48 protein-coding genes and 3 pseudogenes (2 of these 51 cut by a window edge) are annotated in these 57671 nt (G+C 67.1%); 19 read left to right on the forward strand and 32 right to left on the reverse strand.

The window, feature by feature from the left end; all coding sequences use genetic code 11:
• From recD2 to M2351_RS31795, 6 genes are all read left to right on the forward strand, one after another.
• A protein-coding gene (gene recD2, locus M2351_RS31770; protein WP_264660006.1) for an SF1B family DNA helicase RecD2 crosses the window boundary here: on the forward strand, positions 1-1568 show its 3' portion. The gene continues 613 nt to the left of window position 1, outside the view; 1568 of the gene's 2181 nt are visible here — the last part of the coding sequence; its start codon lies beyond the left edge, outside the window; the stop codon is at positions 1566-1568.
• 11 nt (positions 1569-1579) lie between these two features.
• Positions 1580-3028: a DUF6880 family protein gene (locus M2351_RS31775; protein WP_264660007.1), complete on the forward strand. Its 1449-nt coding sequence runs from the start codon at positions 1580-1582 to the stop codon at positions 3026-3028.
• 142 nt (positions 3029-3170) lie between these two features.
• On the forward strand, positions 3171-5450 hold the full coding sequence (locus M2351_RS31780; protein WP_264660008.1) for a 2OG-Fe(II) oxygenase: 2280 nt from the start codon (positions 3171-3173) through the stop codon (positions 5448-5450).
• Positions 5451-5947: 497 nt separating this feature from the next.
• Positions 5948-7376 (forward strand): IS3 family transposase gene (locus tag M2351_RS31785; RefSeq protein ID WP_406567458.1). Its coding sequence is split into 2 segments (ribosomal slippage): positions 5948-6322 and positions 6324-7376, totalling 1428 coding nucleotides; the frame shifts between segments, so codons are not numbered across the junction.
• Positions 7377-7657: 281 nt separating this feature from the next.
• The gene (locus M2351_RS31790; protein ID WP_264660009.1) at positions 7658-8371 is read left to right on the forward strand and encodes a competence protein CoiA family protein; all 714 of its coding nucleotides are present in this window, start codon (positions 7658-7660) and stop codon (positions 8369-8371) included.
• 657 nt (positions 8372-9028) lie between these two features.
• A complete protein-coding gene (locus M2351_RS31795; RefSeq protein WP_264660010.1) occupies positions 9029-9283 on the forward strand; it encodes a DUF4167 domain-containing protein in 255 nt (84 codons plus the stop codon).
• 128 nt (positions 9284-9411) lie between these two features.
• On the opposite strand, the gene M2351_RS31800 is transcribed toward M2351_RS31795, so the two are convergent.
• Positions 9412-9744 (reverse strand): hypothetical protein, encoded by a 333-nt coding sequence (locus M2351_RS31800; protein WP_264660011.1) that lies wholly within the window; start codon positions 9742-9744, stop codon positions 9412-9414.
• A 91-nt stretch (positions 9745-9835) separates the two neighbouring features.
• On the opposite strand from M2351_RS31800, the gene M2351_RS31805 reads away from it, so the two are divergent.
• A complete protein-coding gene (locus M2351_RS31805; RefSeq protein ID WP_264660012.1) occupies positions 9836-10801 on the forward strand; it encodes an IS5 family transposase in 966 nt (321 codons plus the stop codon).
• Positions 10802-10982: 181 nt separating this feature from the next.
• On the opposite strand, the gene M2351_RS31810 is transcribed toward M2351_RS31805, so the two are convergent.
• From M2351_RS31810 to M2351_RS31825, 4 genes are all read right to left on the reverse strand, one after another.
• A complete protein-coding gene (locus M2351_RS31810; RefSeq protein WP_264660013.1) occupies positions 10983-11108 on the reverse strand; it encodes a hypothetical protein in 126 nt (41 codons plus the stop codon).
• A gap of 218 nt (positions 11109-11326) precedes the next feature.
• Positions 11327-11983, reverse strand: coding sequence for a DUF3800 domain-containing protein (locus M2351_RS31815; RefSeq protein ID WP_264660014.1), 657 nt, complete (start codon positions 11981-11983; stop codon positions 11327-11329).
• A 907-nt stretch (positions 11984-12890) separates the two neighbouring features.
• Complete coding sequence (locus M2351_RS31820; protein WP_264660015.1) at positions 12891-13787, reverse strand: IS3 family transposase; 897 nt, start codon at positions 13785-13787, stop codon at positions 12891-12893.
• The gene (locus M2351_RS31825) at positions 13784-14155 is read right to left on the reverse strand and encodes a transposase (RefSeq protein ID WP_264660016.1); all 372 of its coding nucleotides are present in this window, start codon (positions 14153-14155) and stop codon (positions 13784-13786) included. The genes M2351_RS31820 and M2351_RS31825 overlap by 4 nt, the downstream gene beginning before the upstream one ends.
• Positions 14156-14349: 194 nt before the next feature.
• On the opposite strand from M2351_RS31825, the gene M2351_RS45330 reads away from it, so the two are divergent.
• Positions 14350-15039 carry an SDR family NAD(P)-dependent oxidoreductase gene (locus tag M2351_RS45330; RefSeq protein WP_406567459.1) on the forward strand — a complete coding sequence of 230 codons (690 nt, stop codon included), beginning with the start codon at positions 14350-14352 and terminating at the stop codon, positions 15037-15039.
• 333 nt (positions 15040-15372) lie between these two features.
• Here M2351_RS45330 and M2351_RS31840 read toward each other — a convergent pair whose 3' ends face one another.
• Entirely contained in the window at positions 15373-15954 is a 582-nt protein-coding gene (locus M2351_RS31840) for a TetR/AcrR family transcriptional regulator (protein ID WP_264660017.1), read from the reverse strand.
• A complete protein-coding gene (locus tag M2351_RS31845) occupies positions 15951-17084 on the reverse strand; it encodes an MDR/zinc-dependent alcohol dehydrogenase-like family protein (protein WP_264660018.1) in 1134 nt (377 codons plus the stop codon). Before M2351_RS31845 ends, M2351_RS31840 begins: the two co-directional genes overlap by 4 nt.
• A 121-nt stretch (positions 17085-17205) precedes the next feature.
• Between M2351_RS31845 and M2351_RS31850 the strand changes: the two genes are divergently transcribed.
• From M2351_RS31850 to M2351_RS31875, 6 genes are all read left to right on the forward strand, one after another.
• The gene (locus M2351_RS31850; RefSeq protein WP_264660019.1) at positions 17206-18303 is read left to right on the forward strand and encodes an alkene reductase; all 1098 of its coding nucleotides are present in this window, start codon (positions 17206-17208) and stop codon (positions 18301-18303) included.
• A gap of 244 nt (positions 18304-18547) precedes the next feature.
• On the forward strand, positions 18548-20626 hold the full coding sequence (locus M2351_RS31855) for a 3-hydroxyacyl-CoA dehydrogenase NAD-binding domain-containing protein (RefSeq protein WP_264660020.1): 2079 nt from the start codon (positions 18548-18550) through the stop codon (positions 20624-20626).
• A gap of 305 nt (positions 20627-20931) precedes the next feature.
• Positions 20932-22602, forward strand: coding sequence for an MFS transporter (locus tag M2351_RS31860; protein WP_264660021.1), 1671 nt, complete (start codon positions 20932-20934; stop codon positions 22600-22602).
• 98 nt (positions 22603-22700) lie between these two features.
• Positions 22701-23438 (forward strand): SDR family NAD(P)-dependent oxidoreductase, encoded by a 738-nt coding sequence (locus M2351_RS31865; RefSeq protein ID WP_264660383.1) that lies wholly within the window; start codon positions 22701-22703, stop codon positions 23436-23438.
• A gap of 82 nt (positions 23439-23520) precedes the next feature.
• Positions 23521-25848 carry an acyl-CoA dehydrogenase gene (locus tag M2351_RS31870; protein WP_264660022.1) on the forward strand — a complete coding sequence of 776 codons (2328 nt, stop codon included), beginning with the start codon at positions 23521-23523 and terminating at the stop codon, positions 25846-25848.
• Positions 25849-26046: 198 nt separating this feature from the next.
• Positions 26047-27024: a LysR family transcriptional regulator gene (locus M2351_RS31875; protein ID WP_264660023.1), complete on the forward strand. Its 978-nt coding sequence runs from the start codon at positions 26047-26049 to the stop codon at positions 27022-27024.
• A gap of 85 nt (positions 27025-27109) precedes the next feature.
• Here M2351_RS31875 and M2351_RS31880 read toward each other — a convergent pair whose 3' ends face one another.
• The 12 genes and pseudogenes from M2351_RS31880 to M2351_RS31930 all read right to left on the reverse strand — a co-directional run bounded on the left by M2351_RS31880 (position 27110) and on the right by M2351_RS31930 (position 38401).
• The gene (locus M2351_RS31880) at positions 27110-27886 is read right to left on the reverse strand and encodes an enoyl-CoA hydratase/isomerase family protein (RefSeq protein WP_264660024.1); all 777 of its coding nucleotides are present in this window, start codon (positions 27884-27886) and stop codon (positions 27110-27112) included.
• Positions 27887-28016: 130 nt separating this feature from the next.
• Positions 28017-28808 (reverse strand): enoyl-CoA hydratase/isomerase family protein, encoded by a 792-nt coding sequence (locus M2351_RS31885; RefSeq protein ID WP_264660025.1) that lies wholly within the window; start codon positions 28806-28808, stop codon positions 28017-28019.
• A 15-nt stretch (positions 28809-28823) separates the two neighbouring features.
• Positions 28824-29591 (reverse strand): short-chain dehydrogenase/reductase, encoded by a 768-nt coding sequence (locus M2351_RS31890; protein WP_264660026.1) that lies wholly within the window; start codon positions 29589-29591, stop codon positions 28824-28826.
• A gap of 45 nt (positions 29592-29636) precedes the next feature.
• Entirely contained in the window at positions 29637-31571 is a 1935-nt protein-coding gene (locus M2351_RS31895) for an AMP-binding protein (protein WP_264660027.1), read from the reverse strand.
• An 81-nt stretch (positions 31572-31652) separates the two neighbouring features.
• On the reverse strand, positions 31653-32858 hold the full coding sequence (locus M2351_RS31900) for a CaiB/BaiF CoA transferase family protein (protein ID WP_264660028.1): 1206 nt from the start codon (positions 32856-32858) through the stop codon (positions 31653-31655).
• A gap of 244 nt (positions 32859-33102) precedes the next feature.
• The gene (gene pcaF, locus M2351_RS31905) at positions 33103-34308 is read right to left on the reverse strand and encodes a 3-oxoadipyl-CoA thiolase (protein WP_264660029.1); all 1206 of its coding nucleotides are present in this window, start codon (positions 34306-34308) and stop codon (positions 33103-33105) included.
• Between the two features lie 101 nt (positions 34309-34409).
• A pseudogene (locus M2351_RS31910) lies at positions 34410-34877 on the reverse strand (electron transfer flavoprotein subunit alpha/FixB family protein); the annotation flags it as partial.
• A gap of 120 nt (positions 34878-34997) precedes the next feature.
• Positions 34998-35237 (reverse strand): hypothetical protein, encoded by a 240-nt coding sequence (locus M2351_RS31915; RefSeq protein ID WP_264660030.1) that lies wholly within the window; start codon positions 35235-35237, stop codon positions 34998-35000.
• Between the two features lie 38 nt (positions 35238-35275).
• Positions 35276-35368: pseudogene (locus M2351_RS31920) on the reverse strand (electron transfer flavoprotein subunit beta/FixA family protein); the annotation flags it as partial.
• A gap of 110 nt (positions 35369-35478) precedes the next feature.
• Positions 35479-37119: an electron transfer flavoprotein-ubiquinone oxidoreductase gene (locus M2351_RS31925; RefSeq protein WP_264660031.1), complete on the reverse strand. Its 1641-nt coding sequence runs from the start codon at positions 37117-37119 to the stop codon at positions 35479-35481.
• Between the two features lie 299 nt (positions 37120-37418).
• Positions 37419-37553 (reverse strand): 3-hydroxyacyl-CoA dehydrogenase NAD-binding domain-containing protein, encoded by a 135-nt coding sequence (locus M2351_RS45335; protein WP_406567460.1) that lies wholly within the window; start codon positions 37551-37553, stop codon positions 37419-37421.
• 101 nt (positions 37554-37654) lie between these two features.
• Positions 37655-38401, reverse strand: a complete 747-nt coding sequence (locus M2351_RS31930; RefSeq protein ID WP_264660032.1) for an enoyl-CoA hydratase-related protein — start codon at positions 38399-38401, stop codon at positions 37655-37657.
• 104 nt (positions 38402-38505) lie between these two features.
• Here M2351_RS31930 and M2351_RS31935 point away from each other — a divergent pair, with 104 nt between their 5' ends.
• Positions 38506-38649 (forward strand): hypothetical protein, encoded by a 144-nt coding sequence (locus tag M2351_RS31935; protein WP_264660033.1) that lies wholly within the window; start codon positions 38506-38508, stop codon positions 38647-38649.
• 294 nt (positions 38650-38943) lie between these two features.
• On the opposite strand, the gene M2351_RS31940 is transcribed toward M2351_RS31935, so the two are convergent.
• The 9 genes from M2351_RS31940 to M2351_RS31985 all read right to left on the reverse strand — a co-directional run bounded on the left by M2351_RS31940 (position 38944) and on the right by M2351_RS31985 (position 49538).
• Complete coding sequence (locus M2351_RS31940) at positions 38944-39711, reverse strand: IS5 family transposase (RefSeq protein ID WP_264657561.1); 768 nt, start codon at positions 39709-39711, stop codon at positions 38944-38946.
• Positions 39712-39842: 131 nt separating this feature from the next.
• Positions 39843-41771, reverse strand: coding sequence for an ABC transporter permease (locus M2351_RS45510; RefSeq protein WP_454464599.1), 1929 nt, complete (start codon positions 41769-41771; stop codon positions 39843-39845).
• A 65-nt stretch (positions 41772-41836) separates the two neighbouring features.
• Positions 41837-42559, reverse strand: coding sequence for an ABC transporter ATP-binding protein (locus M2351_RS31955; RefSeq protein ID WP_264660034.1), 723 nt, complete (start codon positions 42557-42559; stop codon positions 41837-41839).
• Positions 42552-43304 carry an ABC transporter ATP-binding protein gene (locus M2351_RS31960; RefSeq protein ID WP_264660035.1) on the reverse strand — a complete coding sequence of 251 codons (753 nt, stop codon included), beginning with the start codon at positions 43302-43304 and terminating at the stop codon, positions 42552-42554. Before M2351_RS31960 ends, M2351_RS31955 begins: the two co-directional genes overlap by 8 nt.
• Positions 43305-43403: 99 nt before the next feature.
• Positions 43404-44666, reverse strand: a complete 1263-nt coding sequence (locus M2351_RS31965; RefSeq protein WP_264660036.1) for an ABC transporter substrate-binding protein — start codon at positions 44664-44666, stop codon at positions 43404-43406.
• A 57-nt stretch (positions 44667-44723) separates the two neighbouring features.
• Positions 44724-45635: a carboxymuconolactone decarboxylase family protein gene (locus tag M2351_RS31970; protein WP_264660037.1), complete on the reverse strand. Its 912-nt coding sequence runs from the start codon at positions 45633-45635 to the stop codon at positions 44724-44726.
• A gap of 205 nt (positions 45636-45840) precedes the next feature.
• Positions 45841-46212 carry a cupin domain-containing protein gene (locus M2351_RS31975; RefSeq protein ID WP_264660038.1) on the reverse strand — a complete coding sequence of 124 codons (372 nt, stop codon included), beginning with the start codon at positions 46210-46212 and terminating at the stop codon, positions 45841-45843.
• Positions 46213-46443: 231 nt separating this feature from the next.
• On the reverse strand, positions 46444-48573 hold the full coding sequence (locus M2351_RS31980) for a methyl-accepting chemotaxis protein (protein WP_264660039.1): 2130 nt from the start codon (positions 48571-48573) through the stop codon (positions 46444-46446).
• A 128-nt stretch (positions 48574-48701) separates the two neighbouring features.
• Positions 48702-49538 carry an SDR family NAD(P)-dependent oxidoreductase gene (locus M2351_RS31985; protein WP_264660040.1) on the reverse strand — a complete coding sequence of 279 codons (837 nt, stop codon included), beginning with the start codon at positions 49536-49538 and terminating at the stop codon, positions 48702-48704.
• A gap of 281 nt (positions 49539-49819) precedes the next feature.
• Between M2351_RS31985 and M2351_RS31990 the strand changes: the two genes are divergently transcribed.
• Positions 49820-51004: an alkene reductase gene (locus tag M2351_RS31990; RefSeq protein ID WP_264660041.1), complete on the forward strand. Its 1185-nt coding sequence runs from the start codon at positions 49820-49822 to the stop codon at positions 51002-51004.
• 154 nt (positions 51005-51158) lie between these two features.
• On the opposite strand, the gene M2351_RS31995 is transcribed toward M2351_RS31990, so the two are convergent.
• Positions 51159-51596: a tyrosine-type recombinase/integrase gene (locus M2351_RS31995; protein ID WP_264660042.1), complete on the reverse strand. Its 438-nt coding sequence runs from the start codon at positions 51594-51596 to the stop codon at positions 51159-51161.
• 22 nt (positions 51597-51618) lie between these two features.
• Between M2351_RS31995 and M2351_RS32000 the strand changes: the two genes are divergently transcribed.
• Both M2351_RS32000 and M2351_RS32005 read left to right on the forward strand, forming a co-directional pair.
• On the forward strand, positions 51619-52254 hold the full coding sequence (locus M2351_RS32000; protein ID WP_264660043.1) for a hypothetical protein: 636 nt from the start codon (positions 51619-51621) through the stop codon (positions 52252-52254).
• Positions 52255-52337: 83 nt separating this feature from the next.
• Entirely contained in the window at positions 52338-53366 is a 1029-nt protein-coding gene (locus tag M2351_RS32005) for an IS110 family RNA-guided transposase (RefSeq protein WP_264660044.1), read from the forward strand.
• A gap of 554 nt (positions 53367-53920) precedes the next feature.
• On the opposite strand, the gene M2351_RS32010 is transcribed toward M2351_RS32005, so the two are convergent.
• Positions 53921-54889 carry an IS5 family transposase gene (locus M2351_RS32010; RefSeq protein ID WP_264660045.1) on the reverse strand — a complete coding sequence of 323 codons (969 nt, stop codon included), beginning with the start codon at positions 54887-54889 and terminating at the stop codon, positions 53921-53923.
• Positions 54890-55096: 207 nt separating this feature from the next.
• Between M2351_RS32010 and M2351_RS32015 the strand changes: the two genes are divergently transcribed.
• Complete coding sequence (locus M2351_RS32015) at positions 55097-57133, forward strand: PAS domain-containing hybrid sensor histidine kinase/response regulator (protein WP_264660046.1); 2037 nt, start codon at positions 55097-55099, stop codon at positions 57131-57133.
• Between the two features lie 151 nt (positions 57134-57284).
• On the opposite strand, the pseudogene M2351_RS45340 reads toward M2351_RS32015, so the two are convergent.
• Together M2351_RS45340 and M2351_RS32020 are read right to left on the reverse strand one after the other, a co-directional pair.
• Positions 57285-57564: pseudogene (locus M2351_RS45340) on the reverse strand (transposase); the annotation flags it as partial.
• Positions 57565-57603: 39 nt separating this feature from the next.
• Positions 57604-57671 carry the 3' portion of a YihY/virulence factor BrkB family protein gene (locus M2351_RS32020; protein ID WP_264660047.1) on the reverse strand. 847 nt of this gene lie beyond the right edge of the window, so only the last 68 of its 915 coding nucleotides appear in the window; its start codon lies beyond the right edge, outside the window — the gene reads right to left on this strand; the stop codon is at positions 57604-57606.

Here is a 57671-nt window from a genome sequence, read left to right on the forward strand (position 1 = left end):
CTGTCGCCGCCAAGCTCGGCATTGCGAAGACGGCAATGATCCGGGCGCGGGCCGGCATCAGCTTCGCCCTGTCCGAGGCGACCGGCGAAGGGCACTGCGGCCTGCCCATGGCGGAGCTGATCCCCTTGACGGAGAAGCTGCTGGAGATCGAGGCGCCGATCATCGAAACCGCGCTTGGCCTGGAATTGAAGGAAGGCATTGTCGTCGCCGACACACTAGGGGGCGAGCCGTGCGTCTTTCTCGCTGGCCTGTACCGGGCGGAGCAAACGATCGCCGAGCGGCTGCGCCGGCTGAGTGCGGACGCGGTGCCGTGGCCGGCGATCGACGCCGACAAGGCGCTCCCCTGGGTCGAGCAGAAGGCCGGCATCACGCTGGCCGACAGCCAACGCGCTGCCCTGCGGCAGGCGCTGGCCTCCAAGGTGCTGGTCATCACCGGCGGCCCCGGCGTCGGCAAGACCACGCTGGTCAACAGCATCCTCAAGGTGCTGCGCGCCAAGGGCGTGGCGATCGCTCTGGCGGCCCCGACCGGCCGGGCCGCCAAACGGCTGAACGAAAGCACGGGGTTGGAGGCTAAGACCATTCACCGGCTGCTCGAGACCGACCCGCAGAACGGCGGCTTCAAACGCGACGAGACCAACCCGCTGGAGTGCGACCTGCTGGTGGTGGACGAAACCAGCATGGTCGACGTGCCGCTGATGAACGCGCTGCTGCGCGCCGTGCCGCCACGCGCCGCTCTGCTGCTGGTCGGCGACGTGGACCAGCTGCCGTCCGTCGGCCCGGGCCAAGTGCTGGGCGATGTCATCGCCAGCGGCGCCGTACCGGTGGTGCGGTTGACCGAGGTCTTCCGCCAGGCGGCGACCAGCCGCATCGTGGTCAACGCCCACCGTATCAACGCTGGCCGGATGCCGGAGTGGCCGAAGGCCGGCGAGGAGAGCGACTTTTACTTCGTCGAGGCGGCCACGCCCGAGAGCGGCGTGGGCACGCTGATCGAGATCGTCCGCAACCGCATCCCCAAGCGCTTCGGCTTCGATCCAGTGCGCGACATCCAGGTGCTGTGCCCAATGAACCGCGGCGGGCTCGGGGCGCGCTCCCTCAACATCGAGCTGCAGGCGGCGCTCAACCCGCCCGGCGCGCTGCGCGTCGAGCGCTTCGGCTGGACCTTCGGGGTGGGCGACAAGGTGATGCAGATCGAGAACGACTACGACAAGGACGTCTACAACGGCGACCTTGGCGTCGTCTCGGCCATTGACCCGGAGGACGGCACGCTCACGGCGGCGTTCGATGGTCGCCCGGTCACCTATGAGTTCGGCGAGTTGGACGAAATCGTCCTGGCCTACGCCACCACCATCCACAAGAGCCAAGGCTCCGAATACCCGGTGGTGGTGATTCCCGTCACGACGCAACACTACACCATGCTGCAGCGTAACCTGATCTACACCGGCGTAACCCGTGGCAAGCGGCTGGTCATCATGATCGGTCAGAGGCGGGCGCTGGCGATGGCGGTGCGCGGGGTGCTCGGCCGACGGCGCTGGTCGAAGCTCCGGGAGTGGCTTTCCGCCGCGAAATGAGTATCGTCGCCATGACCGCACACAAGGACGAGGCCATGGCACGGGGGAAGGAGATCACCGCCGACAAGCTGGAGGCGCTCGGAGCGAAGCGGCTGGCCGACCTGCTTGCCGAGTTGGCCGCCGCCGACCCGGTCGTGCGCAAGGCCGCCAAGCTGGCCCTAGCCGCGGGGGAGAGCCCGACCAAGCTGGTCGCCGCGATCGACAAACGCCTGCGCACCATCGCCCGCTCCAAGAGCTTCATCGCGTGGGACAAGCGCAAGCCCCTGGTCCAGGAGCTCGACAACCTGCGCACCACCATCGTCGCCACGCTCGCGCCCGTCGACGCCCGGGCGGCGGCGGAGCGCATGGTGGACTTCCTCAACCTCTCCGACACGCTGTACGAGCGGGTCGACGACGGCGCCGGCACGGTGGCGGTGTTTCGCCGTGCGGTCGAGGACCTCGGGCGCTTGTGGGCCCAGCTTCCGGCGGTCGACCCGGAGGCGCTGGCCCGCCTTGCCCTGGCTTTGCTCCGGTCCAACGAGTACGGCGTGAAGGACGGCGTCGTCTCCGCCCTGGGCCCGGCCCTGGGAGCGGACGGGCGGGCACGGCTGAAGGCCATGCTCCAGGAAGCCCTCGGTGCGGCGCCAAAGGCGCGCGGAAAGGACCGAGGCTTTGACGACCGGCGCTTCACGCTGGCGCAAGCGCTGGCCGAGCTGGCGGACGTGGAGGACGACGTCGACGGCTTCATTGCCGCGGTCCAGGCGCAGGGCAGCGGGGTCGGGGACGCAGTCGCGGTGGCCAAGCGCCTGCTCAAGGCGGGGCGGGCACAGGACGCGCTCGCGTGGCTTGACCGCGTTCCCGACCGCCGCCGCAACCCGGACCTCGAGGAGCTGCTGTATTTTGGCGGCTGGCCGAAGGACGAGGCGACTGACCTGCGCATCGCCGCCCTCGATGCCTTGGGTCGCAAGGACGAGGCGCAGCGGCTCCGCTGGACCAGCTTCACCGAAACGCTCGACGCCGACCACCTGCGCGACTTCCTCAAGCGCCTGCCCGACTTCGAGGATTTCGAGGCCGAGGAAAAGGCCAAGGAGATCGCCCGCCGCTTTCCCGACCCGCACCGGGCGCTGGCCTTCTTCGTCGCTTGGCGCGACGTTCACGGCGCCGCGCAGCTGGTCCGCGAGCGGCTGGAGGAGTTCGACGGCCGCGACTACCGCACGCTGCCGGCCGCCGCCGAGGCGCTCGCCGGCAAGCACCCGGTCGCGGCCACCCTGCTCTACCGGCGCATGATCGAGAGTATCCTCGGCCGCGCCAGCGCCAGCCAGTACGGCTACGCCGTGCGCGATGTGCGCCATTGCGAAAGCCTGGCCGGGCAGCTGCCGGAGGACGCCGGCATCGAGAGCCACGACGCCTTCATGGCCCGCCTGCGCCAGGAGCACGGCCGCAAGGCCAAGTTTTGGGAGCTCCTCCGCGACGGTGGCTGAGTTAAGACCGTCGCATTGAGCGTTGCCTTTGTCAGCGCGCCGATGGCCCTTCGTCCGCGCACCACCGAATGGGCGATTGTCCAAGGACAGCGGATTGGGATCATATCACCCGGTAAGCGCCTCGCCGGAGCAGGGATCCTTTATGCCGTCTCTCACCGTTGACCTCGCCGCGCTGTTGAGCACGGTTCGCCGGCCCGGGGACTTTGTCGCCTCCGGCACCACCGAGCTGCTGGCGCCCCTGATCGAGGTCGACGGCGTTGGTCCCATCGCTCTGCCGCTTCTGCCGGTCCAGGCGGAACAACTCGTTGGCGTGGCCGAACGCGCACCTTATGGCCGCGGTCCGGAGACCATAGTCGATGCAACGACGCGGCGGACCTGGCAGATCGCCGCCAATCGCGTCCATATCCGGGGCCGCCATTGGCAACAAACGCTGGATGGCATCCTGGCGCGTGTGGCCGCGGGGCTGGGCGTGAGCGAACCGGTTTCCGCGGACCTCTACAAGCTGCTGCTCTACGGCCCGGGCGATTTCTTCGTCAGCCACCGCGACACGGAAAAGGCTCCCGGCATGTTCGCCACGCTGGTGATCGCCTTGCCGTCCTTGTCCAGTGGCGGCGAACTCATCGTGCGGCACAAGGAGCGCGAGGTCCAGGTTGACCTGAGCAGTGAGGAGCCGTCGGAGGTGGCGTTTGCCGCCTTCTACGCCGACTGTCCCCACGAGGTCCGGCCCGTCACCGCCGGCCACCGGCTGGTACTGGTCTACAACTTGCTGCGCCCGCGGCGGGGACCGCTCCCCATGCCCCCGGACCACGATCGCGAAACGGCGCGCGCCGCGGCACTCCTCAATGGCTGGGCAAGGGCCAGGCGAGGGCCTGAGGATGAGGCGCCCGAAAAATTGATCTATCCGCTGGAGCATGCCTACACGTTGGCCGAACTCGGGTTTGCGGCGTTGAAGGGGGCTGATGCGGCGGTGGCGGGCGTGCTCGCCGCGGCGGCACAGCAGGCCGACTGCGACCTCAACTTGGCCCTGATGGTGATCGAGGAGAGCGGCCCCGCCGAGTACGCGGGGTCGTACCGTCGCCGCTGGTCGGAGCCGGACGAGGACGAGTTCGAGGTCATCGAGGTCAGCGAGCGCTCGGCGGTTCTCACCAATTGGCGGTCGCTCGACGGCACGCCCACACCGCTCGGGGACATTCCGGTCGAGGATGAGGACGTCGCGCCGCCTGGTGCCCTGGATGACCTCGAGCCGGATGAGGAGCACTTTCTGGAGGCGACCGGCAACGAAGGCGCTTCCTTCGAGCGCACCTACCGCCGAGCGGCCCTGGTGCTGTGGCCGCGCACCGGGTTTCTCGCCGTGTTGAGCCAAGCCGGCCTGGCCACTACCCTGCCCTATCTGGAGACCCTGACCGATCGATGGGAGGCCGTCGGGGGCGACCGCCGCTCCCCACTGTGGCAGCAGGCCCACGCGCTGTCCAAGCACATGCTGGCGCGCTGGGCGGGCCGCGACTGGCCAGGGCATGGGCGAGCACCGAGCGACACCGCGCGCATGCTGGGCCTGCTGAGCCGGCTCGCCGACGCGCCACGGATCGCCGCAGCCCTCGAAGGGCTCGCCGCTCGCGGTGGCTTCAGCAAGGAGGACGCCGACGCCATCATCGGCGCCGCCGGTGTATTGGCGCCCAAGCGGGCCAACGCGCTCATTGCGCGCCTCATCGCCGCAAGAGCCGGCACATCGCTGGACGCCTGCGGCGCGCTGTTGGCCCGTGCCGCCACCGCGTGGCCGCCGGAGCGGCAAGCCGGCCTGATCGATGTTGCTACAATCCTGGTCGACGCCCTGCCCGGCGATCCGGCCCGCGCGGTGCCACGCGATGCCTGGTCAGGCGGCGTGATCCCTGTGTCGCCGGGCTTTGTCGTCGATCTCCTCACCGCACTCGGGGCGATCGACTCCGCGTTGGCCGCGCGCGCAGGCGCGTATTTGCTAGCGTGGCCGGCAACGTACCATGTCGACAGGGTGCTCGTTCCGGCCGTGATAAAACTCGTCGCCGCGCCCGCAACCCGAGGAATGGCGGCGGTCGAACGGCTGCGTGACGCATGCCTCACTCACCTGCGCGCCCGCATCGCTGAGCCCCTCGAGGCACCACAGGACTGGCGGCGGAAGGCAGCGCGCGTCTGTTCATGCCCGCATTGTCGCGACCTCGACGATTTCCTCGACGAACCCACCCAGAAGGTTTGGGTGTTCAAAGCCGCCGAACCACTGCGCAGCCATGTCGAGGGAACGATCCAGCGGGTACGGAGCGATGTCGATGTGACCACCGATCGGCGGGGACGCCCCTACCGCTTGGTCGCCACCAAGAACCAGGCCAGCTACGAGCGACGGGTAAGGCAACGCAAGCATGACCTGGAAAACGTGGCACGTCTGCAAACCTGATTGGTCGTCGCGGCCGTGGACACGAACGCCGCGCAATGTCCAGCGTTGCCCCCATGAACACTTGTCCGGCACGATCACGGTGCGTTATGGCGATGATCGGAGATTGTCAAACCAACCGGTGCCATGCCGCTGCTTGCCAAGGGATTGGATGGGACTGTCTTCCACGCCTGGGCGATGTCGCCAGCTGCGTGGAATGAGCTGAAAGCCAAGTACCGGGACCGGGGCCTCAGCGCGTCCTGCTGTGGCCGGGCGGTCATTCCGGTCCGCTCATCGACGGGCTGGCAGAGTTCTTCCGCCATGTTCCGGGCAAGGCTTGCGCCGGCCGGGAAAGCCCGGACCACATTGTGGCCAAAAGCGTGATCGCCCGCGCCGCCGCGACACTCGGCCTCGCCGTAACGACGGAAGCACGCGGGGCGGGCTGGGTGGCCCTCTGTGCCAACGTCGAGTGAGACAGCCGCCTCCTGAAATGATCAGTAGAGGGCGCTGTTGAGGACCCGATGAGCACGAAGACCCCGCCCCAGCTTCCCGCCCTCCATTCGGCTCCGGATCCGGAGGTCAGCGATCGACCGCAACGCCGGACCTTCAGTGTGGCCGACAAGCTGCGCATCCTGGAGGAGGTCGACCGCGCTCGCCCTGGCGATGTGGGTGCCATTCTGCGCCGCGAAGGGCTGTACTCCTCCAATGTCGGGCGATGGCGCCGGCAGCGCGATGCCGGCATGCTGCGCGGACTGGCGCCGGCCAAGCCCGGCCCGAAGAGCCCGCCGGCCAATCCGTTGAAAAGCGACGTAGAGCGCCTGGAGCGGGAGAACGCACGCCTGCGCGAGCGCCTCACCCGCGCCGAGGCGGTCATCGATCTCCAAAACTTTCCGACGTGCTGGGACTTCCGCTGCCCTCGACGGACCGCGACGAGAGTCGGTGATGGCCGCCATTGAGCAGGCGGCCCCGGCGGTGGACGTCGCCACCGCCTGCCGGGCACTCGGTCTCCCCCGCGCCAGCTTCTATCGGCACCGCGACCGCCAGCGTCGCGTCGGGCCGCCGTGCCCACCACCGCGTCGCCCCTCACCGCCGCGCACGTTGAGTGCGCCGGAACGCCGCCAAGTGCTCGACCTGCTGCATGGTGAACGCTTCGTCGATGCCGCCCCGGCCCAGGTCTACGCCACGTTGCTCGACGAGGGGCAGTACCTGTGCTCGGTGCGCACCATGTATCGTCTGCTGGCCGCCAACCACGAGGTGCGCGAGCGCCGTCAGCAACGTCGGCATCCGGCCTATACGAAGCCCGAGTTGCTGGCCACCGGCCCCAACCAGGTGTGGAGCTGGGACATCACCAAGCTGAAGGGTCCGGTCAAGGGCACCTGGCTGTGCCTGTACGTCATTCTCGACATCTTCAGCCGCGCCGTGGTGGGCTGGACGGTGGCGTACCGGGAGAGCGCGGCTCTCGCCGAGCGGCTGATCCGGCAGACCGTGCGCAAGCACGGCGTCGCCCGCGACCGGCTGACGCTGCACGCCGACCGCGGCGCGGCGATGAAGGCCAAGGCGGTGATCGAGTTGCTGGCCGACCTCGGCGTGATGCGCAGCCATAGCCGCCCGCAGCAGTCCAACGACAATCCCTTCTCCGAGGCTCAGTTCAAGACGCTCAAGTACCACCACACCTTCCCGGACCGCTTCGGCTCGATCCAGGATGCCCGGGCGTTCTGCCGCACCTTCTTCGCCTGGTACAACACCGAGCACCGCCACTCCGGGCTGGCGCTGATGACGCCGCACCAGGTGCACTATGGCGACACCGGCGCGATCTGTGCGGCGCGGCAGGCGGTGCTCGATGACGTCCATCGCCGCCATCCCGACCGTTTCGTGCGCAAGCCGCCCGAAGCCCCGGCCCCACCCGCGGCGGTATGGATCAACCCGCCAGCCGACCCCAAGGTGAGCTGATGCCAATCACCTCCATCCTGTTGTTCGGCTGGACCGCGGCCATCCCGTCGTCCCGGCCTGCCCACGCCACCGCCGGCGCGCGCCGGGGCGCGCAAGGCTCTTCGCGAGGGGCCCGCCCCACGGGGCGGGACGGAAGGGCCTTGCGCGAACCAAGCCCGCCGGCATTCTGGCGGCAGACGGACGCCGGGCTTCGCGCCTCCGACCCGCCGCCAAACCCGAACCCCTGAGCCAAGACTATTCACTCTGCTGTCTCATTCGCGTTGACACGTACCGAGGCCGACGTGCTGGTCGAAGCTCCCCGCTGGAGGGCGGCCATCGAAGTCCAATTGTCCCGGCTCACGCTCGATGCCATTGCCGACCGGCAAGCCCGTTATGCCTCAGCAGGGATACGGGGAGCATGGCTGATCGGCTACGGCGTGCCGGAATACGAAGCCGATCCTGCGCTGCCCCTGTTCCGCCTGCTGCCATGCGGCGACGGCCGCAGGGTGCCGGCGGTGGTGCCGGCCGTATCGAGGATGGTGGACGGCCGGTTGGGGTTGGATCGCTTTACGACCAAGCTGCTGACTGGAGAGGTCCGATTCATGCCGGCCGCCGCGGAGCCGCATCTGGTGACGGTGGCGACGGTGTGCTGGCGGTGCCAGCGCGACATCGCGGTGCCACTCGGCTTCGGCAACATCGGCGGCCACCCGGTCCTCGCCCCCGGCGGGTTCCTGGCGGCGCAGGATGTGGGGAAAGTGCCCGAGGTGCTCGCTGCGTACCGGACGGCGCTGCCAACGTTGCTTCTGCGACGCCCAGACCTCGCGGTGCTGCGCCCCGGGCGACGGGAAACCCAGGGCTGGATGGGCCACTGTCCTGAGTGCGACAGCGCCATTTCGCCCTACCGTCTGCACCGTGCCGGTGGCGGGCCGAGCGGGCCGACCCTCTGGCGGATGGATGGCGAGCCCTGGGCCCATGACTCGGCGCCTCAAGCGGCGTGGGCCTGGATCGGGCCATAACAATGGCGCCTCGAGCGCCTTTCCGTTGCCGCCCAGTTTCACCAATTCCCTCCCGGCACTGCGGAAGCGTCATGTGCTCGGCCACCCACGGCGAGGTCCGGGTCAGGCCGGAGTGCAGCACCACGAAGGCCCACAAGCACAATTCGCGCGTCCTGGGCGTCAACTCCGGATTGGACAAGCCCGGCGCGCTGCCGCCCGTGAAATGCCCCGGGCAGACAGTCGGCGCGCCCTTGTGGTGCCGGAGGGCTTCAGGAGCACGAGGAGTGCTGCGGCGGTGCGGGCCAGCATGGTGGTCAACGGAAAGGACCACCCAAGGCGACTAATATATTCTTCCCGGTGCGGAGCGCCGGATCGCACCCGCGCTTCCCTATGCAGCCGAACCTGATGAACAACTCGCGTTCCAGGTCTACGAGCCTCAGCGCGCGGACGAACGAGGCATTGGCAAACCACCCCGCCTCCTCACGTTCTTCCCCGGCCGACGCCGATCACCAAGGGGCCGCTGGTCGGTCGTATTGCGTTCTTCCCGCAGGTCATGAATGATGTGGCTGACGCGTTTCGGGCCTTCTCCGGGATGACGCAAGAGCGCCAGGAATAGACATTCGAGAGTGATCGATCGCTCCTGATCGCAGCCCGCCGACCACCCGAGGATCAACATTCATGCCTTTTGACAACCCGTCGAGCGGTCGCGCCCGTCGGCAGCTTCGGTTCGGCAAAGCAGCCCAACAGCAAGCCGTACAAGGAGCCCCGGCGCGAGCCCGCCCAAAGGTGAATGGTTCCGCCGAGCAAAAGCACGCGCAATGGCTCGCCCGCGCCGATGATGCCGAGCGAGCCGGCGATTCCGTCGAGGCCGAAACGTGCCGCCAGTACGCGGAGCATTGGTTTCGCGTGGCTCACGGCCGTAACGAGCCATGAGGCTCTGCGGATCCTCCCCTTTCGCAACACGGTTCCGGCAGCTCTCGGCCCAAAGCGAACCCAGCGAGGACCGGGACAAGAGCCACCGTACCGGCAGCTGTTGCCCTTTGCGCCATATCCCTGTGCGGTCACGGAGAGCGGTCGAGCTCTCGGCCGAGGATTTGGGCCACTTTATGACGGTCTTCGGTCGCCAGGTCGGAGCCACGCACCGCCAGGGTTACCGCCACCACCAATCCCGGGCGGGCTGGAAAGAACGCAAGAGCACTGTTTTCGCGCGACGCGCCGTCCCCGACCCGAAACTCGCCATAGAGGATGGAGACACTGTCGCTTGCCCGCCGTGCCAGAGCCCACAGCGGAAGCTCCGCCCCGTGTGCCAGATAATCCTTCCGCAGTTGCTCCGCCCCAACCTCAACGAACCGATTCATCGCGCCGACATCGCCCGGAGCCGCGTTGAACACCATCCAGCGTGGTGCAGGGATGCGGGAATGGCGGCGGCTTGCGGATCGGCGTAGAAAACCGCTTCCCGTTCATGTCCATCACCGCCACCGACCAATGCCGTTCAAGCACCACGCTGCGCACCGCCACCAGTTCCCGCGCGCCAAGTACCGTGTGACGAATTGGGCGGCCTATGAGGCCAGTCTGCGCCAGCGTGGTCGCCTGACGATCTGGTTCCGTGAGGAGGCCATCCAGGCCTGGCGCGCCGCCCCACGGACCACGTGCGGTGGGCAATCGCGGTACTCGGCTGTGGCGATCGAGACCGCCCTGACGTTTCGGGCGCTCTTCCACCTGGCCTTCCGCCAGACCGAGGGGCTGATCGGCTCGCTGATGCCGTTGCTCCAGCTCGACCTGCCGGTGCCCGATCACACGACCCTGAGCCGCCGAGCCCGCACCCTGGCCGTGAAAATCCGTCCGCAGACCGCTGGTCCATGGCACCTGCTGGTCGACAGCACGGGGCTGAAACTCAGCGGCCCGGGCGAGTGGCTGGTCGAGAAGCACGTCTCCAAGACGCGCCGATCCTGGCGCAAATTCCACGTCGGCGTCGATGCCGGCACGGGGCAAATTGTCGCTCTGGCGTTGACGGCGCCCGATGTCGACGACGCTTCGCAAGTCGGCCCTCTGCTCGATCAGATCACCGCCCCGGTGGAGGTGCTGATCGGCGACGGCGGCTACGACCGCACCGACGTGTACGCGGCCGTGTCCGCCCGCCACCCGGAAGCGGCGGTGATCGCCCCACCACGCCGCGATGCGACCCTCAGCACCACCGCGGAGGCGGCGCCGACCCAGCGCGACCGCCACCTTCTGGCGATTGCCGAGACCGGCCGCATGGCTTGGCAGCAAACGTCCGGCTCCAACACGCGGGCCAAAGCGGAGGCGGCGATCGCGCGCTACAAACAGGTCATTGGCGACCGCCTGCGCGCCCACAGCGACGATGGGCGGCGTACCGAGCTCATGGTCGCCGCCAACCTGCTCAACCGCATGTTCGGTTTGGCACGCCCGAGCTATGTCCGCGTCTCTTGAAAAGGCCGGGAACACGGGCGCAGTCCGGCCCCGCTCGCCTCGATGTACCACGCTGCCTCCAGCGCCATCTGGTTTCCCGCCGCACCCTGCGCACCTTCCGGGCGCAGGCCATGGCCGACTGGCAGGCCGCGACGGCGACGGCCTGACCCAGTCAGGAATGCTGGGCTCTCTGCGCGTCGGTTCAGTTGGTGCGACAATGCCGCCGTCGCTTCCTGCGCTTTGGCGCCGCCGCGGTGCCGGACATGCCGCGCGAACCGTTGCCTGAGCCGCCGACATTGGAATGACCAGCGTCCTTGGCCATGATCATTCCCTCTTTCCCGCCACTGAGTTTTCGGCAATGCCGAAATGGCATTGACCCAGGTCGGGGGAGAACCCATAATTAGGGTTGTGTCGAGGTCAGCGCCGAAAGGCCGCGCTCGCTGCCCGTCCAGGAGGGGCCGTTTGGCACCGTCAGTCACTTAGACGGGGATGTAGGCGAAGCGCCGACACACCACCCAAAGCCGCCTCCGGGCGGCTTTCGGCGTTTTACAGCCCAGGGTAGGCCGTATCCAGCCAAGCCGGACGGCACTCGGCCATGTCCACCATCGAGATCCGGAACTGGCCAGCGGCGTTGGCTGCGGCCAGAAACCGCCGGCAAGCCTCGGCATCCGGATATTCGCTGATGGCGCGATGCACGGTGTTGGAGATCACGTCGGCGATCTGAATGCCCGGCGTCGCAACGCTGTTGGCGCAGCCGACCGGAACCCGCGGCAGGGCCGTGCGACGCGAGACGGACTCGGCGATCTCCACCTCGATGGCACGGAGGATCGCCTTCTTGTATCGCCCACCGTCGGGAACAATACCTTGCACGCCTTGCCGGTGGAGTGGCAGGCAGCATTCCACGATCAGCTCACGCCAAATCTGATGCTCCTCCAGTGTGCCGGTGGCCCATCCACCAACAGGATCATCGCGGCGGCAGACCACCGACACCGCGACGGCTTCGGGGTACCGCTGGATGACGCTGAAGACGGTCTCAATTTGCCCGATGTCCAGAGCGTTGCCTTTCAACTCGGGGCCGGAGATGCCCGTCAGCTTCCGGATCGTCTTGAGCATTCGGAGTGCTTGGCCACCGTCAATCCGGACGGCCGACACGAGGAAATGCCCCTGATTTATGCCGCCGCTTTCGTCGCAGAAGATTTGCATGCCGTGTTGTCGTCACTCGGAAATGAACTGCACCAAGGAAGATCGGAGGCGGCCACGCCTCCAACGCGCTGAAGGCCGAGCGACCAACGCTGGTAAGGCGCGGCGTCACGGCTTCCGATAATAGCCTCCACGGGCCTCGATTTCAGTGCCGTTGTTTGCGCACCGGTCAACGAGGGAGCCCATCACGAAACCGGGCCAAAGGCGACTTGGCTGGGCTATGTCCGGCGCGATGCGCGACGCGCGGCCGCCCCAGACGCTGCACGTGAAGGTGCACCTGCGCGCTGTCCGACCGGAGGTGTAGCTCTGGTTGCGGAGCCCCACCGTCAGCGACGAGAATTCCGTCGGACGTCGCGAGACCGCCGCAATCTGGAGGAAGTGCACCGAAGGCGGCCAAATGTTCGCCGGCCCTTAGAAAGGCGCTCATGAGGTGGGACATCCTGCCTGGAGCCTGCTTCAGGACGCGGAACGCATGGCGGCCCGCGGTTGATGCATATTCGGCCGGAGCGGTGAAACGGGTTCGCCAGACGTGCGTCCGGGCGCACGGTGCTGCCGATGATCGGCCAACAATGATCGGCCTATGCGCCGGCTCGTCGGGTTGTTGGCGCCACGGCTTGCCCGGTTTCGTGACCGGGGCCTGGGTTTCCGCCTCCGCGTCGCCGATCGTCTTTTGCGGCAACGCGGCATGTACCGCCGCCAATAGTCTGGACACCGGGGAGTGGTTAGGGGCTGCAACTCAGAGCGGCATCTCCCGACGGGGACCAGAATGCCATCGGGCTCGGTGCCGTCAAGCACGAGCCGCTGGCGCGGCGGCCTTTGGCCGTGCTTGACCGCCCCAGCGCCCGCTGGCCTGGCGGAAGCCAGGTCGGGATGGCGAGATCGGTCGTTTCCGGTCGAACAGCAGGATCAGTCATGCGGCGGCCCTCCGCTCGGCCGCGTAGCGGGTCCGGTAGGCGAGCGGGCTGCGATAGCCGAGCCGCTCCAGAGGCCAGGAGGCGTTGTAGCGGGCCACGAAGGCGGTGACGGCGGCCTTGACCTCGGCCACCGTGCGGAAGACGCGCCCGAAGATGGCTTGCTCTTTCAAGGTCCTGAACCAGCGCTCGGCCACGCCGTTGCACTCAGGTTGATACGGATAGGCGTAGCTCATGGTCATGCCCCAGTGCTTGACCTGCCGGGTGAAGTGCTGGGCGATGTACTGCGGGCCGTTGTCGGCGCGCACGCTCACCCCACGGGCGACGCCCGCGCCGACCCCGCCGAAGCGCGCGGTGAGCGCTTGGCTGAGCGGCTCCAGGGCGGAGAAGCGCGAGCCGTCGGTCGAGACGTAATGCCCGACGACCTCGGAATTGAAGTGGTCGAGGGCGGCGCAGGTCCACACCCGCCCGTCCTCCACCGTCTGGACCATGGTGGCATCCGTGCCCCAGAGCACGTCGGGGGCGTCGGTGAGGATGGTGCCGTCATGGTCGTTGGCCGGGCGCGGCGGGCGGCGATGGGGTGACAGCAGATGGTGCTCGCGCATGAGGCGCAGGACGCGGTTGCGCCCGACCGCCAAACCGAGGCCGTAGCGCAGGCGGGCCCACACCTTGCGGTGGCCTTCGCCCTGGAAGGGAGACTGGGCCAGGTCGGCCTGAATGGCGGCGAGCAGGCTGGGCTCATCGACCGGCGGCACCGGCCCGCGCCGCGCGGGCGGAGCCGTCTCGGCGGCCCGGTTGGCAGCGGCATAGAAGGAGGAGCGCGCCACGGCCCAGACGCGGCAGACCCGCTGCACGCCATAGGGCCGCCCGGTGGCGGGCGAGGTCGCCGCGCTCATCGACGCGACCTCGCCCGGCGAAAAGGCACGCCGCCCTCCAGGCGGGCGATCTTCTCGCGCAGCAACTCGTTTTCCATGCTGAGTTCGCCGACGCGCTTGTAGGCGGCGTCCAAGCCAACCTGGACGGGATCCTCGTCCTGGCGCTCCTTCAGCACGGCGTCCAGGCCACTCAGGGCGCGGTCACGCCATTGCTCCAGACGGTAGGGTTCGACTCCGATCTCGCGGGAGACGGCGTCCAGCGACTCCCCGCGCAGCAGGCGCAGGACCACCTCGCGTTTACGCGCCGCGCTCCAGCGCTGGATCGGCTTGCCCGTGACCGCTGAATCGGTGGCGGGCAACAACTTCTGGTTCGGATTCGACTCGTTCATCGGACTCCCATATGGGCTGTCCGGTGTCCAATCTCACTGACGGCAGATCAGCGGCAACGCGGCATGGAGTCGGGCCGGGGGGATCGGTTTGTGGAGCACAGCGATGGGGTCCTGCGCTGCGAACTTTTTTTCATAAGCCCTCTTATGGGAATTTTGGTGCCGCTCTGGGTAGGTTCTATCCTCAAGTGCAACTCTTGTGTCAGTACAAGGGCTTACCGGCTTCGGGGGCCAGGGATACCGACGGCACCACGGCCGACCAGTACGCCCGCAAACGGCGGGGGCGGCGGGCCAAGCTGGCGTTGCGACCCGAACTGCGCGAACATGTCATCGCCAAGCTGCGCGCGGGCTGGTCGCCCCAGCAGATCGCCGAGCGGCTCCGGCGCGAGCCCCTGCCCTGCGGCACCGTCTCGCACGCTGCCGACACTGCGCAACGCCAGCCGGACGGCAGCCGCCTGATCCCTGTCGATCCGCCCGCCTTCAACAATGCCCCCGCCCCACAGCGGAGCGGGTGCCGGAGAATCATGATGCACCGCGGCTTCCTGATCGCCGGCGCGAACAAGGGCATCGGCCTTGCCCTTGCGCATCGGCTCACCGCGCACGGTCACACCGTCATCGGCATCGCGCGCACCCTGACCGATGAATTTCCGGGAACGCTCTACCCGCTCGACACGGCCGGCGAGACGGCGGCCGGCGCGCTCGCCGACATCGTCACACATTATGCCGTCGATAGCGTGGTCAACAATGTCGGTCTCGTTCGCCCGCAGCCGCTCGGCACGGTTGATCTCGCGGTGCTGGAGGAGGTCATGCGGCTCACCCTTCACCCGGCGCTGACGGCGACCCATGCGGCCTTGCCGGGAATGAAAGCGGGCGCACGCCGGTGGTGACCAGGGACAAGCTCCGCCGGGCAAAGGCACTCCTCGCCCAAGAACTCACGGTTCGTGAAGCCGCTGCACGGATCAAGATTGGAAAGCCCGCGCTCTATGCAGCTCCTGGCGTAAATGGAAGCGATGATGCTGATCTTTGAACGGAGTTCTTTGCCGGTTCCGTCTTAGGGTTGTTTAGCTGACACCCTTCGCGTTGTCCTCTACCAGCGCCCGCCCACAGGATCACCCCGCGGAGAAACCCGATCTCCGCACCGTCGAAAACGCCGCAACAGAACCCCAATTTGTGCGCCAAAGTCCGCGGGCATGGTATCGCTCCGTCGAAGGGAAGGGCTGTCAGGATTCCGGCGCGATGCTGCGCAGGACCAATTCGGCATGGCGTGCGATGAAGTCGTCGTCGATCGACGCGCCCGAGGCGAACAAGCGATAGTAGATGGGGGCATAGAGCGCATCGATTGCCAGATCCGCGTCTATCCCGGTCCTGAACTCGCCCGCCGCCACGCCCCGGCGGAACACCGCCCGCGCCTGTTCGCGGCGCGGCTCCAGAAAGCCCGAGCTGAAAGCTTCGCGCATCGCCTGATCGTGCTGGGCCGCGCCGATCATTTCGCGCACAAGCCGCCCGGTCGGTCCACGGTAAAGCGCGGCGAGCGCTCGCATCTGCTGCACCATGTCGTCCCGCGCGGAACCGCTGTGGGCGAAGGCGATCAACGGCTCGGTGGATGCGAGGAACGCTTCCACCGCAAGCACGCCCCGGCTCGGCCACCAGCGGTAGATGGTGGTCCTGCCGGTGCCGGCACGGGTGGCGACGCCTTCGATCGACAGGTGGTCGAAACCATCCTCCTGCATGAGCGCGAAAGCCGCCTCCAGGATTGCTTGGCGCGAGGTCTCGCTGCGCTTTCGGCCGCGGCCGCCGCTCATGCCAAGTCCCGCGAGGGCGCGATGAGAAACTTTGCGCCGGTCGCACGGCGCGTGCATGTGCGCAGCGAGTCCGGCGAGAGGAGTTCAGCCAGTCCGATCTCGCCGGTGTAGCTGCTCGCGAAGGTGGTCAGGAGCTCGGCCGCGGCGCGCTCGCGCAAACGTCCGGCATCTGCCTCGTCGAGGCGGTCGTAGAACCAGGTCATCAGCCAGCCACCAACGCTCCAGGCCATTCCGAACTGCCCTTCGAGCACGCGTGGACCCGGGTCCAGCATGCCGTAGATATAGACCTGTTTGGGCGTAGGCGCGCCGTAGCGGCTGTAGACTGGCAGCCGCCGCGCGGCGACGGCCTCCATTGCGGCGAGGATCGTCGCCGCCATCGTGCCGCCGCCGATCGCATCGAAGGCGAGCGTTGCGCCCGTTGCTTCCAGGGCGGTGCGAAGCGCATCGGCGAAGGCGGGAGCGCTGCTGTCGAGAACATGGGCTGCGCCTTCCGATCGCAACAGGTCGACTTGTTCCGGCCGACGGACGATGTTGACCAGCGGCACGCCGTCGGCGCGGCACAGCCGGTTCAGCATCCGGCCGAGGTTCGAGGCGGCGGCGGTGTGGACCAGCGCGTGGTGCCCTTCGCGTCGCATCGTCTCCACCATGCCGAGCGCGGTCAGCGGGTTGATGAAGGCGGACGCACCGTCGCGGGCCGAAACGCCGTCCGGCAGAATCAGCGCGTCCGTCGCGCGCACCGTCTGGTAGGCCGCGTAGGTGCCGGGAGCGCCCCGGATCGCAACCGTTCGACCGATCAGCGCCTCGGCGCCAAGTCCCGCGGCAATCACCGTGCCCGCGCCTTCGTTGCCGACCGGCAGCGCCTGCCCGAGCCGCCCGGTGATGCCGGGCAGGAGCTCGCGCGGCACCTCACCCTCGACCATTGGGCGGTGGGGCTGGCCCGCCTGCCGCAAGCTCCCAGGGTCGGCTGGCCCGAGCAGCAGCAGCAGGTCGGACGGATTGAGCGGCGCCGCCTCCACGCGCACGACGATCTCGCCCGCGCCCGGCGCGTTCATCGGTGTGTTCTCCAGCCAGAGGCGGAGCCTACCGTCCGGTTCAATCAACGAGCGCAACTCGCGGTTCTGCCGATCCATGCAACACCCCAATCCGAAACGTTTCGTATCGTAAAAGGGACCGGGCTGTGCGGTCAAGAATTGCGATACACAACGTATCGGAATAGGGTGGCGGCGTTTCCGTGTGGCAAGGATCGTCCTCATGTTCATCGACGTCGTCACCAGCCCGCTTTTTCAGCCGACTCGCCTCGGGGCGCTCGCGCTTGCCAACCGCATCGTCATGGCGCCGCTGACCCGCAGCCGCGCGCTGCCCGGCGACGTGCCGCGGCCATCGGCCGCCGTCTATTATGCCCAGCGGGCTTCGGCCGGCCTCATCATCAGTGAAGCGACCCAGGTCAGTGATGCGGCCAAAGGCTATGCCTGGACACCGGGCTGCTACACCGATGAGCAGGTCGCCGGCTGGCGGTCGGTGACCGACGCTGTGCATGCCAGGGGCGGCACCATCGTCGTTCAGCTCTGGCATGTCGGCCGCATCTCGCATCCCTCGCTCCAGCCCGGTGGTGCGCAGCCGGTCGCGCCGTCGGCCGTCACGCCGCGGGGACAAGCCTTCACGGAAACGGGCTTCGAGCCGCATGAAGAACCGAGGGCACTCGAACGCGACGAGATCCGGCGGGTGGTGGACGATTTTGCCCATGCCGCGGCAATGGCCCGCCGGGCCGGCTTCGACGGGGTCGAGATCCACGGCGCCAACGGCTATCTCATTGACCAGTTCCTGCGGGACGGCTCAAACCGGCGCACCGACGATTACGGCGGCAGCATCGAGAACAGGACCCGCTTTCTGTTCGAGGTGGTGGGCGCCGTAACGCAAGCGATCGGCGGTGACCGGACCGGGCTGCGGCTGTCACCGGTCACCCCCGTCAACGATGCGCACGACAGCGACCCGGCCCCGCTGTTCCGGCACGCGGTGGAAGGCCTGAACCGCTTCGAACTGGCGTACCTTCACATGATCGAGGGCGCGACGGGCGGCGCGCGCAACCATGCACCGGGCTTCGACTTCGGGGCGCTGCGGCGGGTCTTCAAGGGCGCTTACATGGCCAACAACGGCTACAACTCCGTCATGGCGGACACGGCGCTGCGGGAAGGCCGCGCAGACGCAATAGCCTTTGGCCGGCCGTTCATCGCCAATCCGGACTTGGTCGAGCGTCTGAAGGCCGGCATGCCGCTGGCAACCGCCGATCCGGCAACCTTCTACGGCGGCGGCGACGAGGGATATACCGATTATCCCGCGATGGACGGCTGATCGGCGACAGCCGTTTCCCGGGCAAGTTGCCCGGTCGGCTGTAGACTTTGGCGTCCCTTCGACCGGCAAAGTACGTGTCGCGCGTACTTGCGATCAGGTTTGCATAGGCCGCACCTATATCGAGCAGAGGGCGAGAGCCGCTCGTATTTGCCGAATGCATTGGTGACGCCTATTGTTGAGGAAATCCGTTCTTTACCAGACTGCTGATTTGCTTTTGCGAAATATTTTTGAACAAGGAGGTGTCATGACTGCCGTACGGATTGACCGTTCCGACGGTGTTGCCGTCCTCACCATCGCCAACCCGCCGGTGAACGCGCTCGCTGCGGCGGTGCGGGCCGGCCTCGACGCGGCGCTGGCCGAGGCGCAGGACGATGCGGATGTGCGGGCGATCGTGATCGCGGCGGAGGGGCGCGTGTTCATCGCCGGCGCCGACATCGCCGAACTCGGCAAGCCACCCTTGCCGCCCGCCTTGCCCGATCTGCTGCGACGGATCGAAGGAAGCGGCAAGCCGGTGGTCGCCGCCATCGGCGGCGCGGCGCTCGGCGGGGGACTCGAGCTGGCGCTGGCCTGCCACGCGCGGATCGTGACGCCGGTCGCCACGCTCGGGTTGCCGGAGATCAAGCTCGGCCTCATTCCGGGTGCCGGCGGCACGCAGCGCCTGCCCCGCCTGATCGATCCGGCAGCGGCCTTCGCTATGATGCGGGACGGCGAACCGATCACGGCGGCCGACGCGATCGCCCGCGGCCTTGCGGACGCCGCGGACGGGCCGAACCTGCTGGCGGCTGCCTGCGCCAGGGCACTGGAGCTGGCGAACGGCGGCCGGCTGCTGCGGACCCGCGACCGAACCGACAGGTTGACCTCCGAGGCCCGCGCGGCCTTCGAGAGGGAGGCCGCCGACGCGCTGCGCCGCTCCCCCGAACTGCCCAACGTCCCTGCGCTGGTCGCGGCGGTGCGCGCCGCCTTCGAGCGTTCCTTCGATGAGGCGCTGGCGGTGGAACGCGAGGGCTTCCTCGCCTTGATCGACGATCCGCGGTCCCGCGCGCTGCGCCATGTTTTCTTCGCCGAGCGGGCAGCGGCGCGGGTGCCCGACCTGTCGCGGGATGTGCCACGCCGGCCGGTCCAGCGGGTCGCGGTCGTTGGAGCGGGGACCATGGGCGGCGGCATCGCCGCCTGCTTTGCCAACGTCGGCATCCCAGTGACCCTGATCGAGCAGGAGGAGGAAGCGCTGAAGCGCGGCCTTGACCGACTGCGGGCGACCTACGACCAATCGGTGAAGCGCGGTTCCCTGGCCCCTGCCGACCGGGACAGGCGGCTGGCGTTGATCGAAGGCAAGGTGGGGCTCGACCATGCCGGCGATGCCGACCTCATTGTGGAGGCGGCCTTCGAGGACATGGCGGTCAAGGCGGCAATTTTCGCGACCCTCGACCGTGTGGCGAAGCCGGGTGCCATCCTCGCCACCAACACCTCCTACCTCGACGTCGACGCCATCGCCGCCGCGACAGCCCGTCCGCAGGACGTGATCGGGTTGCATTTCTTCAGCCCGGCCAACGTGATGCGGCTGCTTGAGGTTGTTCGTGGCGCCGCCACCGCACCCGATGTGCTCGCGACCAGCCTGGACCTCGCCCGCCGCATCGGCAAGCTGCCGGTGACGGTCGGGGTGTGCTTCGGGTTTGTCGGCAACCGGATGCTGGCCCGCCGCACCGCCGCCGCCGAGCGGCTGTTGCTGGCCGGCGCGCTGCCGCACGAAGTGGACGCCGCGGTCACCGACTTCGGCTTCCGCATGGGCCCTTTCGCGATGATGGACATGGCGGGCCTCGACATCGGCTGGCGCAGCCGCAAGGCGACCGGTGCCAAGGCACCCGTCGCCGACGCGCTGTGCGAGCTGGGGCGCTTCGGCCAGAAGACGGGTGCCGGCTTCTACCGTTACGCCGACGGCGCTCGCGTCGGCAGCCGCGACCCGGAGGTGGAGGCCCTGATCGAGGGAGTCTCCGCCAAGGCCGGGGCGGTCCGCCAGTCCTTTACGGCCGAGGCGATCATCGCCCGGCTGTTCTACCCGATGGTGAACGAGGGCGCGCGCATCCTGGAGGAGAGGATCGCCGCCCGGCCCGGCGACATCGACGTCGTCTGGCTCAATGGATATGGCTGGCCCGCCTGGCGCGGCGGACCCATGCATTGGGCCGACGGGGTCGGTTTGGCGCATGTTGCCGCCATGTTGGACGGCTTCGCCCGGGAGACGGGCGACGAGACCCTTCGACCGGCGCCCCTGCTGCTGCGGCTGGCGGCCGCTGGCGAAAGCTTCGAAGCGCTGGGCAAGGCCGCTTGAGGGGGACGTGGGCCGGTCTTTCGCAGGCTGGCCCACGGCGTGTTTGCCCCCATGGGGAAGGGCGAACCGCAACCGAAATTCATCGCTCCGCCAAGGTCGCTGCCTATACCCGTCAAAGGCTCGCTGGGTTTCGCGCAACGTTCGTGCCCCGAAATCCTGCGCTATAATCACCGCACTGATCAACGAACGAGACCGCGATCTCGCCGGTCGAAAGCCACGCGGGCGCGGGGACTTGGTCCGACGGGACCGGGGTGGCCGGGGCTGTTCGCCAGGCTGCGGGTCGGCATCAAAAAAGGGAGGAAGACATGGATATGGACGCTGAGGCACCGCAGGCTGCAGCAGCATCAAGGAGCCGCCTGACGTCGACCGGCCGGGTCGTCGCCGCCGCGTCGGTCGGCACGGTGTTCGAATGGTACGACTTCGCCCTTTACGGTTCGCTGGCGGCCGTGCTGGCCAAGAAATTCTTTGCCGGGGTCGATCCGACCACCGGCTTCATCTTCGCGTTGCTTACCTTCGCCGCCGGCTTCATCATGAGGCCCTTCGGTGCCGTCGTGTTCGGCCGCATCGGCGACATGGTAGGGCGCAAGAAGACCTTCCTGATCACCATCGTCATCATGGGCCTGTCCACGGTCGGTGTCGGGTTTCTGCCCGATTACGGCACGGTCGGCATCGCCGCCCCGATCACCCTGGTGTCGCTGCGCATGCTTCAGGGGCTGGCGCTGGGCGGCGAGTATGGGGGGGCGGCGATCTATGTTGCCGAACATTCGCCGCCCGGACGCCGCGGGCTGAACACCTCCTGGATCGTGTCCACCGGCACGCTTGGGCTTCTGCTGTCCTTCGGCCTGATCCTGCTGGCACGGGCCCTCACGGGCGACGCGTTCGAGGATTGGGGTTGGCGCCTGCCCTTCGTCTTCTCGCTGCCGATGCTGGCGATGTCGGTGTGGATCCGTCGGCAGATGGACGAATCCCCGTCCTTCCAGATGCTGAAGGCCAAGCAGCGGCTGTCGCGGGCTCCGCTCAGCGAGGCTCTGCTGGATCGTGCCAACTTGAAGCGGATCATGCTCGCGTTCGGCCTTTGCGCCGGCCAGACCTGCGTTTATTACGCCGCAGCGCTGTACCCGACCTTCTTCTTGACCCAGGTGCTGAAGGTCGACCCAACCCAGGTCAACACGATGGTCGTGTTCGCCACCATCGCCGCAATCCCTTTTTTCGCGCTGGTCGGCTGGCTCTGCGACCGGATCGGGCGCCGGCCGGTGCTGATCGCCGCCTATCTGCTCTCACTGTGTGCCTATCTGCCGGTCTACCACGCCTTCACCCACAACGCGAACCGGGCGCTGGAAGCGGCGCAGGAGCGCAACCCGGTGGTCGTCGAGGCCGATCCGCAAGGCTGTTCGTTCCTGTTCAACCCTGTCGGTACCCGCAAATTCACCAACCCCTGCGACATTGCCCGGCAGGCGCTGGCCTCGTCGGGGGTGAGCTACAGCGTCGCCGAGCGGCCGGGCGCCACCGCGGTGGTCCGGGTCGGCGGCCGGACGGTCGATGCCTACGACGCCAACGGGCTGCCGACGGCGGAAGCGGGCGCCAAGGCGGCGGCCTTCAACGCCGCGCTGCGGGCGCAGCTTGATGCGGCCGGCTATCCTGCCAAGGCGGATCCGAAGGATTTCAACGCGCCGATGATCTTCCTGCTGCTGCTGGTGCCGATGATCCTGGCCATCGCCTCGATCACGCCGATACCGGCACTGCTGGTCGAATTGTTCCCGACGCGCATCCGCTACACCTCGATGTCGGTTCCCTACCATTTCGCAGCGGGCTGGATCGGCGGCCTGCTGCCGACGGTGATTTTCGCCCTGTCGACGCTGAACGGGAACATCTACTTCGGCCTCTGGTACCCGATTGCCTGGACCGCCCTGTCGCTGGTCGTCTGCCTGGTCTTCCTGAAGGAAACCAAGGACGTCGACATCAACGCGGACCTGTGACGCGTCGGCCGCCTCGCCCACTGACCTCTTCCACAACGAACCCACTTCGGTCCGCCGGCGGCCCCTAGGGCCCGCGGGCCCGAAAACAGGATGCCATGATGAATCGCTTTGCAGACAAGTTGGTCTTGATCACCGGTGCCGCCCGCGGCCAGGGGGCCGAGGAGGCGAGGCGCTGGGTGGCGGGGGGCGGCCGGGTCCTCATCGCCGACGTCGCCGACGAACCGGGCGAGTCCCTGGCGCGGGAGCTCGGGCCCCAGGCGCGCTACATCCACCTGGACGTCAGCCAGGAGGGTCATTGGATCGAGGCCATGGACATCGCCCGCCGTGAAGGAGACCTTTACGGGCTGGTCAACAACGCGGCGATCTTCGACCCCCGGCCGATGGATGAAACCTCGCTTTCCTCCTTCGAGCGGCATGTGCAGGTCAATCAGCTCGGTTGTTTCCTGGGCATGAAGCACGCGGCCGAGGTGATGAAAAGCATCGGTCGCGGCGGGTCGATCGTGAACATCTCTTCCTCCGCCGGGATGCGGGGCACGCCGGGTGCCTTCGCCTACAGCGCGACCAAATGGGCGGTTCGTGGGATGAGCCGGGCTGCCTCCATCAGCCTTGCGCGGCGCAACATCCGTGTGAATTCGGTCTTTCCCGGACCGATCGACACCGACATGGTGAAGTTCCGCAGCCCCGAGGAGGAGGTGGAAAAACGCCTGTCCCGCGTTCCGATGCGGCGGATGGGCACGTCCGGCGAGGTTGCGGCCATCGTGATCTTCCTTCTGTCCGAGGACAGCGCCTACATGACCGGGGCCGAGATCACCGTCGACGGTGGCGCGACGCTGTAACATCGACAAGGGGTTGCTTCGACAGCCTGGTCTGGCCGAGCCTGCCGGATGTGCTGCGGCCCCCGTGACAAGAGTGACGACCATGCAGAACAACGAGGCCGACGCCCTGGCGTCGGAAGTGGAAGCGTTCCGGGACAGCGCGCGGTCCTTTCTGGGCCGCCAGTCCGGTCATGCCCGCATACGGGCGTTGCGCGACGCGGCGCCGGGGTTCGAGCGCGCCGTCTGGCAGCAGGTCTGCGACGCCGGCTGGCCCGCCGTCCTGGTCCCCGAGGACAGGGGCGGGCTCGGTCTCGGGCTCCAGCACGCTGTCGGGGTGCTTGAGGAGGTGGGGCGCGCCCTGCTGCCGGAACCGGTCATCGGGGCCGGTGTGCTCCCCGTCCTGATTCTGGCCGACCTGCCGCCCAGCCCGGCCGGCGACGAACTGCTGGCTGCCGTCCTGGCCGGCGACACGCTCGCCGGAGCCGCATGGCAGGAGCGGGACGGGATGGGGGAATCAAGCGGACTGCAAACGGTCGCCCGGCGGGACGGGGATCACGTGGTCCTGCAAGGACGCAAGAGCTGGGTCGTGCCCGGGCCGGCGGCCGACGGCTGGCTGGTGACGGCGGCCATGGACGGGGAGGACACGGCGCTGCTTTGGGTGCCGGCCGACACAGCCGGGGTTCTCTGCGACGCGCAGCCGCGCATCGACGGCAGCCCGATGGGCGTGGTGACGTTCGAGAATGCCGTTGTCGAGGCCACCTCCCTGCTGGCCGCCGGCCCGACCGCGCTGCGCGCGCTCGAACGCGGGGTGGAGACGGCACGTCTTCTGCAAGCGGCGGAACTGCTGGGTGTGGCGCGGGAGTCCTTTGACACGACGCTGGAGTATCTGAAGACCCGCGTCCAGTTCGGCAAGCCGATCGGGGCCAACCAGGCGCTCCAGCACCGCATGGTCGATGCGTATCTGCAATTGGAGCTGGCCGAGGCCGGGCTGCGGCAGGCGATCGCCGACGCCGACGCGCCGCGGCTTCTGCCGGCCGCGGCAAGCCGGGCCAAGGCCCGCTGCGCCGAGGCGGCGTTGCAGATCACCCGCTTGGCGGTGCAGTTCCATGGTGCGATGGGCTACACCGACGAATGCGCGGTCGGCCTCTATCTGAAACGGGCCATGCATCTGGCCAGTTGGCTTGGCAATGCCCCGGCGCACCGGGACCGTTACCTCCGGCTTCAGCAGGATCAGCTCCCTGCAGCAACCGACCAGCCGGCGGACATACCGGCAGCCGGGCGGGAGACCGATTGGGCCACCATGGACGAAGGGCGTTTCCGGGCGATGGTGCGCGGCTTCTTCCGCACCCACTACCCGCGGGAGCTGCGCAACCCGCCGCAGCGCCTGCATTGGCCGGAGATCCGGGACTGGTACATGACCCTGTCCCGTCAAGGCTGGCTTGCGCCGTCCTGGCCGCGCGAACATGGCGGCATGGCGCTGCCGCCCGACAAGCTTCTGGCCTTCATCGAGGAGCAGGAGGATTGGGGCGTCGCCCGCATGCCCGACCAGGGCCTGATCAACCTCGGTCCGCTGCTGATCACCCATGGCACGGAGCAGCAGAAGCGCCAATGGTTGCCGCCAATCCTCTCGGGCGAGCACATCTGGTGCCAAGGCTATTCGGAGCCCAACGCCGGCTCCGACCTCGCCGCGTTGCGGACGGAGGCGGTCGCTGACGGCGACGACTTCATTGTCAACGGCCAGAAGATCTGGACCACGCTGGCCCAGGACGCGACGCACATCTTCATGCTGGTGCGCACCGGAAAGTTCGCCAAGCGCCAGGAAGGCATCAGTTTCCTGCTGGCTGACCTGTCGTCGCCGGGCGTGACGGTCCGTCCGATCCGCAACATCGCCGGAGAGGAAGAGTTCTGCGAGGTCTATTTCGACGATGTCCGGGTGCCACAGGCGAATCTCGTCGGCGCGCTGCACCAGGGCTGGCACGTCGCCAAATCTCTGCTGGGGCACGAGCGCATCTTCATCGGCAGTCCGAAGACCTCGCAGTACGCAATGGGTCAGTTGCGGGCGCTGGCCGAGGCGAACGGGGTCTTCGACGATCCGGTCTTCGCGGCCCGCTTCGCGCAACTCCAGCTCGACCTTGCCGACCTGCGCGCGCTGTACGGGCGCTTCGCCGACATCGTCAAGCGCGGGGAGGAGCTGCCGCCGAGCGTGTCGCTCCTGAAAATCTGGGCCAGCGAGACCTACACGCGGATCGGTGTCGCCTTGATGGAGGTCGCGGGCGATCATGGCGGGGCCGGCGCGACGGTGTCGTTCGGCACACGGAGCCTCAATCCGCTTGCACCGCTGATGAACGCCCTGGTGACGACCATCTACGGCGGCACCAACGAGATTCAGCGCAACATCCTGTCCCGGCAGGTGCTGGGGCTGCCGGTCTGACCCTGCTGGGCGGAAGCGGAGGTTTCTTGCAGGCCGGCCCGGTGGAAACCGGGCCGGCCTTTGCTTTTCTGAAGCCGCCTTGATGCAAACGGACTCCGTGTCGTGCCTTCCGTCGCCGGCTCACCGAAAGCTGGCGGCCGATGCGGTTCACGTCGTAGGCTAAGAAAAAACAACAGCCGATCGGGACAGGAAACGTCTATGGCATTGAAGGCAAACACGTCGTTCGATCTCAAGCAGCTCGCCTATTTTGTTGCGATCGCCGATCAGGGAACGATCTCGCGCGCCGCCGCGCAGCTCGGGATCGCGCAACCGTCGCTGTCGGAGGCGCTGACCCGCTTTGAAAAGCAGCTCGGGACGACGCTGGTGATCCGGAGCGTGCGCGGCATCGAGCTGACAGAGGCCGGCTTTGCCTTGGCCGAGCATGGCCGCAGCATTCTCACCGCCATCGAGCAAGCCCTGGAGGATGTCCAGCAGCGTGACCGCGAGGTCCGCGGGACCATCTCGGTCGCCCTCACTCCTTCGTTGTCGCGGCTTCTCACCGTACCGCTCGCAGAGAGTATCTACGCCGAGTTTCCACACCTCAAGCTGCAGATCACCGAAGGCAATTCCGGCCACATCAGTGATTGGGTGCAGTCCGACCAGACCGACCTGGGCGTCATTTACGAAGGCCTCGACTTGACGCCCTTCAGCGCTCGCCTGCTCCTGCGGGAGGAATTGTACCTTATCTCGGCGCCGGACAACTGGCCGCCCCCGGTCGCCGACGCGGCGGAGCCTGGGCAACCGGTGGATTTCGCAACTCTCGAGCGGCTGCCGATGATGCTGCCGAACCGCCCGCATGGCCTGCGAGCGCTGATCGATCGCGAGGCCAAAGCGGCCAACGTGCAATTGAACGCGGTCTTGGAAATCGATCCGCTGCGGCACCTGATCACCATGGTCGATCGGGCCAGCGGGTACACTATTCTGCCCCACGCGGCGGTGGCCGACGAGGTCGCGCAGGGCAGTGTCATCCTCGTGCGGATCCGCAACCCGACACTCTGGCGGGCCGCCTACCTGATCCGCCGGCACGGCCGGTCGGTCACCCGCGCCATCATCGCCGTGGAGACGATCATCGAGAAGCTGGTGGCGGACGCTGCCGACCGCCTGAGCCTGCATGTGCCGCCGCAGGGTGGCTCCTGACGGCCCGGTGCGGCGCCAGCCCCACCAGGACTGGCGCCCACCGCGCGACGCACGTCGCCCACGGCGCGACCGCGACAGGTCCCGGTTAGCATCCCTTGAACACGGGAACCCGTTTCTCCTTGAACGCGCGTTGCGCCTCGCGGGCGTCCTCGGTCTTGGAAATGGCCGCCGTCATATCCTGCTCGTAGCGGTACCCGTCGCGCAGACTCATGTCCTCGATGACGTTCATCGTGTGCTTGCTCATGCGGGTGGACACCGGGCTCTTCGCGGCGATGGTGTCGGCGATGTCCCGGGCCACGGGCATGAGGTCATCGGGCGGCGTGCACGCCTCGACGACGCCGAGCCGATAGAGTTCGGACCCGCTGACGCGCCGCCCGGTAAGCGCCATGGTGCGCAGCCGCGAATGCCCGAACAACCGCATGGCGTGGCGGGCGCCGCCCAGCAACCCCACGTCCACCTCCGGCAGTCCGAGCGACGCGGTCTCGGAGGCCACCAGGATGTCGGCCGACGCGGCGATGGCCAGTCCGGCTCCCAGCGCTGGGCCGTTCAGGGCGGCGATCACCGGCTTGGCGCATTCGCGCACCGCGTGGAAGCACTCGCGCGTCCGCCGGGCGTGGGCCATGAGATCGCCAGGGTTCTTGATGTTCTCCGCACGCCCCTTCAGATCGGCGCCGCCGCAGAACACCCTCCCGGCCCCGGTGAGGATCACCGCACGCACGTCGTCCCGCTCAGAGATGTGGTCAAGCACCAGGGTCAGCTCGTCGTTGAGCACCCGCGTCAACGCGTTGACGGGCGGACTGTTGAGCGTGAGCGTCGCCACGTATCCAGCGATCTCCACGGTGAGTTGGGTCAGGTCCTGCATCGTGTTCTCCCCTCGGGCGCACCGGGCCACAGACCCGGCCGGCGCACCCTCGGCCGGCCGGGTCTGCGGCCCTGCGGCCTTGTGCTTGAAGTGGTTGGATGGCCGCGGCGCGTTGTCCGCAGGGCGGCGGTCAGAATTTGGGCGCGCGCTTTTCGCGGAACGAGGCCACGCCTTCCTTAACGTCCGCGCCGCCAAACCCAAAGAACTCAAGCGCCAGCGAAGCGTCGAAGATGGGCCACGCTTGACGGAGCCAGTTGTTCAGGGAGTGCTTGGTCCATTGGATTGCCTGCGGCGCGCCCTGCGCCAAGCGCGTCGCCACCGCAAGGGCCTTGTCCTGCACCTCGGCGGCGTCCACGCTCATGGTCACCAAGCCGATCCGCTCGGCCTCCTCACCCGAGAGCGGTTCGCAGAGCATCAGGTAATATTTGGCCTTGGCCATGCCGCAGAGCAGCGGCCAGATGATGGCGGCATGGTCGCCGGCCGCCACGCCCAGGCGGGTATGGCCATCGACGATCCGGGCGTCGTGTGCCGCGATGGAAATGTCGGCCAACAGCGCCGCCACCAGCCCCGCCCCAACCGCCGGTCCATGGATGGCCGACACGATCGGCTTGGAACAGTTGATGACGTTCTGGACGAGGTCCTTCGCCTCCCGCCAGACGCGGACGCGCGCCTGGAAATCGTCGATGACCGCCTCGACTTCCTCGAAGTCGCCACCCACGGAGAACGCGGGGCCCCGCCCCGCAAGGATCACGGCACGCACCGCCTCATCCGCGTCGATGGTCCGCCACACGTCGCACAGTTCCCGATGGCCAACGGCATCGAGCGCGTTGCGGTGTTCCGGCCGGTTAAGGGTCAGCCGCAGCACCCCCTCCGCGGGGCAATCAAAGGCAATTCGCTGATAGCCCGCGTAACGTTCAAGCATGATTTGCACCTGAGGTCAGATGGAGCGGCGGGCGGTCATGCCGCCGTCCACGGTGAAGATTGCGCCCGACGTGTAGGCCGAACGAGGCGAAGCCAGAAAGACGAAGAGGTCAGCGATCTCACGCGCATTGGCCGGACGCCCCATCGGCAGGCACCGAAGCTGATCGTCGATGGTGACCCCGTTCGCGCTCCGTGCCTGCAACACTTGGTACAACCGCTCCGTCGCCACGCGGCCCGGGTTGACGCCGAGGACGCGGATGCCGTCGTCGAGGCTGCGGCCACCGATGCTTCGCGTGAACGCCATCAGCGCCGCGTTTCCCGCTGATCCGGCGACATAGTCAAAATCGAAGTTCTCGCCGCCGCTGCCGATGTTGTTCAGGATGACGCCGCCGCCCCGAGCTTTCATCCGCGGGTAGATCGCGCGAACAAGGTCGATGTAGCCGAAAACCTTCAAGTCCCAACTCCGGCGCCAACATTCGGCGCCCACCTCCCAGAGGTTGCCGCCAGGGATAGCCCCGGCGTTGTTGACCAGCACATCGACGTCCTGCGCACCCGCGGCAATCGTCTCAACCGCTCCAGGGGCGGTGATGTCGACTGGCAGGACGGCGACCGGCACCTGGAACTGGTCGCCAAGGCGCGCAGCGACCGCGTTCAGCTTCTCCGCAGACCGGGCCACGAGATGGAGCGCACAGCCCTCCTCGGCAAACGCTTCAGCAAGCGCCTCTCCAATTCCTTGCGACGCACCGGTGATGAGCACACGCTTTCCGGCGAGTTTGAGGTCCACGATGCACGTCCTCCCGCTTGTTCCGCACCGGTGGCCAGCACCCTGTCAGGTTCCGGCCGCCGCCGCCGCAACCTCGTCCAAGGCCGACGGATTGGCCAGCGCTGTGGTGTCGCCCACCGGCAGCCCACAGTACGCGCTGCGGATCATCCGTCGCATCACCTTCGTGGTCCTGGTTTTCGGCAGGTCGCCGACGATGTGCACCCGCGCCGGCCGGAACGGGCGACCCAGCCGCTGTTCCACGTGTGCGGCGATCGCCTGTTCGAGCGGGGCCGCGTGTTCGCCGGCGCCGTCGACCACGACGAACACGACGAGCTTCTGCCCCTTCGTGGCGTCATCCACGCCGATGGCCGCGGCTTCCTTAACCGCGTCCAGTTCGAGCAGAACATCTTCCACCTCCGCCGGGCCCAGGCGTTTGCCGGCGAGCTTGAGCGTGTCGTCGGAGCGCCCGCGCATGAAGAAGTGTCCGTCGCTCGTCTGCAGAGCGAGGTCGCCATGAATCCACAGGCCGGGGACGGTCCGCCAGTACGTTTCCAGGTAACGCTCATCGTCGCGCCAGAAGGACTGCGTCATGCCGACGAACGGCCGCAAGATGGCCAGTTCGCCGACGGCATCAACAACGGGTTCCCCCGATGGTCCGACGACCGCGATCTCGACCCCGGGAGGGACGGCGTTGAAGCCCGCCGGGTGGATGGGCCGTACGATCACGCTGGAGAGCAGTGCTCCGGACGCCTCGGTTCCTCCGGTGAAGTTGATCAACGGCGCCCGCCCGCCGCCGAAATTCTCCTGGTGCCATAGGAAGGTTTCCGGGTCGATCGCCTCGCCGGCGGTCACCAGGATGCGGATCGACGACAGATCGCCCTGCGTCGAGACGTCGGGGTTGGCCGCCAACCCGCGGATCAGCGTCGGCGCGACCCCGAAGTGCGTCACGCGGTGCCGCTCGATGAGGCGCGCCATGCGGGACCAGTCCGGGAAATCCGGCGCACCGTCATAGCACACCAGCGTCGCGCCGCGCAGGAGGGACGCCGCGATGACCATCGCGCCGCCAACCCAGCCCATGTCCACCGGCCAGAGAAAGGTGTCGCCGGGCCGCGCATCCAGGTGGACGGCCGAGTCGTGCACGACCTTCAGCGGGAAGCCCCCATGAGTGTGCACCGCGCCCTTGGGCTTTCCGGTCGTGCCCGAGGTGAAGATGACCATGAACGGGTCGTTTGGCGACATGCGTTCCGCCGGCTGGCCGGAGTCTGGCGTTGCCGCGACGTCCGCCCAATCAAGCGCACCGGGCATATCCGCTGCATCCTCTCCTTTGAGGATGAGCCGCTCCAGACCGGGCAGGCGCGCCTTCGCCTCGAGGATGGCTTGGCTGGTGTCGATGCGCTTGCCGCGGCGGTGAAAGCCGGTGGTGGCGATGAGCGCCTTGGCGGAGCAAGCGTCCAGGCGAGAGATGATGGCCTCGGCACCAAAGCCGCTGAACAGCGGCACGACAATGGCGCCAATATAGGCCACCGCCAGCAAGGAGACCGTCGCTTCGATGCCGCCCTCCATCAGGAGACCGACGCGGTCGCCACGCTGAATGCCGGCCGCCTGCAAGCCCGCCGCGAAGGAGCGGACCTTGGAGCGCAGTTCGGGGAAGGTGAGAGCGGTGATCTCGCCTGACTCCCGCTCGGCGACGACCGCGTTTCGCTGCGCGGTCTCGGGCCGGTCGGCCCACGCCAGCACGCTGTCGACCCAGTTCAACTCACCCTCGGGGAACCACTTCGGAAACTCGTTGCCCCGGGACAAATCGGCGTAGCGGTCGAAATCGCGCGACCAGACGGTCTGGCAGTACGCAAGAACGGTGCGCCAGTACGTCTCCGGTTCGTTCAACGATGTCCGGAGCAACGCCTCGTAATCCTTCACCCCCAGAAGCGTCTGGAGGGCGGTGATGTTCGACTGGAGCACCAACTCCTGCGAGGGCTTCCACACCCGCTCGACGTTACTCATTATCAACGTTCCTTCCCACGATGGGTATTTTTTGACGGGCGGCATGATGCCGCCGCACGGGGTTTGTGGATCTGCCCCGCCTCAGCCCGGTTCGGCAGCGTGAACCAGATGGCGTTGCTCGAAGTCCGCCACCTGCTCGTCGCTGAAGCCAATCTCCCGAAGGATGGCCCGCGTGTCAGCACCCAGCACCGGCGCACTCCGCGGCGGGGACGGCGCCATCAACGACAGTTCGACAAGCGGGGACACGAGCGGCAGCGGGCGGTCGAGCCCCGGCTGGCGGAACCAATGGAAGAAGCCGCCTTCGACGTTCTGGGGCTCCACCAACGCCTGCCGGGGGGACAGCACCGGGCATCCCGGCACCCGCTTTTCGCGGAGCAGCCGCAGGCAGTCCGCGGTGCTGCGCCCGGTGCACCAGGCCTGCATCCGCTCACTCAAAACCGCGCCGTTGTCGCCACGCGCCATGTCATCCTTGAAGCGGGGGTCGCCGCGCAGGTCCTCCGCACCGACGACCTGCATCCAGCGTTCAAACATGTCGTCGCCGATCACCTGCACCATGATCCACCCATCGGCGGTGGCGAAGACGTCGGACGGCCCGGCGATGGGACTGCGGTTTTCCGTAGCCACGCGCGTGCGGACCCCGGAGGCCTCCTCGATCAGGATCGGGTTCATGATGGCCAGCGCGGTGCGCAGCAGTGAGGCCTCGACCTGCTGTCCTTCGCCCGTCGCGCGGCGCGTCATCACGGCCGCCAGCGTGCCGAGCGCCGCCGTCATGGCCGTGCTGAAATCCACGTAGGATACGGCGGCGCGGTAGGGCTGGCCGGGGCGGCCGGTCAGGGACAGCGCGCCGCTCATCGCTTGCCCGGTGCCGTCGAAGCCGATGCTGCCGCGCTCCGGTCCCTGACCACCGAAGGCTGTCACCGAGGTGAGGATGATGTCCGGTTTCAGCGCGCGCAGGCTTTCGTAGTCCAGGCCAAGTTTATGGAGCGCGCGTGGCGGCATATTTGCGACCACGATATCAGCGCTCCGGATCAGCCGGGCCAGGATCTCCCGGCTCTCCGGGGATCCGAGATCCATGGCCAGAGAGCGCTTGTTGCGATTCATCGGGAGGTAGGTCGCACCGTCCAGATCCTCACCCAAGGGGGTGACGATGCGGTCGTTACCGCCTTCGACCGGCTCCACCCGAATAACGTCAGCCCCGAAATCGGCAAGTATAGCCGCACAAAACGGCCCGGCGATAAACCGGCCGAAATCAAGAACCTTAATCCCTTGAAGAGGCCTGTGCGTCATGGCTGCCTGTTTGTGTTGAAGGCTGGAATAAAGCGGCGCATCCAATCCGAAGTGTTACGCTCGCCAATCATAGGGAACACGCCGCAGCGAAACAATGAAACCTCGGGCACAGGCCTTCGAGCGATATAGGCCCGCCCTATGTCGTCCGCGTCCATGGGCCAAGCGCTTTGGGCCTGATCACGTCAGGGACGCGTGTGAACCTCGGCGCCCGGCCAGCGGCGTGCCCCGTCCAGGCGCCTCCGCCTCAGGCAACGCGTTCGAGTGCCAAGGCGACGCCCTGTCCAACACCGACGCACATCGTGACCAGCGCAAGGTGCCCGCCGGTCGCCTCAAGGTGTCGCACCGCGGTTCCGGCAATCCGAACGCCCGACATGCCGAGCGGGTGGCCGAGCGCGATGGCCCCACCATTCGGGTTTACGTGATCCGCATCGACGGGAACGCCGAGAAGGGTGAGGCAGGCCAGCGCTTGACTGGCGAAGGCCTCGTTGAGTTCGATGACATCCCAATCGGTGATCCGCCGCCCGAGACGGTCCATCAATTTTTTGGTCGCAGGCACCGGGCCCACCCCCATGATCCGCGGCGGAACCCCCGCCGAAGCCATGCCCAAGACCCGCGCGCGCGGCACCAAACCGAACTGTTCCACCCCCCGGGGCGAGGCCAGGATCACCGCCGCCGATCCATCGTTGACGCCTGAGGCGTTGCCCGCGGTGACCGTTCCATCGGCGCGGACGACCGGCCGCAGCGTCGCAAGCATGTCAAGGGTGGTCTCCGGGCGCGGGTGTTCGTCGTGCTGGACCAGAACAGTTCCCTTGCGCTCGTTCACCCCCACCGGCACGATTTCCCCGTCGAAGACGCCGCGCGCGCGGGCGGCGTGTGCGCGGTCTTGGCTGCGCTTGGCGAAGCCATCCTGCGCCACGCGCGTGATCTGGAACTCATCGGCGACCGCCTCAGCAGTCTCCGGCATGGAATCGACACCGTACAGCGCCTTCATCTGTGGATTTATGAAACGCCAGCCGATGGTCGTGTCCTGAATCTCCGCCGTTCGCTGGAACGCGGTGTCGGCTTTGCCGAGAACAAAGGGAGCGCGGGACATGGATTCCACACCACCAGCGATCGCCACATCGATTTCGCCGGATCGGATCGCGCGGCTGGCGGCACCGATGGCGTCCATTCCCGATGCGCAGAGCCGGTTCACGGTCACGCCTGGGACATTGGATGGAAGGCCGGCTAGGAGGAGCGCCATGCGCGCCACATTCCGGTTGTCCTCACCGGCCTGGTTTGCGCAGCCGACAAAAACTTCGTCGCACGCCGCAGCAAGCTGCGGATAACGCCGAAGAAGTTCCCGGATTGGCACAGCCGCCAACTCATCGGCCCGCACCTTGGACAACGCACCCGCGTAGCGGCCGATCGGCGTGCGGACGAAATCACACATGAACACGTCTTGGGTCATGGACACCTTCGCAGTAGGAGAAAAAAATGGACATCGGATCCCTGGGTGACAGCCGCGCTCCGGAGCGGCGGCGCATCGCGTCAGGCACAGTCCGATGAGACTCAGGCGGGCCTACCCGCCGGTATCAGTTCCGCGAACTCCGGCACCGCCTTGAAGAGATCGGCGACGAGGCCGTAATCGGCGACCTGGAAGATGGTAGCTTCCTCGTTCTTGTTGATCGCGACGATGACCTTGCTGTCCTTCATGCGGGCGAGGTGCTGGATCGCCCCCGAGATGCCGACCGCGACGTGCAGCTCGAGCGCCACGATCGTGCCGGTTTGCCCGACTTGGTAATCATTGGGAACGAAGCCCGCGACCACCGCCGCGCGCGACGCGCCGCCCAGCGTCTCGTCCGACGCCGAACCGCCCTCGGCCGCCGGCTCGAAGGCGGTGGTGCGCACGGTGATGACCTTCACCGGGTTGGCCGACTTCACAGTGGCGATGGCGTTGCCGGCGTCGATCGGGCGGGTGAAGGTGTCAGCGCTCTCCACCGACAGGATGTCGGAGATCTGCGCCATGTCCAGCAGAGCCTTGGCCACACCGGCGACCTTGAACGCGGCGTCGACAACCGCCTAGGCGGCCTTCAGGCGGACGTTGTCATGCTCCGCAATGACGAGGACAGACATTTTCGACAATCCTTCACTATACGGTCAGGTAATCAGCTTGCCAGATTGCATCGCTGCTTCCTGTTCAAGCAATTCTCGAAACATTGGCGATGCAATCGCTTCAGCCAGATCCGAATTGTCAATGTTAAATTCTCCGAAGTTCTCGACGATGTAGAAATATATCCTGATGGCGTGTGGGCGTAGATGTTCGGGAAGATGAGCAAAGAGTTCAATGTCACTGGCATGGCCCACACGCGCAAAGTTCCAGGGATGGGTCCGCGGCATTCTGGGGGGCTCCCTTGCGAGACGAGCGGTTGGGGTGATCAGATCACCCGCGCGTCGTTCTTGAGCTTATCCACGAGGGGCGCCACGTCGGCGACCTTGATGCCGGCTTGGCGCGTCAGCGGCTCGGCCAGTGCAGCGCGTCCGGACGCCGATGGTCCGCCCGTGAGAGCCAATTGCCGGTGCCGGCATTCATCAAAATGCGCATATTGCTCGTCCCTCCGTGCTCCTCTCTGGCATGGCCTTACATCCCCGGATAGTTCGGGCCGCCGCCGCCCTCGGGGACGACCCAGTTGATGTTCTGGGTGGGGTCCTTGATGTCGCAGGTCTTGCAGTGCACGCAGTTCTGCGCGTTGATCTGCAGCCGCGGGTTGGTCCCGTCCTCGTTGCGCACGATCTCGTACACCCCGGCCGGGCAGTAGCGCGTCTCCGGCGCGTCGTACAGCGCCAGGTTCACCCGGATCGGCGTCTCCGGGTCCTTCAGCGTCAGGTGCGCCGGCTGGTCTTCCTCGTGGTTGGTGTTCGACAGGTACACCGACGACAGCCGGTCGAACGACACCACCCCGTCCGGCTTCGGGTAGGCGATCGCCGGCGCCTCGCTCGCCTTCTTCAGCGTCGCGTGGTCGCCGTGCCGGTGGTGCAGGGTCCAGGGCGACTTGCCCTTGGTCGCCGTCTCATACGCCGCGTTGGCCAGACCCGCCCACAGACCCTTCTGGAAGCCCGGGCGGATGTTGCGCACCTCGTGCAATTCCTTCCACACCCACGACGCCTTCAGCGCCTCCGGGTAGGTCGTCACTTCACGCCCATTTTCGCCGCCCGTCAGGTGCGCGAAGATGGTCTCGGCCGCCAGCATGCCCGACTTCATGGCGGTGTGGTTGCCCTTGATCTTCGGCACGTTCAGGAAGCCCGCCGCGTCGCCGACGATCAGACCGCCGGGGAAGGTCAGCTTGGGGATCGACTGCAAGCCGCCCTCCGACAGGGCGCGGGCGCCGTAGGCGATGCGCCGGCCACCCTCGAAGGTCGGGCGGATGGCCGGGTGCGTCTTGTAGCGCTGGAACTCCTCGAAGGGCGAGAGGTGCGGGTTCTCGTAGTCGAGCCCGACCACGAAGCCGACCGACACCAGGTTGCCCTCCATGTGGTAGAGCCAGCTGCCGCCGTAGGTCTTGGGGTCCATCGGCCAGCCGATGGTGTGGACGATCAGGCCGGGCTGCGACTTGGCGGGGTCGACCTCCCACAGCTCCTTGATGCCGATGCCGTAGGTCTGCGGGTCGACGCCGTCGCGCAGATCGAAGCGCTCGAACAGCGTCTTGGTCAGCGAGCCGCGGCAGCCCTCGGCGAAGACGGTCTGCCGGGCGTGCAACTCCATGCCCGGCGTGTAGTTGCCGGTCTTCTCGCCGTCCTTGCCGATGCCCATGTCGCCGGTGGCGACGCCCTTGACCGCACCCTCCTCGTCGTACAGCACCTCGGCCGCGGCAAAGCCGGGGTAGATTTCCACGCCCAGCTCTTCGGCCTGGGCGGCCATCCAGCGGGCGAGGTTGCCGAGGGAGATGATGAAGTTGCCGTGATTGTGCATCTGCGGCGGGGTGAAGGGCGACTTCAGCGCCTTGGTCGGGGTGAGGAAGAGGAAGCGGTCCTCGCGCGCCGGCGTGGTCAGCGGCGCGCCCTTCTCCTTCCAGTCCGGGATCAGCTCGTCGAGCGCGTGCGGCTCGAACACCGCGCCGGACAGCAGGTGGGCGCCGACCTCCGAGCCCTTCTCGATGACGCAGACCGACAGCTCCTGCCCGGCCTCATTGGCCAGCTGTTTCAGGCGGATGGCCGCGCTCAGGCCCGACGGGCCGGCTCCGACGACGAGGACGTCGTACTCCATCACCTCGCGCTTGCTCATCGGTTGTCTTGTTCATAGTTAAGGGGATTGGAAGGCTGGGCGGTGGTGCGGTCGGCGCCCCCGCCCCGAGTGCCGCGTCCAGCGGGGGACGTAAGGCGCGGAAAGCGGCTGTGGCGGTATTGTCGGGAAAAGGGGGTCGGGCGCACGCGCCCGACCCGAGGACCGCGTCTGTCCAGGGAGGATGGAAAAACGCGGGGGGAACTCGACACACTCGTGATGCGTTCAAGCGACGCGGCGATGGGGGGCCGTCAAGGGCAGCCCAAGTACCCGGTGTACGCGCGATCATGTTAAGCGCCTTGTCACGGGCCTCGCGGGTGCCCCCGGGACGGACATCCTGCAACAAGGACGCTCAACCCGCTTTGCGCCATGACCTGGGCGATTCCCGCCCCCATAACGCCGGCGCCAACGATGCCAACGGTCTCAATGTTGACCATGTGTCAATCCCGAACTAGGCCGGCCCTGCGGCCGGCGTTCAACAGTCTGTGCCCATCTTCTGGCGCGATGCCGTGGAACGGACGAGAAAACACTTGGCGGCTCATCGCATCAGGAACGCGGCGAAGGCCTGCTGTGCCTCGGGGCTGCGGCGCAGCGTCTGGAACAGCTGCGCCTCTTCATCGATGGACTCGGCCACAGCCATGGCGGTGCTGCGCATCAGCAGACGCTTCGTCGCCACCAGTGCCGCCGCCGGCAGGGCCGCCAGCCGGCGCGCCTGGACCAAGGCTTGCGGAAAGGCACCGCCCTCATCAGTAATGGCGTTCACCAAGCCCACCCGCTCCGCAACGTCGGCGTCAAAGCGGTCGCCGAGCATCAGCAGTTCGGCGGCCCGTTTGGCCCCCGCCAAACGCGGAAGCAGGTAACTGGACGCCCCTTCCGGGCACAGCCCCAAAGCAACGAAGGGCAGGCGAAACCGTGCGCCGCGGCCCGCGTAGGCCAGATCGCAGTGGAGGAGTAGCGTCGTGCCGATGCCGATCGCGTGCCCCTCGACTGCGGCGACGATCGGCTTGGGAAAGCGCGCTAGGTCCTTTAGGAACAACACCCCCGCGCTCGGCCGCTCCGCGTTCGCCACATCGCGGAAATCCGCAACGTCGGTGCCGCTGGTGAAATCTCCACCCGCGCCCTGCAGGACCACGGCGCGCACCGCCGCGTCGTCTGCGAAGGCCGCCAAGGCCGCGCGCAGTGCGCCGTAGGTGGCGCGGTCGAGGGCGTTTCGTCGTTCGGGGCGTGCGATGGTCATGACCCGCAAACCATCCTCCGGAACATCGATAACCAGACTCTCGCTCACGACGAACCTCCTGACCGTGTTGCCCGAACGCCTCCGCTCAGGTGCGCCGCTCGAGGACTTGCCGGGAAATGTTGTTGCGTTGTATTTCGTTGATTCCACCGCAGATGGTGGTCACCATCGCGTTCATCAGAGGCGCCAATGAAGCGACCGGCCGGCCGCCGAACCGCAAGTTTCCAGCGGACCCACCGTGGTCGGCGGCATTCTCCATCAACGGCACACTGACGCAGGTGCAGGTCTCGCTGGCCTAGATCTTGAGTATTCTGTCCGGCCAACTGAAGAACTGGGGCACGCTCCTGTTTTGATGCGAACTCTCGTCTCATGTCCAAGTCTAGCACGCTGTAATTCCGCGCGAAGCCAATAGAACAGGTCACCCTTTGGTGGGTATAGGCGCCGGCCGTGCTGGTGTGCGCTGGCGGGAGCGTCAGCCATGTAGGCACGATCCGCGAGGAATACAGACGGCCAGAACGGCTTTTCTTTCGGTCGCCGACCGCCACCACCGATCCGAGAAGACTCGAGCCAAGGGGTTTCCTTAGGGACGGTTTTCAGAATGCGCTGAGGCGGTTGGCGACGATGAAGATCGCCGCGGCGGTGAGCAGCGCGAGTATGATCCGCCCCAACCTGTCCTGCCGTCGATCTAGGCGTTTGTTTGCGAGCAGCCAAGCGCAGCCGTGCTCGACGACGCAGCGGACTTTGCCGAGCCCCGAGCCGTGGGGCTCGCCGATCTTGCGGATGTGCGGCTGGATGCCGTCGCGCAAGCAGAGCCAGCGGTTATCGGCGCTGTCGTAACCCGCGTCCGCGTAGAGCCTGCTGATGGCGGCGCAGACAACCTGGGCCAGGCGCAGCAGATCCGGAAAGAGCTTGGTGTCATGCACATTGGCGGGCGAAGGGACGACCGCCAGCGGCAGGCCATCGGTCGAGACGACCACGTGGTACTTGGTCCCGGGCTTACCGCGGTCGGTCGGGTTCGCCCCGGTCAACTCGCCGCCCCGCTTGGCCCGCACCGAGCAGCTGTCCACCACGACGTCCCATGCGGCGGCGTCGGGGCCGGAGCGCGCCATGCGGATGAGGACGGCATGGACACGGCGCAGCAACGCCGTGGTGTGCCACTCGTCCAGGCGGCGGCGCAGGGTGGAGCCCGAGGCGCGTCCGTCCGCAGCCTTCAACTCCCGCCATTGGACACCCTCGCGCACAAAGAAGCCGAGCGTCCGGATCACCTCCGCCGTCGGCACCGGGGGGCGCCCCGGACCGGGGTGCCGGGGCTCGATCCGGTCGATGATGCCAGCCACCAGCTCTACCGCCTGCGCGCGCATGTCCGCTCCCATGCCAAAGGCACGGGAACCGGCATGCGGTTACTTGATCACGCTCGCAGCTGACCTCGGAGAGTTCTGGAAACCGGGCCTTAGTACCGGTCACCATCCGGTCCAGGCGCCGGTACTCCCCATTACTGAAACCTCCGTCTGAAACGGCCCACGTCGACCGGCGGTCGGGACGCCTTGGACCACGCCAGAACCAACTGGGCCGTCTCGCCAACGATACCACGGCGGAACACCATCACGCAGACGATGAAGATCCCTCCGTGGATCACCGTGACCCAGGATCCGAGGTGGGCAAGGTAGTTCTCCATGCCGGCCACGATGAACGCGCCGACGAGCGGACCGCTGATCGTCCCAACTCCACCGAGGATGGTCATGAGCACGGCGTGGCCGGACATGGTCCAGTGCACGTTGGTCAACGACGCCAGTTGGAAGACGAGGGCATCGAGCGATCCCGCCAGCCCGGCGATCATCGTTGAGAGCACGAAGGCAAGAAGCTTGTAGCGCTCGGTGAAGTAGCCCAGCGATGTGGCCCGCGCCTCGTTTTCCCGAATGCTCCTGAGGACGTTGCCGAACGGCGAATTGATCGCCCGGTACACGACCAGCGACCCGATAGCAAAGCAGGCGAAAACGAAATAGTACATCGCAAGCGGGTCGTTCAGATTCACGAGACCGAACAGCGTGCCGCGCGGAACGCCCTGGATGCCCTCGTCGTTGTTGGTGAAGGGGGCCTGGACCGCCAGAAAATAGACCATCTGCGCAAGGGCCAGGGTGATCATCGAGAAGTAAATCCCCTGCCGGCGGATGGCCAAGTAGCCGCAGACCGTACCGAGCGCTCCCGCTCCCAGAACTCCCGCCACGATGCCCAACACCGGATCAAATCCCAACAGCTTGACACAGTACGCTGTGACGTAGCTGGCGCCGCCGAAATACGCCGCGTGCCCGAACGACAGCAGCCCGCCATACCCCAGAAGCAGGTTGAAGGCGCTGGCGAACAGCGCGAAGCACAGCACCTTCATCAAAAACAGCGGGTAGACGGCGAACGGGGCCAGCAGGCCGGCCACAAGGGCCGCGAGGAGGAGGGCACGCCGAGCCACCGGAGTGCGGGCCTTGACAAGCGCCTCGCCGCCCGTCGCGTGCCCCTGCTGGGCCGCCGCCATGTTGCCGAACAACCCGTTCGGCCGGACGAGGAGCACGACCGCCATGATGATGAACACCACCGTCGTCGATGCCTGCGGATAGAAGACCTTCGTCAAGCCTTCGGCAATGCCGAGGCCGAAGCCCGAGACAATCGCGCCCATGATCGACCCCATGCCACCGATCACCACGACCGCGAAGACGACGATGATGATGTCCGATCCCATCTGCGGGTTGACCTGGTACACCGGCGCCGCCATGACGCCGGCCAACGCCGCCAATCCGACCCCGAAGCCGTAGGTCACCGTCACCAGCCGCGGCACGTTGATGCCGAACGCGCGGGTCAGCAAGGGGTTCTCCGTCGCGGCGCGCAGCTGGGCGCCAAGCCGCGTGCGTTCGATCATGAACCAGGTGAGCAGGCAGATCGCCAGCGAGCCGCCGATCACCCAGGCGCGGTAGACCGGCAGGAACATGAAACCCAGGTTCCAGGCAGACGTCAGCGTCGCAGGCGTTGCGTAGGAATTCCCGGACGCGCTGAACTGTTGGCGCGCCAATCCCTCGACAACCAGCGCCACGCCGAAGGTCAGCAGCATGCCGTAAAGGTGATTGACCTGGTAGAGGTGGCGCAGCAGGATCCGTTCGAGCGCGATGCCGGACGCCGCCACCACGACCGGCGCGATGACCAGCGCCGGCCAGTAGCCGATACCGAACGCGGTCAGCAGCACGTAGGCGCACAGCGCCCCCAGCATATACTGCGCGCCGTGGGCGAAATTGACGATGTTGAGCAGGCCGAAGATGACCGCCAAGCCGAGGCTCAGCATGGCGTAGAAGCTGCCGTTGATCAGGCCGATCAGGAGTTGCCCGAACAGAACCGGAGCCGGTGGCAGAACATGAAGAAAGTCGGGCATCGTTCCCCCCATTGAGCTTTTCTGGTATGCGCGGAAGCATCGGTCCGTGCCGCCCGCCCCCGATCAGACGGTGCAGATCAGACGGTGAGGTAGGCGTCGATGCGGTCGCCGCTGCGGCTGAACTCCGCTTGGTGGATCATGTCCACAACCTGCCCGTGTTCGACGATGTAATGGCGGTCGGCGACCGTCGCGGCAAAATGGGCGTTTTGCTCGACCAGAAGGATCGTGTAGCCGCGGGCCTTAAGCGTCTGAATCACCGCCCCGATCTTGTCGACGATAACGGGCGCCAGACCCTCGGTCGGTTCGTCCAGCAGCAGCAGCGTCGCTCCGGTGCGCAGGATGCGGCCGATGGCGAGCATCTGCTGCTCGCCGCCGGACAGGCGCGTTCCGAAGCTTTGCCGGCGCTCACGGAGGTTGGGAAAGAGGTCATAGAGTTCTGCGACGGTCATGCCCCCCGGCGCCACCTTCGGCGGCAGCATCAGGTTCTCCTCGACCGTCAGGCTGGCGTAGATTCCCCGCTCTTCCGGGCAAAACGCGATCCCGAGCCGGCCGATGGCCTCCGGCGGCAGCGCAATGACGTTCCGGCCCGCGAAGGTCACCTCGCCGCTGCGGCGCTGGATCAGGCCCATGATCGACTTGAGTGTGGTCGACTTCCCGGCACCGTTCCGACCGAGCAGCGTCACCACCTCTCCCTTGCGCACCTCAAACGTCATACCGTGCAGGGCCTGGGATTCGCCGTGCCAGGCGCACAGCCGCTGCACGGACAGCAAGGGCGGAACCGTCGGGCTGGCGTCAGGCATGTGCCGCCCCCATGTAGGCGGACCGCACGTCCGGGTTTGCAGACACTTCGGCGTAGCTGCCCTCCGCCAGGACCTGCCCGCGGGCCATGACGGTGATCCGGTTCGACAGAGCGGAGACGACCGAGAGGTTGTGCTCCACCATCAGCACGGTGTAGCGCTCGCCGACTTGGCGGATGAGGTCCGAGATGGTGCCGATGTCCTCGCGGCCGAGACCAGCCATTGGCTCGTCCAGCAGCAGCAGTTCGGGGTCGAGTGCCAGCGTCGTGGCGATCTCCAGCGCGCGGCGCCGTCCGTACGACAGTTCGGCCGCGATCACGTCGATGGCGTCCTGCAAGCCAACGGCCGCGATCAGTTGCTCGGCGCGCCCATCCAGCACGTCCAGACCTGCGCTGTCGCGCCAGAAATGGAAGGACGTGCCGAGACGGCGTTGCAGAGCGACGCGGAGGTTGTCGCGCACCGTCATGTGGGAAAACACAGCGGAAATCTGAAAGGAGCGGACGATGCCCAGCCGGGCGACCGCGGCCGGCCGCAGCCGCGTGATGTCCTGCCCGTTGTACGTGATCGTTCCACCGGTTGGCTGAAGAAATTTCGTGAGCAGGTTGAAGACCGTGGATTTGCCGGCGCCATTCGGGCCGATCAGCGCGTGGATGGTGCCGCGTTGGATGCGAAGGTTGACCCCGGCGACGGCGCTGAAGCCGCCGAAGTCCTTGCGCAGGGCGTCCGCTTCCAAAATATAAGGGCTCATTGCGATGCTGTCCGGACGGACGGACGTCGGATGGGACCCGACGCCGGAATGAAAGGGAGGTGGCGGGCGCGGCCGCTTGGGGGCGCCCGCCGTCGCGGGCTACTTCTTGACCATTGGGCAGTCGCTTTCGCTCAGCGGCGAGAAGGCCTCTTCGGGCGGAACGGTCCCGATCACCTCGAACAAGTCGTTTGGCCCCTTCGACGCCGACGGCGCCTTGGCCTTGGCCAGATACATCGGCCGGACGAGTTGGTTGTCGGCGCGGATGACGCCCCCCTTCATGGCGATGGTGTCGATCGGATTGGCTTTCATCGCGGGCACGACGACGCTCGCGTCGTCGGTCCCCACGGCCTGAACGGCCTTCAGGTAGTGGAGCGTCGCCTCGTACTCCCCGACGTGCGTGTAATCGGGCGACTGGCCGGTGCGCTCCCGGAACCGTTTCGACCAGGCGCGGGTCTGATCGTTCCACTCTTCGTAAAAGGGCGTGGTGAAGACGATGCCTTGACCCAGTTCCAATCCCATGGAGCGCAGCGCGCTGTTGAACATGCTCAGGCTGGCGAAGGTTATGCCCATCTGCGGCAGGCCGAACGCGGTGCCGGCCTTCACGACGTTGACCATGTCGACGCCGGCAAAGCCGATGGCCACGTTCGCGGCGCCGGAGGCCTGCGCCTGCAAGACGTAGGATGACATGTCGCCCGCGTTCAGCGGCACGGCGATCTCGCCCACCGCTTTGCCGCCGCCGCTGGCGATGCCGCGCAGCGCCGCCGCGCGGGCCGGCGGACCGGCAGCGGTGTCTTGAATCATGACGTACCAAGTCCTCTTGCCGTGCTCGGTGACATGCTTGGTGACGGCCACCGCCAGCGCGTAGAAATCGGGCGTCCAGTGAATGGAATTGGGAAGGCAGCTCTTGCCGGCCAGATCCGAGGTCTGGGCGACGGTGTGAATCAACAACTTCTTTGGGCGCTCCTTGGCGATCGCCTGCACCGCCAGCGCCACCGACGAACCGGCGAGCCCCAGCGCCATGGACACGTTGTCGCGGTCGAACCAATCGGTGACGATGGCCGATCCGACACTCGGCTTCAGTTGATGATCCGCGGTCAGCAGTTCGATCTTCTTCCCCAGCACCGTACCGCCGAAGTCCTCGATTGCCATCTGCACCGCGGCGACCGACCCCTTTCCGGTGAAGTCGCTGTAGCCGGACGACATATCCGTCGCCAAGCCAATGCGGAAGACGCCGGACGACTGCGCCACGGCGGGTGACGACAGACCCACGGCGACCGGCACCACAACCGGCAGAGCGCGGGCCAGACGGATCGTGCTGGACGCGATGCGGCGCAGATCCAGAGCGAGACTACAAAGCGTCACGAGTTCCTCCCTTTGATTGTGTTCTGATGCGCGCCGTCGTGGAGCGTCCGCTTCCGGTTAGGCGGCGGGCGCCGTTCCGCCCCGCTCCCGCTTTTCCAATTCGTCGAGCAGCACCGGCACGCCCAAGGTGCAGGTGTGCATGCCCAACGCCGTGGTGAGCTGATACACCTCCATGATCTCTTCTTTGGTCGCGCCGTATTTGAGAGCGTTCTGGATGTGAATGCGCAGCCCCGGCTCGTAGAGGTGCGTGGTGGCGGCATCGATGGCGATGTAAATGAATTCCTTGATTTTGGGCTCCAGGACACCACGGGTCCACGGAACTGAGGAAAAGCGCAGATAAGCGTCAAAAAAGTCGGGATCCAGGGCAAGCAGCCCATCCCAAAACGCGTTCCAATAGCCGCGCTTGGCGATGAAATCTTCCTTGAGGGCCAGCCGCCGGTCGTCGAACGGCACCTCGACCTCCGCGCCGCGTCCGGCTTGGCGAAACTCATCGAGCAGCACCGGGACGCCGAACGTGCAGGTGTGCATGCCGAGCACGCTGGTCAGCTGATACACCTCCATGATCTCTTCTTTGGTCGCGCCGAGCCGCAGCGCATTCTGGATGTGAATGCGCAGCCCCGGCTCATAGAGGTGAGTCGTTGACGCGTCGATGGCGATGTAGATGAATTCCCGGACCTTCGGATCGAGGACACCCTTGGTCCAGGGCACCGACGACAGGTTCAGGTATGCCTCGAAGAAATCCGGGCTCAGTTGGAGAAGCCCATCCCAGAACTCGTTCCAATAACCCCGGACGCGAATGAAATCGTCCTTAAGACGCTGCGTGCGTTCCGTCATTTCAAACATGCCTTGACTCCTTGAAGCGCGCTGACTCAACCCCGGCATCCACCGGTGACCATTACGTGCGCCGGACACCGGCGGCTGGCTGCCCATGAAAGCGCGCGCTGCGCCGGTTTGGTCGGGCTGCGGCAAGCCGGTCCGCCGGCCCGCGACTGAACAGGATTGCTGGGATGCAGGAGCCCAGCCAGCGCGAGCGTCGGCGGATGCCGATCGCCCCTCACACCGGTCTTGTTGCTGATCGTTGTGGAGCTTAACAATCGGATGGTGCGCCGAACAGGGCGACACGCGGGACCATAGGGGCGCCCTGTTGCACTCATAGGGCGCCCGACGTGGTTCCTCAGGTTCGCCCGTAGTACTGGATCTCGAACAGAATGCAGCCTTCCCGGGACAGGAACGGACCATGCGGCGTGCCGGGCGGCCGATACGTGTAGCTGGGGGACGGGGTGCCCTCGCCATCGCCGGCCGTGGCCGGCACCAGATCCCCGCGCAGCACAAAGACCTCTTCGGAGTAGTCATGGACCAGCTCGCTCGTCGTGCGAGCGCCGCCCAGGAACCGGACCAGACGCGTCCTCGACCCCGTCTGGGTCGCCTCGTCCAGGTCGTCGACCAGCGGCTTCACCTCAATGCCGGCCGGAAAGCCGGGAAGTTGTTCCCAGCCCTCGGCAAGGTTGATGGAGGCCATTTCAATGTGGGGCTTTGCAGAGGTCATCTTGGTAAGAATCCTTTGTGAGGCGGCAACTAGTCATTACGGCATTCGACTATTACTTGCCGCCGTGTTGTTTTTTAGCAAGACATTCCGTTTAACTGACGTTATCAAAACGTTGGCACGCGGAGCAATTGCGTTCGACCAGCCGCCTTTAAGGGCCATAGGGCCCCACGATGATGCCCGAATGCTCCCGACGGTGTGCGGGTGCCGACCGTGACACGACTGTGTCGCGGCTCAAGCCGAGCGGATGTCGAGGACCAGCTGCTCGATCTCCGCGTGCAGGCGTCCCGCCTGTGCGGACAGAGCCCGGGAAGCCGACAGCACGTCGCTCGCCGTCGTCTTCGTCGCGCCCGCCCCCGCCGCCACTTGATCGATGACGGCGAGAACCGACTGGGTCGCCGCTGCGGCCTTCCGGGCGTTTCCTGCGATCTGATCGGCCGCGGCCTCCTGCTCGTTGACGACGTGCGCCACACCCTCGGTGATGCGCTCCATCGTTCCGATGACCCGCGTGATCTGTCCGATCGCGGCCGTGGCGCCCCCGGTGACCGCCTGCATCGTGGCAATCTGCACCGAAATGTCTTCGGTCGCCTTCGCCGCTTGGCTTGCCAGAGTTTTGACCTCGCCGGCCACGACCGCGAACCCCCTGCCCGCCTGCCCCGCCCGCGCCGCTTCGATCGTCGCGTTCAAGGCGAGTAGATTGGTCTGCGCGGCAATGTTTTGGATGAACTGCACGACATCGCCGACCCGGGTCGCCGCGTCCACCAGAGTCGTCATCGTGCCGCCGGCCGCGTCGGCGGCCCGGACGGCCTCGCGCGTGATGCGGTCCGAGTCCTTCATCCGGAGCGCGATGGTGCCGACCGAGCTGGTCAACTGGCTCGCCGCTGCAGCGACGGCTTCGACGTTCGACGCAGTCTGCCCGGCGGCCTTGGCCATGACCGCCGATTCGCGCTGGGTTTGGTCAGCGCCGCTGCTCATTGCGCCGGCGGCGTTCTCGAGCCCCTCCGCCGCGTCGGCGACGGCACGCACGATGGGGCCAACCCGGCCGTCGAAGGACTCCATGATCCGCTCGAGCCGGGCCGCCCGCGTGTCCCGAGCGGCGCGGACGCGCTCCTGCTCAGCGTGCAGCGCGTCAGCGTCGGTCAGCGCCTCCGCGCAAACGCGTATGGCGCGCGCCATCGTGCCAATCTCATCGGAGCGCTCATGCGCGGGGATGTCGGGGTTCCGCTCCCCCGCGGCCAAGCGCTCCATCGCGCGGGTCATGCGCGACAGAGGCTGGGTGATGCGGCGCGCGAGGAGCACACCGGCGACGCTGACGGCGAGCAGCAGCAGGCCGCCGCCGACGACCATCCGACGGCGCATGGCATCGACCGGCGCCAGCACCTCATCGAGCAACGCCTCGGCATGGACCCGCCACGGCAGCGCCGCCGAGCGCAGCGGCCGAACGGCGACGAGCGCCGTCGCGGTGCCCTGGACGCTCCGCGCTACCGCGACCGATGCACCGCGTCCGTCAGTCTCATCTGCGCCACCGGCGTACGGGGCCAGAACCGGCTGCTCCGGAGCGAGGCGCGGAATGCTGCGCAGACGCCCATCCGCGCCGACGAGGTACGTGTCGCCGCTCTGCCCCATGCCGTCGGTGGCCTGCATGATACGGCTCAGCCCATCCCCCGATAGGCGGAACACGAGAACCGCCAGGAGCCGCGTCGTGCCGTGGGGCAGCGGGATCGCCACCGGACTGGCCAGGAACGCCGACGGGACACCCCAGGCGGCCCCGTAGGAGACGAAATCGGTGACGCGGACAGCGTCCGCCCGCCCGCCGCTGCGGACCTGGTCCAAAATGGCGTCCAGTGGCGGCGGCAAGGCCGCCGCGAAGTCGTCGCCCTTGGCGGCGCTGTAGAGCACCGTCCGGTCCGGCGACAGCAACAGAACATCGGCCAAGCCGCGCCGCTGCATCAGATCGCGCATCCACGGGTGCAGGTTCTGGTGCGCGATGTCGTACAGCGCGTTCCCCTCCGCCTTGTCCATCCGCTGGCGTTCGCCGGGCGGAAAAGGATTTCCGTGGACGTAGCGCGCCCGCAGGGCGACGCCCGGATCGCCACGACTGGCTTCGGTGCGCCATCCGTTGCCCAGAGCCACCGCCGCCTCCCGCATCGAGTTCGTGCCGGCGGTCAGCGCGATGTCGCCTTCAAGACCTTGCAGATAAGCGCGCACGGCCGTCTCGCGCGCGTCGGCCAGCGCCAGCAGCTTGTCATTCGCCGCCGCGCGCAGACGCGCCGAGGCCGTTACGTAGGCGTACACGCCAAGCACCACGGCGGTGATGACCGTCGACGCCACCAGCACAGCCGGAATTTTGTGCCGAAGCAGCACGGCAGAGCCTCCCCTGATTGTTGATGTTGGTTAGCCGGCAAGCAGCGTCGACCTCCGCCCAGGCTAACCCCGGGCGGGCGCCGATCCGGTGCCGTTGCGCGCGCAACGTGGCCAGTTCGGACTTGGCTTTACCGGTAGGAGTCGGCGTCCACGGCGGTTTTCCAGTACGCCGCTCCCGAGGTGAATCCGCCGTCTATGATGATCTCCTCGCCGGTGATCATCCGCGCTGCGTCGCCGGCGAGATAGCCGACAGCTGAAGCGATGTCGTCGGCGTCCGCCATCCGCCCGAGCGGAGTCATGCCGACCATCGTCTCGACGTGCCGGCCGCCGCGGATGATGTCGGTGCTCACGAGCCCCGGGCACACGCAGTTCACGCGGATGCCGTCGGCCGCGAATTGCAGCGCGGCCGACCGCGTCAGCCCGCGCAGGCCCCACTTGCTGGCGCTGTAGGCCGGGTCAGGATGGCCGGAAAACGCTGCGTTCGAGGCAATGTTGACGATGGCCCCCCCGCTTCCCCGCATGTGGGGGACGACCGCCCGGATCCCCAGGAAGCTTCCCGTCAGGTTGACGTCAAGAACCCGCCGCCACTCGTCTTCACTGTAGGTTTCGATGTGCTTGCGGACCAGGATGCCGGCGTTGTTCACGAGGACGTGCACGCCTCCGCCCCAGTCGACCGTCTCGCGCACGGCGTTCGACCAAGCCGGGGCCGACGACACATCCAACGGCACGCAGCGGGCGCTCAGGCCCTCGGCACGCAACGCGGCGACGGTGGCGCCTGCCTCGTCCGCCAGCACGTCGCCAATCACCACCTTGGCGCCGCGCCGGGCGAACAGGAAGGCCACCGCACGCCCGATGCCGCGCGCGCCGCCGCTGATGAGGACAGCCTTTCCACTGAACTGGTCCATGTCGCCTCCCATTTTTTGCGCATTGCGGATCGCACCGGGGCAGCGGCACGCGGCAGGCATGGCGCATGCTCTTGCTTTCCCTCCGGCGATCACGGCACCGCGCAACGTTGATTGATTCACGGTGTTCTCAAGCAAAGAAGACAAGCGGCGGCACCCGTGTCAAAACCTTCTCGCTGCAGGTCGGAGCGGGCCAGACAAGCATAGAGAGTCCCTATACTGCCGATAGGCTGGCGGTGCCTTGCGTCGTGGCCTGTGTGGTTCATACTCATTGATGGGTGGAACGAACGCCTCGCTGGCGCTGCGGCGAGGTCTACCAAGAACATTTACTTGAGGTATGCTTTATGTCTCAGCCGCTGCTCCAACACTATCGGCTCGGATCTCTTGATCTCGCCAACCGCGTCGTGATGGCGCCCATGACACGCAATCGCGGCGACAATCCGGAAAACGCGGCGACCGATCTCGTCGCGCAATATTACGCGCAGAGGGCCAGCGCCGGGTTGATCATCAGCGAAGGGACCTACGTCAGCCCACAAGGCGCCGGCTACATCCATGTTCCTGCGATCCATTCGGCGGCCCAGGTCGCCGGCTGGGCGAAGGTCACGGCGGCCGTTCACGCCCGCGGCGGGAAAATCTTCGCGCAGCTGTGGCATGTTGGCGCGGTATCGCACCCCGACATTCTGGGCGGCGAGCTGCCGGTGGCGCCTTCGGCGATCAATCCCAAGGCAATGGCCTACACGCCAAACGGCTTCCAGGCCACAGTCACTCCCCGTGCTCTGTCTTTGTCGGAGATTGCGGGCATCGTAGGCGATTTCCGGCGCGCCGCGGCGAACGCCCTGGCGGCCGGGTTTGACGGCGTCGAACTGCACGCAGCGAACGGCTACCTCTTCCATCAGTTCTTCGCCCGCAGCATGAACACGCGCATGGACGCCTATGGTGGCTCCGTCGAAAATCGCGCACGCTTCCTATTCGACGTGATCGACGCCGTCACGCGGGAGCTGCCGTCGGATCGCATCGGCGTGCGCATCAACCCGGCCGTCCATGGACTATCCGGCATCCTCTTCGACGAGGAGACCCTCCCGCTCTTCGACCATGTCGTCGGCCGCTTGAACGCCTTAAACCTCGCCTACCTCCACGTCATGGAGCCGATCAACGCCACCGACCAGCTGCCGCCGGAGCTGGTGACCCCGTCCGTCGCGTCCTATTTCCGCTCACGCTACACGGGAACGCTGATCGGCGCCGTCGACTACACGCAGGACAGCGCCAACGCCGCGATCGCGTCCGGCGCTGTGGACCTCGTCGCGTTCGGCCGCGCGTTCATCGCCAACCCCGATCTGGTGGAGCGGTTCGCCCACGGGCACCCGCTCGCCATTCCGGACCGCGCCACCTTTTACACGGGCGGCGTGAGCGGCTATACCGACTACCCCACCTTCGCGGACGGCCCCGCTCCACGCGACACTGACACGCCCGACGGGTTTGAGTCCTACGCGGAGACCCGGCGCCGCTTCAATGCGGTGGTGAACCGGTGACCGGGGCCGGTCTGCCCCCCGGTGCGCGGCAGCCCGACGGAGGCATGCTCCTGGTGGGAGTGGAAGTGCTGGACGGGATCGCTCTGGTCACCATCGTCAACCCCTGGTGAACGCGCTGTCCGCGGCCGTGTTCCAGACGAGCACATAGTCGAACTCACGCCGTCGCGCGGGCCGCCACGCCGGCGCGGGCGAGCAGCTTGCGGAAGGTGGCCGCGGTCATCGGCGCCTTGCGCTCGGAGACGAAGACGTAGGGCGTGTCCGGGTCCTCGCGCATCAGCCGGCGCAGATCCCGGATCTCCGGGCCGCGCAGGGGATGGGGGCTCGCCAGTCCGTTCTTGCGGCGGCACACGTGCAGGAGCCCTTGGCGCAAATCCACCTGCTCGCGGCGCAGACCGACCAACTCCGAAACCCGCAGTCCATGGCGGAAGGCGAGCAGGATCATCGTGGCGTCGCGGTGGCCGTGGCGGCCGAGCCGCCGCGCCGCGGCAACCAGCCGCTCGATCTCGGCCGGGATCAGGTGTTCGCGGCTACGGCGCTGGGCATTGCTCGAGTTGCGTTGGCAGGCAGTGGACCGTGCAGCGGCCCGCTGCAAGAGGCACCTGCGCCCGCTTGCGATGGCGTTCGACGTTTCGGCCGCGACGGCGGACAGTCCCTGGCTCGCGGCCCTGGCGTGGATGAAGGGCGTATTTTCTCGCCAGCAGAGCCTTGCCCAAAGCCCCCTCGGCGCGATCCCGGAGAACACGATACCCGAACGCCTGCGCCCGCATCTGCTCGAGGTCGATAAGGATGGCAAGCCGACCGGCCTGCGCGGGGACCGCTACGAATTCTGGATTTACCGGCAGCTCCGCAAGCGCCTCGCCACCGGCGAACTTCACCTGGACGACAGCATCCGCCATCGCCGTTTCGGTGACGAGCTGGTCGCGTCGGACCGGGCGGCCGCGGTGCTCAGGGACCTCGACAGTCCCTGGGCGCGCCAACCCGTGGACGCGACGCTCGACGGCCTGTGCACGGACTTGCATCGGCTTTTGCTGACCTTCGACCGCGACCTGCGCCAGGGCAAGCTCAAGCACCTCGACTACGACGCCGAGCGCAAGGCCCTGGCGTGGCGCAATCCCGGGATGGACAAGGAGGACGCGCTGCAGGCCGCCTTCTACGCCAAGCTGCCGGCGCGCGGCGTCGCCGACGTCTTCCGCTTCGTCGACGAGCGCTGCCGGTTCCTGGCGGCGCTGACCCCGCTGCAGCCCCGCTAGACTTTGATGAGATGGACGTCCCCCGTTTTCGGCACGGCAGTGCCAGATAACGGACAGGTTCATCTCATGACGGGAGTTGTGCCATGACTGCGGCGTTTATCGGTCTCGATCTGGCGAAGTCGGTGTTCCAGGTTCACGGCGTCGACGTCCACGGCAAGGTGGTGACGACCAAGCGGCTGCGCCGGGATGCGATGCTGGTGTTCTTCGCCACCCTGACGCCGTGCGTGGTCGGGATGGAGGCTTGTGCCGGGTCGCATTTTTGGGCGCGCGAGATCGCCCGGTTCGGCCACACGGTGCGCCTGATGGCGCCCCAGTACGTCCGGCCCTACGTGAAGCGCCACAAGACCGATCGGGCCGACGCGGAGGCGATCTGCGAGGCCGTGCAGCGGCCGAGCATGCGCTTCGTGCCGGTCAAGACCGAGCAGCAGCAGGGCACCCTGGTGGTCCACCGGGTGCGCGAGGTGCTGGGCGCCCAGAAGACGCAGGTGATCAACGCGTTGCGTGGGCACTTGGCCGAGTTCGGCATTGTCGCGCCGCAGGGGGCCGGCAAGGTTGCCGAATTGACCGCCGTACTGGCCGACCCGGAGGACACGCGGATTCCCGCCCTGGCCCGGGAGGTCCTTCAAGGCTTGGTCGACCACCTGCGCGACACGGAACGGCGGGTCGGCGAATTGGACGCTCGGCTGGCCGAGCAGGCCAAGGCGGATGAGGTGTGCCGGCGGCTGATGACGGTCCCGGGCATCGGGCCGGTCACCGCGACGGCGCTGGCCGCAACGATCGGCGACGCGACCGTCTTCGCATCGGGCCGCCACTTGGCGGCGTGGCTCGGCCTGGTGCCGCGCCAGCACTCGAGCGGCGGCAAGGAGCGCCTGGGCGGAATCTCGAAGGCGGGCGACGGCTACCTGCGCCGGATGCTGGTGAATGGCGCCCGGACGGTGATGCGCTGGCAGGGCAAGACCGCGCCCTGGCTGGCCGGGCTGCTGAGCCGCCGCCCCTTCAACGTCGCGGTGGTAGCTCTGGCCAACAAGCTGGCCCGCACCGCCTGGGCCGTGATGACCCGTGGCGAGGACTACCGGCGGCCCGGCACGGCGGCCGAACCGGCTGCGGCGTGAGACGGCCATGGGCGCGACGGCTTCCCCCCGTGATCCCGACCGGCGGCAGGGTAGCACCGTGCTCGCTCGGGCAAGGCCATGCCGCCTTCGGCGGTGGCCCTGGCGGGCCAGCCTTGCCCTGCGTTGTGCGCGGTGCTTTGGGCAAGGGCAGGTCGGGACGAAGAGGTGGTCCCGGCAGTCGAACAAAGAGGTTGGACGATGAAACGACAATGATCAGGGCCGCGCTGGTCACCGGATCGGCGACCTGAGCGCAGGACGACAAGCTCTCCTTCGGTTGCGAGGGCGATGGACGATGTGATGGCACAACAGGTCGGACCGGGATCGACCAAGCCCGTCTGCAACAACGAGCCGACGAGCTCGAGACTTTGATTGGGCGTCGATCCGCGGATCTCATCAAGGCCAGCAGCTCGCGGGCTGCAACCGTAGGCCGGATAGATGGCAGCAACCGACTTCTCAAGCCGCCATGTCGAAAAACGCTCTTGCAGGGCGGGGGGCGTCCATAGATGTTGCAGCGAGGTGACTTCGGCCGCAGGAAACCTTTCCCGGCCTTCTGATTACGCGACGCGGACGGAGTCCGGGCGTCCGAGGTCGAGCATGTGGTTCAGGACCCGGACCGCGATGGCGATCTCGGTGTTCCGCCGATCCTCGGTCCGGAACCGCAGGGCATCGCCGATGACGCGTTTCCAGCGGCTGAAAAACGCCTCGACCCGCGCGCGGACGCTGTACCGGGACGATTTCTGCCAGGCCATGCGCCCGTGCTCGGCAATGTGCTGGAGGTGCCGGTCACGCTGCGTCGGGTTGGTCGCGGCATTCGCGCTCGGCACCGCCGTGGAGCGGGGCGGTACGACCACGGCGGCGTCCGGCGTGTGCGCCGCCACGGCTTCGGTCACGCCGGTCTGGTCATAGGCACCATCGGCCACGAACGCGGCGAGGGGCTCCTCGATCTGAGCCAGCAGCGGGCCAACCTGCGAGGCGTCATCGACATCGTGATCGGTCACGGTCGCCGCCAGAATCCGCCCGGTGGCGGCGTCGAGCCCGACGTGCAGCTTCTTCCAGGCGCGGCGACGCTGGGCTCCGTGCTTTGCGACCAGCCACTCGCCCGGCCCGCACAGCTTCACGCCCGTGCTGTCGACCAACAGCTCCACGGCTCCGGCCGAGGAGACCGGCACGCCCGGCAAGCGCACGATCTTGGCGCGCCGGCTGAGGGTCGAATGATCCGGAATGGCCAGCTCTACACCGAGCAGCCGGACGATGGAGCCGACCAGCCCTTCGGTCTGGCGCAGCGGCAGCCGGAAGACAGCCTGCAACGTCAGGGCCGCCGTGATCGCCAGGTCCGAGTAGGTTTGTTGACCGCCCGGCGTGGTCCGCGTCTCCGCCCGCCAGCGCGCGACGGCCTCCGGCGTGAACCAGACCGTCAGGCTGCCGCGCGCCCGAAGCCCGGCGTCATACTCCGCCCAGTTGCGAATCCGATGCCGCTGCTTCGGGATGCGATGGCGACGCGACGCGTTGGTTTTGAACGGCATGGGGCGGAACAGCGCACGGAAGGAGGGGGAATGTCCCTTCCTACGCCCTCATCCCCAGTTCGGCAACGGGCAGCCTCGATGCAACAAGGTCCCAAACCGGCGCCACTTTTGGAAGGTGGCCCCCCTCCGTACGGCTTGCTGGTTACTCCTACGTTGGGCACAATGTTTGACCAGACAACAATGCTGTAGCCGGAAGGCCCCCGCCCCGTGAGACAGACGTCGGCCAACGTCGAACCCGATTTCCGCATGCTCTTCGGTGCCGTTCCCGGCAATTGCCTGGTGTTGACGCCAGGTCTGACGATCGTTGCTGTCACCGACGCGTATCTGCGGGCCACGCGCACGCGGCGCGAGGTCATACTCGGCCGGCCCTTGTTTGAGGTGTTTCCCGACAATCCTGCCGATCCCGACGCGACCGGCGAGCGAAACCTGCGGGCCTCGCTGGAGCGTGTGCTGCGGAACCGGTGCCCGGATGCCATGCCGGTGCAGCGGTATGACCTGCCTCGACCGGCCGCCGAGGGCGGCGGCTACGAGGAACGGTACTGGAGCCCGGTCAACACGCCGGTGCTGGATGCCAGCGGTGAGGTCGCTTGGGTCATCCATCAGGTCACGGATGTAACGGAGGTCGTCCGGCATCGGACCGCTGAGATCAACCCCGATCAGTTCGCCGCCAAGCAACAGCAGATCATCGACGGCCTGCGAGCCGCGAACGCCGCGCTCGCGCAGGAAACGGAAGAGCGCCGCCGGGTCGAGGAGGCGCTGCGAGCGAGCGAGAAGCGCTTCCGGCACATGGCCGACCATGCGCCGGTGATGGTGTGGGTTACCGATCCCGATGGAACCTGCACCTACCTGAGCCAATCCTGGTACGCCTTCACCGGCCAGATGCCCGAGACCGGGTTGGGCTCCGGCTGGCTCGATCCGATACACCCGGATGACCGGGCGGCCGCCGAGCGCGTGTTTCGCGAGGCCAACGCCCGGCGGGAGGTGTTCCGCATCGAATACCGGGTGCGCTGGGCGGATGGCGCGTGGTGCTGGGTGATCGACGCCGCCGCGCCGCATTTTGCCGATGACGGAGCCTTCCTTGGCTACGTCGGCTCGGTCATCGACATCACCGCCCGCAAGGAGGCGGAAGAGGCCCTGCGCCAAGCCAAGGAGGACGCCGAACAGGCCAACTTGGCCAAATCGACGTTCCTGGCCGCAGCGTCGCACGATCTGCGCCAGCCCATGCAGTCTCTCCTGCTGTTTCTGGACGTTTTGAAGCCGCATGTCGCCCCTAAGGGGCAAGAGGCGCTGAAGCACCTTGGCCATGGGCTGGACGTTCTCCGCGACCTGCTGGACAGTCTGCTGGACATCTCGCGCCTGGATGCCGGTGTCGTTCAGCCGAACGTCGAGGACGTCGCGCTTCGCCGGCTGTTGGATGAGATTGCCGCAGCTTACGCTCCCATCGCCGCGGCGAAGCGCTTGGACCTGCGGGTCGCGCCATGCCATGCGGTGGTGCGCAGCGACCGCACGCTGCTCGGCCGCATGCTGCGGAACTTGGTCGAGAATGCGTTGCGCTACACGCCAGGGGGCCGGATCAGCATTGAATGCCACGGCACCGCGGACCGCCTCCGGATCGCGGTGTCCGACACCGGGATCGGCATTCCCCCGGAGCACCTGGACCGGATCTGGGAGGAGTTCCACCAGGTCGGCAATCCGGAACGCGATCGCAACCAGGGTCTCGGCCTGGGTTTGGCCATCGTGCAGCGCCTGTCGGCCCTCCTCGACCACCCCGTCCACGTCCGCTCAATCGAGGGACACGGGTCGGTGTTCAGCGTCGAGGTGCCGCTCGGCCAAGCGCCACCACGGTGCGCTCCGGCGCCGGTCACCGAGGTGAAGGGAAACGGCCGGTTCGTCGTTCTGGTGGACGACGACACCATGGTTCTGCTCGGCTTGAAGGCCATGTTCGAAGCCTGGGGTTATGAGGTGCTGGCGACGGGCTCCGCTGATCAGGCCCTTGCCCATCTCCAGGCCTCTGGCCGGCGCCCGAGTGTCGTTGTGGCGGATTACCGGTTGCGCGAGGGACGACGTGGTGTGGATGCGATCTTGCGCATTCGCGAACTGTGCGGTTCCGACGTGCCGAGCATTCTCCTGACCGGGGAAACCGGGGCGGAGGTCCAGCACCATGCAATGGTGCACAACCTCGGCATCATCCACAAGCCGGTGACGTCGCGCCAATTGGCCATTACGCTCAATTCCCTTTTGTGAACGGAGATGCTCGGGCAGTTCCTAGGATTGCGCCGGCAGCCGGATGTCCGAGGCGGACAACGTCCGGTGCAAGCAGGCAGAACGACCACCGAACAAGAGGGTCACGAGGGTGCTGCCTTCGTGACCCATGAGAATCCATAACAGTTTCCCGGAACGTCATACCGAGCGCGACGCCGCGCTGCTGCACCAGATCGAGCAAGCGCTCCCACACGCCCAAGCGGGCCCAGCGGATAGACGTCCGCACCGCGACCCCAAGTCGGGCGGGATGGCGCGCCACTTGACTCCATTCGTGTGCCGCCAAACGATCGTCGTGACCGTGCGACGCAGTTCTGGGGTGGTGCCATACCGCACAGGCGGCAAGCCTTGATCAGCGGATGCAGAATTTCCCATTCCGCATCCGTCGGAACCTCGGTTCCATGCTCAACCGCTATCCCGCTCAGATGGGCACAGACCTCAAGCGCCGACCGACCCTAGTTGGCGCGTCCAGGTGCGCCATCATGGCGTCGGGAAGGACGATCGTTGCGCGCCCTGGCTTCGG

The sequence above is a fragment of the Azospirillum canadense genome (genome assembly GCF_025961225.1).
Taxonomy (GTDB): domain Bacteria; phylum Pseudomonadota; class Alphaproteobacteria; order Azospirillales; family Azospirillaceae; genus Azospirillum; species Azospirillum canadense.

Excerpts from the sequence above, each read along its gene's own strand:
- M2351_RS31795 (WP_264660010.1), top strand. The coding sequence starts at position 9,029 with ATGCCTTTTGACAACCCGTCGAGCGGTCGCGCCCGTCGGCAGCTTCGG.
- M2351_RS31775 (WP_264660007.1), top strand. The coding sequence starts at position 1,580 with ATGACCGCACACAAGGACGAGGCCATGGCACGGGGGAAGGAGATCACC.
- M2351_RS32010 (WP_264660045.1), bottom strand. The coding sequence starts at position 54,889 with ATGCCGTTCAAAACCAACGCGTCGCGTCGCCATCGCATCCCGAAGCAG.
- M2351_RS31875 (WP_264660023.1), top strand. The coding sequence starts at position 26,047 with ATGGCATTGAAGGCAAACACGTCGTTCGATCTCAAGCAGCTCGCCTAT.
- M2351_RS31935 (WP_264660033.1), top strand. The coding sequence starts at position 38,506 with ATGGTGGTCACCATCGCGTTCATCAGAGGCGCCAATGAAGCGACCGGC.
- M2351_RS31925 (WP_264660031.1), bottom strand. The coding sequence starts at position 37,119 with ATGAGCAAGCGCGAGGTGATGGAGTACGACGTCCTCGTCGTCGGAGCC.
- M2351_RS31810 (WP_264660013.1), bottom strand. The coding sequence starts at position 11,108 with ATGATCATGGCCAAGGACGCTGGTCATTCCAATGTCGGCGGCTCAGGC.
- M2351_RS31975 (WP_264660038.1), bottom strand. The coding sequence starts at position 46,212 with ATGACCTCTGCAAAGCCCCACATTGAAATGGCCTCCATCAACCTTGCC.
- M2351_RS31825 (WP_264660016.1), bottom strand. The coding sequence starts at position 14,155 with ATGAACGAGTCGAATCCGAACCAGAAGTTGTTGCCCGCCACCGATTCA.
- M2351_RS31850 (WP_264660019.1), top strand. The coding sequence starts at position 17,206 with ATGTTCATCGACGTCGTCACCAGCCCGCTTTTTCAGCCGACTCGCCTC.
- pcaF (WP_264660029.1), bottom strand. The coding sequence starts at position 34,308 with ATGACCCAAGACGTGTTCATGTGTGATTTCGTCCGCACGCCGATCGGC.
- M2351_RS31895 (WP_264660027.1), bottom strand. The coding sequence starts at position 31,571 with ATGAGTAACGTCGAGCGGGTGTGGAAGCCCTCGCAGGAGTTGGTGCTC.
- M2351_RS31900 (WP_264660028.1), bottom strand. The coding sequence starts at position 32,858 with ATGACGCACAGGCCTCTTCAAGGGATTAAGGTTCTTGATTTCGGCCGG.
- M2351_RS31870 (WP_264660022.1), top strand. The coding sequence starts at position 23,521 with ATGCAGAACAACGAGGCCGACGCCCTGGCGTCGGAAGTGGAAGCGTTC.
- M2351_RS32005 (WP_264660044.1), top strand. The coding sequence starts at position 52,338 with ATGACTGCGGCGTTTATCGGTCTCGATCTGGCGAAGTCGGTGTTCCAG.
- M2351_RS45510 (WP_454464599.1), bottom strand. The coding sequence starts at position 41,771 with ATGGGGGGAACGATGCCCGACTTTCTTCATGTTCTGCCACCGGCTCCG.
- M2351_RS31990 (WP_264660041.1), top strand. The coding sequence starts at position 49,820 with ATGTCTCAGCCGCTGCTCCAACACTATCGGCTCGGATCTCTTGATCTC.
- M2351_RS31955 (WP_264660034.1), bottom strand. The coding sequence starts at position 42,559 with ATGCCTGACGCCAGCCCGACGGTTCCGCCCTTGCTGTCCGTGCAGCGG.
- M2351_RS31885 (WP_264660025.1), bottom strand. The coding sequence starts at position 28,808 with ATGCTTGAACGTTACGCGGGCTATCAGCGAATTGCCTTTGATTGCCCC.
- M2351_RS31820 (WP_264660015.1), bottom strand. The coding sequence starts at position 13,787 with ATGAGCGCGGCGACCTCGCCCGCCACCGGGCGGCCCTATGGCGTGCAG.
- M2351_RS31865 (WP_264660383.1), top strand. The coding sequence starts at position 22,701 with ATGAATCGCTTTGCAGACAAGTTGGTCTTGATCACCGGTGCCGCCCGC.
- M2351_RS31840 (WP_264660017.1), bottom strand. The coding sequence starts at position 15,954 with ATGAGCGGCGGCCGCGGCCGAAAGCGCAGCGAGACCTCGCGCCAAGCA.
- M2351_RS31915 (WP_264660030.1), bottom strand. The coding sequence starts at position 35,237 with ATGCCGCGGACCCATCCCTGGAACTTTGCGCGTGTGGGCCATGCCAGT.
- M2351_RS31960 (WP_264660035.1), bottom strand. The coding sequence starts at position 43,304 with ATGAGCCCTTATATTTTGGAAGCGGACGCCCTGCGCAAGGACTTCGGC.
- M2351_RS31845 (WP_264660018.1), bottom strand. The coding sequence starts at position 17,084 with ATGGATCGGCAGAACCGCGAGTTGCGCTCGTTGATTGAACCGGACGGT.
- M2351_RS31815 (WP_264660014.1), bottom strand. The coding sequence starts at position 11,983 with ATGCAAATCTTCTGCGACGAAAGCGGCGGCATAAATCAGGGGCATTTC.
- M2351_RS31780 (WP_264660008.1), top strand. The coding sequence starts at position 3,171 with ATGCCGTCTCTCACCGTTGACCTCGCCGCGCTGTTGAGCACGGTTCGC.
- M2351_RS31855 (WP_264660020.1), top strand. The coding sequence starts at position 18,548 with ATGACTGCCGTACGGATTGACCGTTCCGACGGTGTTGCCGTCCTCACC.
- M2351_RS45335 (WP_406567460.1), bottom strand. The coding sequence starts at position 37,553 with ATGGTCAACATTGAGACCGTTGGCATCGTTGGCGCCGGCGTTATGGGG.
- M2351_RS32000 (WP_264660043.1), top strand. The coding sequence starts at position 51,619 with ATGGCGTTCGACGTTTCGGCCGCGACGGCGGACAGTCCCTGGCTCGCG.
- M2351_RS31860 (WP_264660021.1), top strand. The coding sequence starts at position 20,932 with ATGGATATGGACGCTGAGGCACCGCAGGCTGCAGCAGCATCAAGGAGC.
- M2351_RS31880 (WP_264660024.1), bottom strand. The coding sequence starts at position 27,886 with ATGCAGGACCTGACCCAACTCACCGTGGAGATCGCTGGATACGTGGCG.
- M2351_RS31985 (WP_264660040.1), bottom strand. The coding sequence starts at position 49,538 with ATGCCTGCCGCGTGCCGCTGCCCCGGTGCGATCCGCAATGCGCAAAAA.
- M2351_RS31800 (WP_264660011.1), bottom strand. The coding sequence starts at position 9,744 with ATGGTGTTCAACGCGGCTCCGGGCGATGTCGGCGCGATGAATCGGTTC.
- M2351_RS31940 (WP_264657561.1), bottom strand. The coding sequence starts at position 39,711 with ATGCGCGCGCAGGCGGTAGAGCTGGTGGCTGGCATCATCGACCGGATC.
- M2351_RS31805 (WP_264660012.1), top strand. The coding sequence starts at position 9,836 with ATGCCGTTCAAGCACCACGCTGCGCACCGCCACCAGTTCCCGCGCGCC.